The sequence below is a fragment of the Vibrio chanodichtyis genome (assembly GCF_028863985.1).
Taxonomy (GTDB): domain Bacteria; phylum Pseudomonadota; class Gammaproteobacteria; order Enterobacterales; family Vibrionaceae; genus Vibrio; species Vibrio chanodichtyis.
In genome coordinates, this window is the sequence record NZ_JARBFT010000016.1 from 1 (window position 1) to 57,671 (window position 57,671).

At 46.8% G+C, this 57,671-nt stretch carries 53 protein-coding genes and 1 other RNA gene (1 of these 54 running past the window's edge); 32 read left to right on the forward strand and 22 right to left on the reverse strand.

Going from position 1 to position 57,671, the window contains the following annotated elements:
* Positions 1-230: 230 nt before the first annotated feature.
* Positions 231-791, reverse strand: a complete 561-nt coding sequence (gene gmhB / locus PUN32_RS12450; protein ID WP_274723512.1) for a D-glycero-beta-D-manno-heptose 1,7-bisphosphate 7-phosphatase — start codon at positions 789-791, stop codon at positions 231-233.
* A gap of 210 nt (positions 792-1,001) precedes the next feature.
* On the opposite strand from gmhB, the gene metN reads away from it, so the two are divergent.
* Genes metN through metQ form a run of 3 tightly spaced genes read left to right on the forward strand, consistent with a single transcriptional unit; the run spans position 1,002 to position 3,550 of the window.
* Positions 1,002-2,036 (forward strand): methionine ABC transporter ATP-binding protein MetN, encoded by a 1,035-nt coding sequence (gene metN / locus PUN32_RS12455; RefSeq protein ID WP_274723513.1) that lies wholly within the window; start codon positions 1,002-1,004, stop codon positions 2,034-2,036.
* On the forward strand, positions 2,026-2,703 hold the full coding sequence (locus PUN32_RS12460; protein ID WP_274723514.1) for a methionine ABC transporter permease: 678 nt from the start codon (positions 2,026-2,028) through the stop codon (positions 2,701-2,703). Before metN ends, PUN32_RS12460 begins: the two co-directional genes overlap by 11 nt.
* A gap of 37 nt (positions 2,704-2,740) precedes the next feature.
* Entirely contained in the window at positions 2,741-3,550 is an 810-nt protein-coding gene (gene metQ, locus PUN32_RS12465; protein ID WP_274723515.1) for a methionine ABC transporter substrate-binding lipoprotein MetQ, read from the forward strand.
* A gap of 222 nt (positions 3,551-3,772) precedes the next feature.
* On the opposite strand, the gene PUN32_RS12470 is transcribed toward metQ, so the two are convergent.
* Positions 3,773-4,549, reverse strand: a complete 777-nt coding sequence (locus PUN32_RS12470) for a Zn-ribbon-containing protein (protein ID WP_274723516.1) — start codon at positions 4,547-4,549, stop codon at positions 3,773-3,775.
* 1 nt (position 4,550) lies between these two features.
* On the reverse strand, positions 4,551-5,099 hold the full coding sequence (gene syd, locus PUN32_RS12475) for a SecY-interacting protein (protein ID WP_274723556.1): 549 nt from the start codon (positions 5,097-5,099) through the stop codon (positions 4,551-4,553).
* A 105-nt stretch (positions 5,100-5,204) separates the two neighbouring features.
* Here syd and queF point away from each other — a divergent pair, with 105 nt between their 5' ends.
* The 5 genes from queF to xni all read left to right on the forward strand — a co-directional run bounded on the left by queF (position 5,205) and on the right by xni (position 12,518).
* Complete coding sequence (gene queF, locus PUN32_RS12480) at positions 5,205-6,050, forward strand: NADPH-dependent 7-cyano-7-deazaguanine reductase QueF (protein ID WP_274723517.1); 846 nt, start codon at positions 5,205-5,207, stop codon at positions 6,048-6,050.
* Positions 6,051-6,064: 14 nt separating this feature from the next.
* Entirely contained in the window at positions 6,065-8,323 is a 2,259-nt protein-coding gene (locus PUN32_RS12485; protein ID WP_274723518.1) for a tetratricopeptide repeat protein, read from the forward strand.
* Between the two features lie 121 nt (positions 8,324-8,444).
* Positions 8,445-10,007 (forward strand): GGDEF domain-containing protein, encoded by a 1,563-nt coding sequence (locus tag PUN32_RS12490; RefSeq protein WP_274723519.1) that lies wholly within the window; start codon positions 8,445-8,447, stop codon positions 10,005-10,007.
* A 239-nt stretch (positions 10,008-10,246) separates the two neighbouring features.
* The gene (ppnN, locus tag PUN32_RS12495) at positions 10,247-11,605 is read left to right on the forward strand and encodes a nucleotide 5'-monophosphate nucleosidase PpnN (protein ID WP_274723520.1); all 1,359 of its coding nucleotides are present in this window, start codon (positions 10,247-10,249) and stop codon (positions 11,603-11,605) included.
* A 133-nt stretch (positions 11,606-11,738) separates the two neighbouring features.
* Positions 11,739-12,518: a flap endonuclease Xni gene (gene xni, locus PUN32_RS12500; protein WP_274723521.1), complete on the forward strand. Its 780-nt coding sequence runs from the start codon at positions 11,739-11,741 to the stop codon at positions 12,516-12,518.
* Positions 12,519-12,603: 85 nt separating this feature from the next.
* On the opposite strand, the gene PUN32_RS12505 is transcribed toward xni, so the two are convergent.
* From PUN32_RS12505 to pomA, 4 genes are all read right to left on the reverse strand, one after another.
* Positions 12,604-13,515, reverse strand: a complete 912-nt coding sequence (locus PUN32_RS12505; protein ID WP_274723522.1) for a transcriptional regulator GcvA — start codon at positions 13,513-13,515, stop codon at positions 12,604-12,606.
* 402 nt (positions 13,516-13,917) lie between these two features.
* Positions 13,918-15,369: a tRNA uracil 4-sulfurtransferase ThiI gene (thiI, locus tag PUN32_RS12510; RefSeq protein ID WP_274723523.1), complete on the reverse strand. Its 1,452-nt coding sequence runs from the start codon at positions 15,367-15,369 to the stop codon at positions 13,918-13,920.
* Positions 15,370-15,529: 160 nt separating this feature from the next.
* Positions 15,530-16,474, reverse strand: coding sequence for a flagellar motor protein MotB (locus tag PUN32_RS12515; protein WP_274723524.1), 945 nt, complete (start codon positions 16,472-16,474; stop codon positions 15,530-15,532).
* A gap of 15 nt (positions 16,475-16,489) precedes the next feature.
* Positions 16,490-17,254 carry a flagellar motor protein PomA gene (gene pomA / locus PUN32_RS12520; RefSeq protein WP_274723525.1) on the reverse strand — a complete coding sequence of 255 codons (765 nt, stop codon included), beginning with the start codon at positions 17,252-17,254 and terminating at the stop codon, positions 16,490-16,492.
* Between the two features lie 312 nt (positions 17,255-17,566).
* Here pomA and xseB point away from each other — a divergent pair, with 312 nt between their 5' ends.
* The 3 genes from xseB to dxs all read left to right on the forward strand — a co-directional run bounded on the left by xseB (position 17,567) and on the right by dxs (position 20,660).
* Entirely contained in the window at positions 17,567-17,809 is a 243-nt protein-coding gene (xseB, locus tag PUN32_RS12525) for an exodeoxyribonuclease VII small subunit (RefSeq protein ID WP_166014552.1), read from the forward strand.
* A 66-nt stretch (positions 17,810-17,875) separates the two neighbouring features.
* Entirely contained in the window at positions 17,876-18,760 is an 885-nt protein-coding gene (ispA, locus tag PUN32_RS12530; protein ID WP_274723526.1) for a (2E,6E)-farnesyl diphosphate synthase, read from the forward strand.
* A gap of 19 nt (positions 18,761-18,779) precedes the next feature.
* Positions 18,780-20,660: a 1-deoxy-D-xylulose-5-phosphate synthase gene (dxs, locus tag PUN32_RS12535; protein ID WP_274723527.1), complete on the forward strand. Its 1,881-nt coding sequence runs from the start codon at positions 18,780-18,782 to the stop codon at positions 20,658-20,660.
* Positions 20,661-20,785: 125 nt separating this feature from the next.
* Here dxs and truC read toward each other — a convergent pair whose 3' ends face one another.
* Positions 20,786-21,517: a tRNA pseudouridine(65) synthase TruC gene (gene truC / locus PUN32_RS12540; protein WP_274723528.1), complete on the reverse strand. Its 732-nt coding sequence runs from the start codon at positions 21,515-21,517 to the stop codon at positions 20,786-20,788.
* Entirely contained in the window at positions 21,518-21,829 is a 312-nt protein-coding gene (locus tag PUN32_RS12545) for a YqcC family protein (protein ID WP_166014548.1), read from the reverse strand.
* Between the two features lie 188 nt (positions 21,830-22,017).
* Here PUN32_RS12545 and PUN32_RS12550 point away from each other — a divergent pair, with 188 nt between their 5' ends.
* The 7 genes from PUN32_RS12550 (at position 22,018) to PUN32_RS12580 (ending at position 26,416) form a co-directional block, all read left to right on the forward strand.
* Positions 22,018-22,317 (forward strand): DUF3301 domain-containing protein, encoded by a 300-nt coding sequence (locus PUN32_RS12550; RefSeq protein WP_274723529.1) that lies wholly within the window; start codon positions 22,018-22,020, stop codon positions 22,315-22,317.
* Between the two features lie 90 nt (positions 22,318-22,407).
* Positions 22,408-22,704, forward strand: coding sequence for a DNA-binding protein (locus PUN32_RS12555; protein WP_274723530.1), 297 nt, complete (start codon positions 22,408-22,410; stop codon positions 22,702-22,704).
* The gene (locus tag PUN32_RS12560; protein WP_166014545.1) at positions 22,701-23,150 is read left to right on the forward strand and encodes a YaiI/YqxD family protein; all 450 of its coding nucleotides are present in this window, start codon (positions 22,701-22,703) and stop codon (positions 23,148-23,150) included. Before PUN32_RS12555 ends, PUN32_RS12560 begins: the two co-directional genes overlap by 4 nt.
* A 151-nt stretch (positions 23,151-23,301) precedes the next feature.
* On the forward strand, positions 23,302-23,997 hold the full coding sequence (gene tsaA, locus PUN32_RS12565; protein ID WP_274723531.1) for a tRNA (N6-threonylcarbamoyladenosine(37)-N6)-methyltransferase TrmO: 696 nt from the start codon (positions 23,302-23,304) through the stop codon (positions 23,995-23,997).
* Between the two features lie 98 nt (positions 23,998-24,095).
* On the forward strand, positions 24,096-25,811 hold the full coding sequence (locus tag PUN32_RS12570; protein WP_274723532.1) for a proline--tRNA ligase: 1,716 nt from the start codon (positions 24,096-24,098) through the stop codon (positions 25,809-25,811).
* A gap of 203 nt (positions 25,812-26,014) precedes the next feature.
* Positions 26,015-26,218 (forward strand): YaeP family protein, encoded by a 204-nt coding sequence (locus PUN32_RS12575; protein WP_166014543.1) that lies wholly within the window; start codon positions 26,015-26,017, stop codon positions 26,216-26,218.
* A 6-nt stretch (positions 26,219-26,224) separates the two neighbouring features.
* Complete coding sequence (locus PUN32_RS12580; protein ID WP_274723533.1) at positions 26,225-26,416, forward strand: DUF4250 domain-containing protein; 192 nt, start codon at positions 26,225-26,227, stop codon at positions 26,414-26,416.
* A gap of 195 nt (positions 26,417-26,611) precedes the next feature.
* Here PUN32_RS12580 and purL read toward each other — a convergent pair whose 3' ends face one another.
* Both purL and PUN32_RS12590 read right to left on the reverse strand, forming a co-directional pair.
* The gene (gene purL, locus PUN32_RS12585) at positions 26,612-30,505 is read right to left on the reverse strand and encodes a phosphoribosylformylglycinamidine synthase (protein WP_274723534.1); all 3,894 of its coding nucleotides are present in this window, start codon (positions 30,503-30,505) and stop codon (positions 26,612-26,614) included.
* The gene (locus PUN32_RS12590) at positions 30,502-30,708 is read right to left on the reverse strand and encodes a hypothetical protein (RefSeq protein WP_274723535.1); all 207 of its coding nucleotides are present in this window, start codon (positions 30,706-30,708) and stop codon (positions 30,502-30,504) included. Before PUN32_RS12590 ends, purL begins: the two co-directional genes overlap by 4 nt.
* A 106-nt stretch (positions 30,709-30,814) precedes the next feature.
* Here PUN32_RS12590 and mltF point away from each other — a divergent pair, with 106 nt between their 5' ends.
* Both mltF and PUN32_RS12600 read left to right on the forward strand, forming a co-directional pair.
* The gene (mltF, locus tag PUN32_RS12595; RefSeq protein ID WP_274723557.1) at positions 30,815-32,395 is read left to right on the forward strand and encodes a membrane-bound lytic murein transglycosylase MltF; all 1,581 of its coding nucleotides are present in this window, start codon (positions 30,815-30,817) and stop codon (positions 32,393-32,395) included.
* A 289-nt stretch (positions 32,396-32,684) separates the two neighbouring features.
* Positions 32,685-32,819 (forward strand): hypothetical protein, encoded by a 135-nt coding sequence (locus tag PUN32_RS12600; RefSeq protein WP_274723536.1) that lies wholly within the window; start codon positions 32,685-32,687, stop codon positions 32,817-32,819.
* 56 nt (positions 32,820-32,875) lie between these two features.
* Here PUN32_RS12600 and tadA read toward each other — a convergent pair whose 3' ends face one another.
* The 6 genes from tadA to PUN32_RS12630 all read right to left on the reverse strand — a co-directional run bounded on the left by tadA (position 32,876) and on the right by PUN32_RS12630 (position 38,263).
* On the reverse strand, positions 32,876-33,388 hold the full coding sequence (gene tadA, locus PUN32_RS12605) for a tRNA adenosine(34) deaminase TadA (RefSeq protein ID WP_274723537.1): 513 nt from the start codon (positions 33,386-33,388) through the stop codon (positions 32,876-32,878).
* A gap of 134 nt (positions 33,389-33,522) precedes the next feature.
* Complete coding sequence (locus tag PUN32_RS12610) at positions 33,523-35,082, reverse strand: AbgT family transporter (RefSeq protein ID WP_274723538.1); 1,560 nt, start codon at positions 35,080-35,082, stop codon at positions 33,523-33,525.
* A gap of 348 nt (positions 35,083-35,430) precedes the next feature.
* Positions 35,431-35,844 (reverse strand): type IV pilus modification PilV family protein, encoded by a 414-nt coding sequence (locus PUN32_RS12615; protein WP_274723539.1) that lies wholly within the window; start codon positions 35,842-35,844, stop codon positions 35,431-35,433.
* Positions 35,834-37,183: a hypothetical protein gene (locus PUN32_RS12620; protein ID WP_274723540.1), complete on the reverse strand. Its 1,350-nt coding sequence runs from the start codon at positions 37,181-37,183 to the stop codon at positions 35,834-35,836. Before PUN32_RS12620 ends, PUN32_RS12615 begins: the two co-directional genes overlap by 11 nt.
* The gene (locus PUN32_RS12625) at positions 37,180-37,770 is read right to left on the reverse strand and encodes a pilus assembly protein PilW (protein ID WP_274723541.1); all 591 of its coding nucleotides are present in this window, start codon (positions 37,768-37,770) and stop codon (positions 37,180-37,182) included. Before PUN32_RS12625 ends, PUN32_RS12620 begins: the two co-directional genes overlap by 4 nt.
* A complete protein-coding gene (locus PUN32_RS12630) occupies positions 37,751-38,263 on the reverse strand; it encodes a GspH/FimT family pseudopilin (protein ID WP_274723542.1) in 513 nt (170 codons plus the stop codon). The genes PUN32_RS12625 and PUN32_RS12630 overlap by 20 nt, the downstream gene beginning before the upstream one ends.
* A gap of 96 nt (positions 38,264-38,359) precedes the next feature.
* Here PUN32_RS12630 and PUN32_RS12635 point away from each other — a divergent pair, with 96 nt between their 5' ends.
* The gene (locus PUN32_RS12635) at positions 38,360-38,809 is read left to right on the forward strand and encodes a type IV pilin protein (protein ID WP_274723543.1); all 450 of its coding nucleotides are present in this window, start codon (positions 38,360-38,362) and stop codon (positions 38,807-38,809) included.
* Between the two features lie 109 nt (positions 38,810-38,918).
* On the opposite strand, the gene dnaJ is transcribed toward PUN32_RS12635, so the two are convergent.
* The 3 genes from dnaJ to grpE form a co-directional block, all read right to left on the reverse strand.
* Positions 38,919-40,055, reverse strand: a complete 1,137-nt coding sequence (gene dnaJ, locus PUN32_RS12640) for a molecular chaperone DnaJ (protein ID WP_274723544.1) — start codon at positions 40,053-40,055, stop codon at positions 38,919-38,921.
* Between the two features lie 195 nt (positions 40,056-40,250).
* Complete coding sequence (gene dnaK, locus PUN32_RS12645) at positions 40,251-42,158, reverse strand: molecular chaperone DnaK (protein ID WP_274723545.1); 1,908 nt, start codon at positions 42,156-42,158, stop codon at positions 40,251-40,253.
* 256 nt (positions 42,159-42,414) lie between these two features.
* On the reverse strand, positions 42,415-43,011 hold the full coding sequence (gene grpE / locus PUN32_RS12650; protein ID WP_166014530.1) for a nucleotide exchange factor GrpE: 597 nt from the start codon (positions 43,009-43,011) through the stop codon (positions 42,415-42,417).
* A 145-nt stretch (positions 43,012-43,156) separates the two neighbouring features.
* Here grpE and nadK point away from each other — a divergent pair, with 145 nt between their 5' ends.
* The 3 genes from nadK (at position 43,157) to bamE (ending at position 46,338) form a co-directional block, all read left to right on the forward strand.
* On the forward strand, positions 43,157-44,041 hold the full coding sequence (gene nadK, locus PUN32_RS12655) for an NAD(+) kinase (protein ID WP_166014529.1): 885 nt from the start codon (positions 43,157-43,159) through the stop codon (positions 44,039-44,041).
* Positions 44,042-44,158: 117 nt separating this feature from the next.
* Complete coding sequence (recN, locus tag PUN32_RS12660; RefSeq protein WP_274723546.1) at positions 44,159-45,823, forward strand: DNA repair protein RecN; 1,665 nt, start codon at positions 44,159-44,161, stop codon at positions 45,821-45,823.
* 158 nt (positions 45,824-45,981) lie between these two features.
* The gene (bamE, locus tag PUN32_RS12665) at positions 45,982-46,338 is read left to right on the forward strand and encodes an outer membrane protein assembly factor BamE (RefSeq protein ID WP_274723547.1); all 357 of its coding nucleotides are present in this window, start codon (positions 45,982-45,984) and stop codon (positions 46,336-46,338) included.
* Between the two features lie 83 nt (positions 46,339-46,421).
* On the opposite strand, the gene PUN32_RS12670 is transcribed toward bamE, so the two are convergent.
* Together PUN32_RS12670 and PUN32_RS12675 are read right to left on the reverse strand one after the other, a co-directional pair.
* Positions 46,422-46,736 carry an RnfH family protein gene (locus tag PUN32_RS12670; protein WP_274723548.1) on the reverse strand — a complete coding sequence of 105 codons (315 nt, stop codon included), beginning with the start codon at positions 46,734-46,736 and terminating at the stop codon, positions 46,422-46,424.
* Between the two features lie 2 nt (positions 46,737-46,738).
* Positions 46,739-47,173 carry a type II toxin-antitoxin system RatA family toxin gene (locus PUN32_RS12675; RefSeq protein ID WP_274723549.1) on the reverse strand — a complete coding sequence of 145 codons (435 nt, stop codon included), beginning with the start codon at positions 47,171-47,173 and terminating at the stop codon, positions 46,739-46,741.
* A gap of 243 nt (positions 47,174-47,416) precedes the next feature.
* On the opposite strand from PUN32_RS12675, the gene smpB reads away from it, so the two are divergent.
* From smpB to PUN32_RS12715, 8 genes are all read left to right on the forward strand, one after another.
* Entirely contained in the window at positions 47,417-47,902 is a 486-nt protein-coding gene (gene smpB / locus PUN32_RS12680; RefSeq protein ID WP_274723550.1) for an SsrA-binding protein SmpB, read from the forward strand.
* 68 nt (positions 47,903-47,970) lie between these two features.
* Positions 47,971-48,337, forward strand: a transfer-messenger RNA (tmRNA) gene (ssrA, locus tag PUN32_RS12685).
* Between the two features lie 183 nt (positions 48,338-48,520).
* Positions 48,521-49,747 carry an integrase domain-containing protein gene (locus PUN32_RS12690; RefSeq protein ID WP_148522964.1) on the forward strand — a complete coding sequence of 409 codons (1,227 nt, stop codon included), beginning with the start codon at positions 48,521-48,523 and terminating at the stop codon, positions 49,745-49,747.
* 397 nt (positions 49,748-50,144) lie between these two features.
* On the forward strand, positions 50,145-50,423 hold the full coding sequence (locus PUN32_RS12695) for a helix-turn-helix transcriptional regulator (RefSeq protein WP_000115789.1): 279 nt from the start codon (positions 50,145-50,147) through the stop codon (positions 50,421-50,423).
* 137 nt (positions 50,424-50,560) lie between these two features.
* Positions 50,561-52,969 carry a hypothetical protein gene (locus PUN32_RS12700; RefSeq protein ID WP_274723551.1) on the forward strand — a complete coding sequence of 803 codons (2,409 nt, stop codon included), beginning with the start codon at positions 50,561-50,563 and terminating at the stop codon, positions 52,967-52,969.
* Positions 52,970-53,165: 196 nt separating this feature from the next.
* Positions 53,166-54,842, forward strand: coding sequence for a type I restriction-modification system subunit M (locus tag PUN32_RS12705; protein WP_267762912.1), 1,677 nt, complete (start codon positions 53,166-53,168; stop codon positions 54,840-54,842).
* Complete coding sequence (locus PUN32_RS12710; RefSeq protein WP_274723552.1) at positions 54,839-56,104, forward strand: restriction endonuclease subunit S; 1,266 nt, start codon at positions 54,839-54,841, stop codon at positions 56,102-56,104. Before PUN32_RS12705 ends, PUN32_RS12710 begins: the two co-directional genes overlap by 4 nt.
* Positions 56,105-56,206: 102 nt before the next feature.
* A protein-coding gene (locus PUN32_RS12715) for a type I restriction endonuclease subunit R (RefSeq protein ID WP_267762916.1) crosses the window boundary here: on the forward strand, positions 56,207-57,671 show its 5' end (the start). Its footprint extends 1,907 nt past the window's final position; the window shows 1,465 of its 3,372 coding nt (coding positions 1-1,465); the start codon lies at positions 56,207-56,209; its stop codon lies beyond the right edge, outside the window.

A 57,671-nucleotide genomic window follows, 5' to 3' on the forward strand; every position in this document is an offset into this window, starting at 1 on the left:
GTGGCCAAAGGGAGCAGACTGTAAATCTGCCGGCTCCGCCTTCGATGGTTCGAATCCGTCCCCCTCCACCATATTCTGTTGATACATAAAAAAGCCAACTCATCGAGTTGGCTTTTTTGTTGCTATTTTTTATTGCTATCGCACCACTATTGATTAGTCGGCGGCTTATTATCGTATGCTTGATCAATCAGGCTAAACCAGCCTGACCGATCACTATGTAACTTTTTATGTTACTTTTTCACTCGCAGCAAATAATGTGGCACATCACGAATGCTATCCAGCACCGCCGTTGCAAGTGCTTCACCTTGCTCGGTCACCGGTTTGCCGGTACGCACTAAAATTTTTGTACCTACGCCAGCCGCCTCGGCCGCCATCATATCTTCCGCTTTGTCACCGACCATCACCGAGTTAGCCATGTCGATCTTGAGGAAATCACGCGCCGATAAAAACATCCCTGGCTTGGGTTTGCGACAATCACAATCTTCTTTGTATTGCCCTATGCCGTGTTCAGCATGGTGCGGACAGTAATAAATACCGTCAAACTCAACACCATTATCAGCAAAGTTCCAGTCCATCCACTGGGTTAAAGAGATGAAACGCTCTTCACTGAACTTGCCACGCGCAATACCGGATTGATTGGTGATCAACACCAATAAGTATCCCATGCGTTGCAAAGCAGCGGTCGCCTCAAACACACCATCAATGAATTGGAAATCATGCTCATCGTGCACGTAACCGTGATCAACGTTGATCACCCCATCCCGGTCTAGAAATACTGCTGGTTTAGCCAAAATGCTTTCTCGTTTAACTCATTTGGCGCAAATTATTGCACGCTTTATTTTTTTCATCACTATCTAATTACTTTCTCATCTAACCATCGAGTGCGTTTAGACGTCTAGACGTAAAAATATCTATTGACTTCAATTAGCCAAGCTCATAGCATCATTAACCAATAAGGAAGACCAAAAGATTATTCTGCTTGATGCAGTTCAGGGTGACACATGATTGAGATAAAAAGCGTCAATAAAGTGTTTTATCAGGGTGAGAAGCCAATTCACGCGCTGAAAGATATTAATTTATTGATCCCACAAGGTACCATTTTTGGGGTAATTGGCTCCTCTGGCGCAGGCAAAAGTACCCTGATCCGCTGTGTCAATATGCTAGAACAACCCACCAGTGGCCAAGTCATCGTCGATGGGGTTGACTTAACCACGCTGAACCATTCACAACTGTGCGCCGCTCGCCGTAATATCGGCATGATTTTTCAGCATTTTAATCTGCTTTCATCACGCACTGTGTTTGCTAACGTGGCACTGCCTCTAGAGTTAGCCGGCCAAGCGCCAGCTTACATCAAAAGCCGAGTGACAGAATTACTCGCTTTGGTTGGGCTAGCGGAAAAACACGACAGTTACCCAGCCAATCTGTCCGGAGGTCAAAAGCAGCGGGTAGCAATTGCGCGTGCTTTAGCCTGCAATCCGAAAGTGCTGCTGTGTGACGAAGCGACCAGTGCGCTGGATCCCGCCACCACTCAATCGATTCTTGAGCTGCTTAAAGAGATTAACCGCCAGCTTAACCTGACCATTTTGCTGATCACCCATGAAATGGATGTGGTGAAAAGCATCTGCCATCAAGTGGCGATCATTGGTGATGGAGAATTGGTCGAAAAAGGCAGCGTAGGCGATATTTTTGCCCATCCCAAAACCGCCTTAGCCCACCAATTTATTCGCTCAACTTTAGATTTGTCGATTCCGGACGACTACCAAGCTCGCCTGCAGCCAACCCGCGTGGCCGGTAGCTATCCCTTAGTGCGTTTGGAGTTTACCGGCGCCACGGTTGATGCGCCGTTAATGACGCAAATTGCCCGTAAATACAATATTGATGTCAGCATCCTCAGCTCCGATCTGGATTATGCCGGTGGCGTGAAATTTGGCATGCTGGTGGCGGAAATTTTTGGTAATGCGGATGACGACCAAGCGGCGATTGAATATCTGCGCGATAACAACGTAAAAGTCGAGGTGCTCGGTTATGTCCTTTAATACTCTTACTCAATGGCTTACGCTGAACAGCGATTTATTACTGACCGCCACTTGGCAAACCCTATATATGGTGACGATTGCCGGTGTGGTCGGCTTTGCGGTCGGTATTCCACTGGGTGTGATCCTGCACACAACCAAGCAGCACGGTTTACTGGAAAACCGCCCGTTGAACCGGATCTTAGGTGCGATAGTGAATATCGGTCGCTCAGTACCCTTTTTGGTATTGATGGTCGCGATCATTCCCGTCACTAAGCTGCTAGTAGGAACCTTTATTGGTACTACCGCCGCCATTGTGCCGCTTACGATTGGGGCAATCCCATTTGTGGCGCGCTTAATTGAAAATGCGCTGCTGGAAGTACCCACCGGCTTGGTGGAGGCAGCCCAATCGATGGGAGCAACCCCACTACAAATTATTCGTAAAGTGCTGCTGCCTGAAGCGCTGCCGACCATTGTCAACTCAGTGACCATTACCTTAGTTACGCTGGTCAGTTACTCGGCAATGGCGGGCACGGTCGGTGGCGGCGGTTTAGGTGATGTCGCGATCCGTTATGGATTTCATCGCTATGAAATCACCATCATGGCAGTCACGGTCGTGATGCTGATCGTACTGGTACAAATTATTCAATCCATCGGTGATGCACTGGTTCGCCGCGTTGATCATCGCTAACCCTCGATTTCCCCTCTGTTTGAACAAGGAGTTCATCATGAAGTTTAACCTGAAACATTTACTGACTATCGCCGCAGCGGCCTCAAGCCTGATCCTCGCTGGCTGTGGTGAGAAAGTAGTTGATAACAACAAAATCAAAGTTGGCGTTATCGCAGGAGCGGAAGCCCAAGTTGCTGAAGTGGCGGCAAAAATTGCCAAAGAAAAATACAATTTAGATGTCGAATTAGTGGTGTTTACCGACTACGTTACCCCCAATGCGGCGCTGGATGATGGCTCAATCGATGCCAACGCGTTCCAACATAAACCTTATCTCGATAAACAAATCGCCGATCGCGGTTACAAATTGGCAATTGTTGGCAACACCTTTGTCTATCCGATTGCGGCTTACTCAAAGCGGATCACTTCACTGGATGAGCTACAAGATGGCGCACGCATTGCGGTACCGAATGACCCAACCAATCTAGGTCGTGCGCTGCTGCTGCTGCAACAACAAGGTCTGCTGCAACTGCGTGAAGAGGTGGGCTTGCTGGCCACAGTACGTGATATCATCGCCAATCCAAAGAAACTCGAGATCCTAGAGCTAGATGCAGCGCAACTGCCTCGTTCATTGGATGATGTCGCGCTCTCAATCATCAATACCACTTATGCTAGCTCAATTAATCTGACCCCAGAAAAAGACGGGATCTTCGTGGAAGATAAAGAGTCGCCATACGTCAATTTACTGGTCGCACGTGAAGCCAACGTCAACGCAGAAAATGTGCAAAACTTTAAGAAAGCTTACCAAACCGATGAAGTTGCTAAAGCGGCAGCAGAAATCTTCCAAGGTGGATCGGTGCAAGGTTGGTGATCACTATGTCGTAATGCATGCACCGGACAAGTATCCACTGACTGAGCATGCAGTGAAAAACATTAAAAGGTTGGCAACACGCCAACCTTTTTTATGCCACCAATCCAGCTAAGCACCTCAGTCAATACTGGCGATGGCCACCTTTTCTGCCCAACTGGCTCGCTAAAATCATCCCCGTCCAAGGCCGAAGTTTAGGGATGGTAACAAAATATGGGGTCAGCGTTATTTCAAATGATCCCATGAAATGTTAGAGACAATTCGGCACGACTCACAACGAAAATGGAAAATATCGTGCAGTGGCTCATCAAGTAACCATTGGCCACCACATTGAGGGCAAACACGCGCCCGCTCATCGGCAAGACTGGTGCCACCGACACGATACAGATAGTAATAGGTCGGCACTTGGGTCAGATATTCAATCCGTCCACACAAATCTCGCCCACGACGAAATAAATCACTGCCTACATCGCAGATTTCATGTAAAGCGGCATGCTCAGCTTGGCACGCGCCGCCCATTTGTAGCTCATCACACGCTTGCCATTCGGTTTGCCATTTGATCACCGCTTTATGATCGCCATTGAAGGTGGGAGGATGACGATAAAGAGGGATCGGCAATAAACTTTCGCCACTGCGCAGCGGCGAGCAAGTATGTACATAAGTGGTATACAGTATCTGCCAGCTTGGCGTATCAGTTTCAGCGGCTTGCTCAGAGTTAATATCCAGCCCTAATAACCGCACTTTCGGGGCTAATAAACCGGCTTCACTTAAGCGGCTCACGCAGCGTTCAACATATTGCGAATGAAACTTAGGGTGCAGACTCTCCTTTTCTGGGCATACCGCACGCAGATAAAAGACTCCATCGCCGAGCACAATCGGAAACTCACGCCCCAATACTTGACCGTTATAGCGTAGCGCATCCATCAGTCCATTGATCGCTTTATCCACTGCGCTAATGGTGGTGTTATCAAAACACTCAAATTCCAATTCAACCACGTACATCTCAATTCACCACGGGTTCAAGTTGTTGTAAAAATTCCGCCACATCCACGCTCAGTACTTCGCGCTGAGTGGTGCCGAGTTTTTCAAGGATCACATTGCCCGTCACATTGCACACGGCAATCACCGCCATCTCATCATCCGTGGTAGCAATAAACACCGTAGGGCGCTGTTTTAAGCGGCGCTGCATGACCAGATGCCCCAACAGATTTTCTTGCAGACGGGTGAAATCCTCCTCACTCCAGACTTGCAGCAGTGTCAATGCTCGACCACGCCACAGCGCAGGCATATCCGCACTAAACTGGCTGGCATAAAAGGCTTTACTGTCTTCATGTAAAGAGAGCTCAATCGCCTGTTCCATCGCCGTAAAATCGGCCCATACAGCACGACTGACGGGTTGCCAACGCACCGCATCTGCCAGCGTCTCAACCACACAAGGTGAAGCCAATCCAAACAGATCATAGCTTATGGGTAACTGACCATTTTGCTGCTGCGATTGTTGTAAAAAACGTTGGCTGAAATCGCGTAGGGCTTGTACAACGCTGTGCGTCATCATCATCATCATCATCTCCATGTAGAGTTTGCGCCGCCTAATTAATGACACTGGCACTGGGATTGCGTAAAATTCTGCATATTCTAATTGAATTGACTGAAAAACATGAGCAAATATTCCGATGCCAAAGCACTGGCAGGCCTGACACTGGGTAAAACCACCGAGTATGCCAACCAGTACGATCCAAGCCTATTGCAAGCGGTACCGCGTAGCTTAAACCGCGACGATCTGCAGCTTGGCAGCCAACTGCCCTTTCAGGGCTGTGATATCTGGACGCTGTATGAACTCTCTTGGCTTAATCAAAACGGTTTGCCACAAGTGGCGATCGGAGAAGTGGCGATCCCTGCTACCAGCCCGAATCTGATCGAATCCAAATCGTTTAAGCTCTATCTTAATAGCTATAACCAGACCCGCTTTGCCAGCTGGGATGAGGTAACGGCACAACTGATACGCGATCTTTCCGCCTGTGCTGGAGAAACAGTAACCGTCAAGGTGCAGCCGCTGACCCACTACACTGCCGAACCGATTGCCACCCTGCAGGGTGAATGCATCGATGAGCAAGATATTGAGATTCAAGATTACCAGTTTGATCACACCCTATTACAAGGCGCGGCTCAAGGTGAGGTAGTCAACGAGATACTGCACAGCCACCTGCTCAAATCCAACTGTCTGATCACCAATCAACCCGATTGGGGCAGTGTTGAAATTGCTTATCACGGCGCACAAATTAACCGCGAAGCTTTACTGCGTTATCTGGTTTCTTTCCGCGAACATAACGAATTTCATGAACAGTGCGTCGAGCGGATTTTTACTGATATTATGCGCTACTGCCAGCCAGAAACCTTAACCGTTTATGCGCGCTATACACGGCGTGGTGGACTTGATATCAACCCATTCCGATCTAACTATCAAGCTGCGCCAACAGATAATCGCCGTATGGCACGACAATAAGGATGTAATCTAGGATGAGATTTCTACACTGGCTGACTCTGGTGGGCATGCTGCTCGCAACTGGACTACAAGCAGCAATTTACACTTCACCGATGCTGAATGAAGCCGATGGCTTAGTTGAAATCTCACCTTTGCAAGCGAAAAAAATAGCCCAGCAATATCTCAATGAGCGCCATTTAGCCGAAAAAATCGAAAATCATCCGGCGGCTATTGCTCGTGATGAACCAGACAGCCGTATGCGCACTCCGAGCAGCAGTGTCGATGCGATGATGATTCTCGCGCAAGCGTTAGATAACCTAGCGGATCATCCATCAGCACAATTGATCCTAATCGATGCTCAAGCGCTTACCGAACAATATCAATTGCCCTATTTGCGGCTGGAGGTACAACTGCTCAGCACTCGCCTTGCCTGGCAAACCGATGGCGATGCACAGCATGCGCAGCAACGACTCGAACAGATCACTGCTCAGTATCGACAGATCGAAAATGCGGATCAAATCGCCAAAAGCATTAATTATAAAATTACCCTGCTGCAAGCGGAAATTGCCTCAAAAGCCAATCAAGTAGAGGTGGCAGATAAACTCTTCGCCCAATTAAAGCCGTATCTTGACACCTTAACCAGTGAGAAACCGGCGATTGAATATCACCTCAAATTGGGCGAGCATCATCTCAACCATGAACGCTATAACCTAGCGCTGTCTGAGTTTTTAGTCGCATACTGGAGTGCGATTGAAAGTAACTCAGGGGTATTATTGGCCAAATCCAATACCCGACTTGGGCAACTTTTTTTCAATCGGCAAGTTTTAGATAAAGCACTCGATCATTTCTCACAAGCCGCCGATTTTTACGGTCGCTACGAGCAATCACCTTTTTTGCCTTTAGTGCTGAAACAGATGGGTGATATTTACTATCAGCAAGGAAAATACAACTTAGCTTTAGTGCATTATTTTAATGTCATCGATCATCAAAATCATCGTGCATTGCTTAATGATGAGATTGAAATACGCATTAATCTGGCTGCCACTTATTTACAGCTCTACAACTACTCGATCGCCGAACAATATTTAACCAGCGCAGAAGAGTTACTGGCTCTGACCGATGCTCCGCGCTTAAATGGACATGTCGCATTACTGCATTCCGGATTGGCTTATTATCAAAAAATGGCTCAAGATGTAATTCACTACGCAGACAGAGCCTTAACCATCGGTCAATCCTTGCAAGATGATCAGCTACAAGAGCAAGCTTATCGCTTACTGTCACTCGGTTATGAAAAAAGTGGTTCCGCTAACCAAGCCCTAGCGGCCTTTAAACAAAGCCAAGCCTTGGCACAAAAACGACAAAATAAACTCAACCAAATTAGTGAAGATGCTTTCCGCCAACAACGGGAATTTATTGAACAAACCTTGCATCTAGTCGGGCAAGAAAAACAGCTACAACAGACCCAAAACCAATTTACTCAGCTACGTAAAATTGCCCTGTTCTTACTGCTGATCACCTTAGTGATGTTGATGATAAATTGGCGACGTGGCTATATTATGCAACGTCAGCAAGATGAAATTTCAGAACTACACGACACCTTATTTACTCACTCGCGATCCCAGCTCAATAACCTACGTATGCTGCATGCCAAGCTGCCCAGTTCATTAGAAAAAAGCCACCATAACTATGAACAATGGCAGCTCGGTGAATTAATCCACCAACCGCTGAATGACCGGCTACGCTTCGCGCTGATCGACTTTCCTTTTATGCGTAATATGTACCTACAAAACGGTTACAGTGCAGGTTTAGAGTTAGAGCACGCTTTTGGACAATTCCTGAGAGAGAAAATCAAAGAGCCGAATCGGCTGTACCATTTTTCTGATGCAAGCCTGCTTTATATCGAGAAAAGTGGTGAACAAAAAAGCGCTCCGGAAACACTGTTCAATCAAATTCAGTTGTGGATGAATGAATTTGCCGCTAATCGTAAGCTAAATCCAATCATTCGGATGGGGATTGTTGATTATCCATTTTTGCCGCGCGCTTATACCGCAATCAATGATAAAGAATTGCTGGATATTTTATTGATGGCGACCCATATCGCCCGTGAATTAAGCCTAAGCGAAGGTCAAAGCCACTGGGTGTATTTTAAAGCGATTGAAAATGCACCCGCGGCCTGTTTTGCTTCTGGAAATATTCGGCTTGCTTGCAAACACGCCATCAATCAAGGGCTAATCAAAGTTCACTCTTCCTCACAGAATGAGGACAATATCAAAAAACTCTTAAAAGATGACTAAAAGATGGCTAAATGCTGCCCAGTCGACATAAACATGCAGTGACCTTGACAAAATATTTGTTATTATCGATGAATTAATAAATAGGATCAGCATTGATCCTCTACTATCTAGTTTGTTGTACATGGGCGTTCTAGAACACGATCTTCAAGCAGAGCTTGACAAATTTAAATCTCAGTTAGAGCAAGTCCGTCTGACCCAAAGGGATACGTCGTTCAAATTTAACCGAGAACAACAGGTTCTTAAACGCGTAGTCTCTTCGTTGGCTAGCCACTATCGTGGCAGCCATGAGCTAAACCAAAGTTTAGATGAGCTTAGCTATGCATTACAGCAGCCACAAGACATCAGCGAACTGATCCCTCAATTGGCGGTGCTGGAACGCATGTTGAAACAACGGTCACTTGCCATGGATAAACATCACCATCACCTAGATCGCCAATTACAACACAGCGCAGAAACCCTGCTGCGCGTGGCTGGGTTGCCACCCAAAATCAAACGCGATCTGCGCGATCTGATCAGCTTTAGCGCGGCCCAACCGCAAGAAAAAACCGAACAAGCACTGCGCTTGTTGGACATCTACCAACGCGCGGTCAAAATCCAATCCATCAATCCCAATTTGGCGCAAAGTGACATCGCTCGGTCAGCGGATCGTGAGTTACTCGATCGCTTGTGTATCGATCTACAACAGTTGATCACTGAACTTGATTTTAATGGTGAATCTGGCGAGCAATTGAATGATATTCGCTCTAAACTTCTGCTCGGTGTCAATCCTCACACTCTGCTTGAATTAACCCTTGAAGTACTGCGTTTGGTGGTGAATGGCAGCCAGATGGAACGGAAATCGGCCCAAGCCTTCTTAGAACAAGTCAATCTCTCGGTTGGCAACAACCTCAAAAGTGTCACCCAAAATCTAGAGCAGAGCCAAAATTATCTCATCCATCGCCAACAGATGAATAGTGAACTAGGCAACTTAGTGTCACGTAGCCAAACCACCCTCGCCGAACAAACCGATATCGCGCAACTTAAGCAGAAAATGACCCCTTTGCTGCGCGAAATGACCTCACTGACTGAGCGTTTACATTTAGCTGAACAGCGTGAGCAAGCCCTGTTCGAACGGATGTTATACAGCAAAGATCAAATGGCCGCCTTGTCGGATTTAGCGCAGAATTATCACCACCGACTGGAAGAACAAGCGTTACGAGCACAGTTAGATCCTTTAACTAAGGTCTATAATCGGAGCTACTTTACTGAACGGCTCGAACACGAATACCGCCGTTGGATCCGTGGTCAGCACAATTTTCGAATTGTGCTATTTGATATCGATAACTTCAAATCGATCAACGACAGCTTTGGCTATACCGCAGGTGATAAAGCGTTAACCATTATTGCGCGCACCATCAAAAAAGAGCTGAGCGATGGTGATACTGTAGCGCGTTTTGCCGGCGAAGAATTTATTGTCTTAATGCCTGAGCGCTCAGATAGCGACAGCTATCAAATCATTCATCAAATTCAGCTTAACGTCTCGAAATTGCCATTTAAATTCCGCGATAAAAATTTGACCATTACGGTTTCAGCCGCCTGTCTGCGTTTTGCCGATTCTGACACTCCAGAAACGGTACTCGATCGGTTGAATCTGACCTTAAACCAAGCCAAAAGCAGTGGTTCTAGCCAGTTGGCTTGGAAATAAACGCATAATATTTGCTCACCTCTCACTTTAATTGTGCTCTGTTTCACAATTAACCGCTGATGATATTTCCTTCTATGATGAGATGCCTCTAGATTGAAACAAACATATCAAGAGGTTATCTATACCACACCACTTAAAGTCGCCTACTTTAAGTCGCAGCGGTATCACGTCTAGCTCTGTGCGACGTGGGTTATCCTCACGCTCTCGCATGCCTCAACCCTAGGTTGAAGGAGGACAGTATGATTATTCAAGTCAGCCCAGCCGGCAGTATGGATCTGCTTTCTCAACTCGAAGTCGAACGCCTGAAAAAAACTGCGTCTAGCGATCTGTATCAGCTCTACCGTAACTGTAGCCTTGCAGTGCTCAACTCCGGCAGCCATACCGATAACTCTAGAGAACTACTCGATAAATATAAAAATTTTGACATCACCGTCATGCGCCGCGAACGCGGCATTAAACTTGAGCTGGTTAATCCCCCTGAACACGCTTTTGTGGATGGACAAATCATCAAAGGTATTCAAGAGCACTTATTTGCGGTGCTGCGCGATATTGTGTACATCAATATGCACTTAGCCGATAGTCAGCGGCTTAACTTAACCAATACCACTCATATCACCAACCTAGTGTTTGGTATTTTGCGCAATGCTGGGGTGCTGGCCCCTGGAATTGAGCCTAATTTAGTGGTGTGCTGGGGCGGCCATTCAATCAATCCGGTCGAATACCAATATACCCGTGAGGTCGGCCATGAATTAGGACTACGTGAGCTCAATATCTGTACCGGTTGTGGCCCAGGAGCCATGGAAGGCCCGATGAAAGGCGCCGCAGTTGGTCACGCCAAACAGCGCTATTTAGCCTATCGTTACCTTGGCTTAACCGAGCCATCGATTATTGCTGCAGAACCGCCGAATCCAATTGTCAATCAACTGGTGATCATGCCCGATATTGAAAAGCGTTTAGAAGCCTTTGTGCGCATGGCACACGGGATTATTATCTTCCCAGGAGGGCCGGGCACCGCCGAAGAGCTGTTGTATATCCTTGGCATCATGATGCATCCGGACAATGCCGATCAACCGATGCCAATCGTGTTAACCGGCCCCAAACAGAGTGAAGCTTACTTCCATTCGTTAGATAAATTTATCACTGAGACTTTGGGTGAAGCAGCGCGTAAACACTACCACATTGTGATTGATAATCCAGCCGAAGCAGCTCGGATAATGAGTCATGCTATGCCGCGGGTACGTGAGCATCGGAAAAGCAAAGACGATGCTTACAGTTTTAACTGGTCACTTAAAATTGAGCCTGAATTTCAACTGCCATTTGAACCCAATCATGACAGCATGGCCAATCTCGATTTACATTTAAACCAGCCTCCAGAAATATTAGCCGCCAATTTACGGCGCGCTTTTTCTGGGGTAGTGGCAGGTAATGTCAAAGCAGAAGGGATCCGCGAGATAGAACGCCACGGCCCCTTTATCATGCATGGCGATCCACAGCTGATGGACAAAATGGATCAACTGCTCAATGATTTTGTCGCACAACATCGCATGAAATTACCCGGTGATACCGCCTATGAGCCATGCTATAAAATCGAGCTCTAGAAGGTAACGATGAGCGAATCGCGTTCACATCCCCCACCAAACAAGGTGATAAGCTCAAATTCAGATTCGTAATCTGGCCGGTTTTGATTACAATAAGGGCCTGATAAGCCCTTATTGTTGTTGATTGCTGGTTATGTCCCTTCACCTGGTTATTATTGATGCCCTTAATTTGATCCGCCGTGTACACTCTGCACAGCCTGATCCGAATGACATCGCCCGAACGGCACAAACCACCACTCGCACACTGCAACGCATCATTAATGAAGCCCAGCCGAGCCATATGATCGCGGTTTTTGACCATCAATTAGCCGATCGTGGCTGGCGCGCTCAATTACTACCTAGCTACAAAGCCAACCGCAAACCGATGCCAGAAATGCTCCAGCAAGGATTAGAAACCATTCAAGATGCGTGGTGGCAACTCGGGATTGATTCGCTGTTATCCGAAGGTGATGAAGCAGATGATTTGATCGCGACACTGGCCTGTAAAGTCGCCGGACGGCAACAAAAAGTCACCATCATTTCGACCGATAAAGGCTACTGCCAACTGCTTTCACCAACCTTGCAAATTAGAGACTATTTTCAGCAGCGCTGGTTAGATCAACCGTTTATCGCCCAAGAATTTGGCGTAGCACCAGCACAATTGACCGACTACTGGGGCTTAACCGGGGTCAGTTCAAGCCAAATTCCAGGCGTCGTCGGGATTGGCCCTAAAGCGGCGCAACAAATTTTGCACCAGTTTAGCAGCATTGAACAAGCGTATTTAAGCCCTGAACTGGCGGATAAATACCGTAAAAAACTCGAACCTCAGATTGAGATGGCGCGGATCTGCAAACAAATCAGTACATTAAAAACCGATATTGAACTTGGTTTTAACTTACAAGAGATCCGCTTTAGCGCGCCCTCCAGCAGCTAACACTGTGCTGTTGGTCGATGCTTGGCGTTGCACATCGATCGCCAATATGCCCAATTCCAGCACCAGCAGAGAGTACACCCTATCACTACACTTGCTGCAGAATCTCTACCTGCTCACTGCGTGCCTTGTTCAGCATCCAGTCACGAAATGTGGCCACCCGCCCGATGTCCGCTTGTTTTTCATGACACACCACATAAAAAGCATTATTGGTCATCAGCACTTGATCAAACGGTGCGATTAAGCGCCCAGCATCCATTTCGGGTTGGGCTAATACGTTATTACCCAGCGCCACCCCTTGACCATGGGCCGCCGCTTGCAACACCATAGTTGAGTGGCTGAAAATCGGCCCGTGGTTAACATTGACGTTGTTGAGACTATTTTCTTTGGCAAACTGCTTCCAATCTTTGCGCGAAGTATCGTGCAACAGAGTGTGATGAGCTAAATCACTTAAGGTTTCCATCGGCTTATTGCCCAGCAACAACGCAGGTGAACAGAGCGGGATCAGAAACTCTTGATACAGCTTATCGGCACGCAGCCCAGGCCAACTACCGCGACCATAATAGATCGCCACATCAACATCATCCGCCAGCGATCCCTCATCCATATCAACCGCTTTGATCCGCACATCAATATCCGGCTCTTGCTGGTTAAAATCCGCCAAACGCGGCACTAGCCACTGGATAGCAAAGCTCGGTGGCAAACTGATCGTCAATGCGCCTTTTTCACTGCGTTCAAGTAATTTATCTGTGGCTTCAGCTAATGAACCAAAAATATCTTTAATATCCAGAAAGTAACTTTGCCCCTCTTCGGTCAGCAGCAAAGATCGATTACGGCGCCGGAATAATTTCAAACCAAGAAACTCTTCTAACGCTTTGATTTGGTGGCTAACTGCGGCCTGTGTCACAAATAATTCTTCACCAGCTCGAGTAAAACTTAAATGGCGAGCTGCCGCTTCAAACACTTTTAACGAATTGAGAGGAGGTAATCTTCTGGACATACAGACACTCGGTTAGTGATTAGTTTTTTTTATCTGAAACATTATAATTTGTCCGTTGCTAATCGACCAGAGAAAATCTATATTTCACCGCGTAACAGCGGCCTGAACGGCTTGATTTCTTTGTAAATCAATAGGCTTAGTTGTTGCGATGTTGTGTTTGCAAACTCGAATTTCGAGTTAGGTAGTTTCTACCCTCTGTTTTGTGCAATTATCCCTGCCACAAAACAAATACTTCCTGTATTTATTTTTGACCTGTCTGTCAAATTTTTAGCACCGCCTCTGGGCGGTGTTTTTTTATCTCCCGCCATTAAACAGATTCCGTTGAGTGAACCCCGTTAATTAAGCAAAAAAAACGCACCGCCTGCTCAGCAAACGGTGCGTGATAACCAACATGACTAACGTTTATGGACGATACACTTTCACGTTGCTAAATCCTTGTTCTTGCAAATACAAGGCTTGCAAACGGCTCATCACCCCACGCGCGCAGTACAACAAGTACGTTTTCGATGGATCTAAATCACCAAACTGAGTCGCTAACTTGTAAAACGGCAGGTGCTTAACGGTCACGCCATCCAGTTGCAGTGGACTCTCGTCTTCTTCATCTGGGCTACGAATATCCAGCACCACCGCATTGGCTTGGTCAGCAATGCTAACCTGTTCCACTTCTGGTGCTTGTTCCAGCGACTGTTTACCAATTTCACGAATATCGATCTGGCGTGCGTTGTACACTACTTGCTCAAGCAGCGCAAAATCAAATTTCGCTTCTTCTTGCTCAAGTTTCGCTTGCACCGCTTTAACGGTAGGGCTTTTCGAAATCACCCCACAAAATTCAGGCATGGTTTTGGCAAAATCTTCGGTACCAATCTCGCGCGCCAGCCGAATAATGTCATCTTTGTCCCAGTTGATCAGCGGACGCAAAATCAGCGTATCGGTTACATTGTCGATATGGCGTAGATTGGTTAAGGTTTGGCTCGACACTTGGCCTAGCGCTTCACCAGTCACCAAAGCCTGAATACCTAACTTTTCAGCCACCATACCAGCGGCACGCATAAACATACGCTTTAACACCACGCCCATCTGGCCATCGTCGATCTTTTCTAAGATTTCAGCCACGATCGGCTCAAAATCAATCGCAATAAACCGCACTTTGGCCGATGAACCGTATTTCTGCCACAAGTAGTAAGCGGTTTGCTTGACGCCAATTTCATGAGCTGGGCCACCAAGATTGAAGAAGCAGTAATGCACTTTTGAACCGCGTTTAATGTGTAGGTAGCTCGACACGCCTGAGTCAAAACCGCCAGAGATCAAACTCAGCACATCTTCTTGGGTACCGAGCGGGAAGCCGCCCAAACCTTTATAACGAGCGATGATTTGGTTGAGCAGATCATCAGCCACTTCAACTTGAACCGTCACGTCTGGATTGGTCAGTTTCACTTTGGCACTGGCCACCGCTTGATTGAGGCCACCACCGACATAACGCTCAAGTTCAATCGAGGTAAAATCGTGCTTACCACGACGCTTAGCGCGCACCACGAAGGTTTTGTTTTCGATATTGGCTCGATTCAGCTCAAGCACCTGTTCATAAATGTTATGCAGATCGGTAAAGGTCGATTGCTGCACTTCCAAAACTTGCTGAATACCTGGCGTGGTGGTCAAAATTTCCAGCACTTCCGCATAATAGGTATCGCTGGCCGAGGTCACTTCGATATGATCGCGACGATTGAATACCGCCACCCCTTGTGTGCGGGCTTTCACAATAATTCGAATATTGCTTTCAAGGATCTTTGTGAAACGCTTACGCACCGATTCACTTTTCACAAAAATTTCCGGATGGGGTTTGACGATAAATTTCATAAGGTTATTCGCAATCTGAGTTAGACAATCTGCCAAGCTGCAGGTAAGGCGCTCTAAGGCGCTTACCGCTAAAGGGGCGCGATTATACACGATCCTCTGGTGCAGAGAAATGCCCATCAACTAGGCAAGTCATACGACTTGCCTTATGGTGATCGCCTACCTAGCGCGCTACTGCTCGCGATGGAACTTCATCACTAAACAGCGGCTCACCTTGCAAAATACTAATCTCGACCCGTCGGTTGAGCGCTCGTTGCGCTTCGCTATCATTGCGACCCAGTGGCTGAGTATCGGCTAAACCACGCACCTGTAATCGTAAGTGGTCAAAACCTTTCACTTTTTCCATTTCTTGCGCCACCGATACCGCGCGCTGAGCGGAAAGATCCCAGTTTGAACGATACAATTCAGAATCGAGCCTTTGATTATCGGTATGCCCAGTCACACGCACCTTGCCAGGAACATCTTTCACTAAATCGGCAATTTGTCGCACCAATGGACGGAATCTGGGCTGCAAAAATGCCGAACCTTCTGGGAAAGCTCCTTTTTCGCGGATCCGAATATCGATTTGTTGACCTAAATTTTCAACCTCAATCGCGCCTTGTTCGATTTCACGCGATAACGCTTTTTTAATGCTTTCAGCCACAATCTCCATCTGCTCAGACATGATTTGAGATTGCTGCTCTGACTGGGTGTTCTGATTATCTTGAGTGGCAGTGTCGGGCGATTGTCCCCCGGTCATTTGCCCCAAATCGCGCTGATTGCCACCCGCACGATCTGCATCCCCCTCTTGAAACTCAAGCGTTTGCTGGGTGATGTCGATGGTTTGCTGCATGATCACATCAATCGGCGTTGGTTCAGGACGCCCGGGACGAAACTCTTGAGCAATAATACTGGTGCCTTTCGGAATATCTTTCACTTCGAGACGATTTTGTACCCCAAAGGCAAACTTCATCGACCCTGCAATTTGCTTAAACTTGAGCACGTCCATCTCAGAAAATGACAGCAGCAAAACAAAGAAGCACACCAGCAGTGACATCAAGTCGGCAAAGGTACCAAGCCAAGCCGGCGCGCCAGGTGGTGGGCATTTACAAGGTTGTTGGTCATCCATCGTCAGTCAGCTCCGCTACTCTTTATCAACATCAAGCGAACGCTTGCTTGCGTTAAGGTAGTTCTTCAAATAACTATCGATAACTCTTGGGTTTTGTCCATCTTGGATCGCTAACACACCGTCCATAATCAAGCGGCGATTGAGCGTCTCCTGATCGCGGCGTAAGGCCAGTTTATCGGCAATCGGAAAACAGATCATATTAGCCAATATCGCACCATAAAGGGTGGTCAATAGTGCCACCGCCATCGCAGGACCGATCGATTTAGGGTCATCCATATTGGATAACATCGCCACCAATCCAACCAAGGTACCAATCATGCCCATCGCAGGAGCCACTTCCCCAAAAGAGCGAAACACTTGAGTGCCTTTACTATGCCGCTCATCGGTTAAAATTATGTCTTTTTGTAAAGTAGCACGCACCACATCGGCATCATGCCCATCCACCAACAAATCAATGCCTTTTTGCATAAACGGATTGGGAATTTCCATCTCTTCTAGCGCCAAAAAGCCACCTTTACGTGCCGCATCGGCCATTTCCACAATTTTGGCAATCAGATCTTCTGGCTCATCGGCTTTGAACATAAACGCTTTACCAGCGATTTTTCCGGCACCAAAAAATTGCCCAAAGGTGAACTTCATGAGCACCACGAAAGTTGAGCCACCGACTACAATCAGAATCGAAATAACGTCGACGAACATCACCAAGCTGCCGCCTAGCACCATCGCCATAAGAACGAAAGCTAAGCCGCCAATAAGACCTATCAATGTTGCTAAATCCACCAAGCACTCCTCAGGCTATACATTCGCGATAATCAAAAGCTTACTTTGATTATCGGCAACAGAATAAATTCTTTAAGCAAATTGTCTGTATTGACAGTGAAAAACCGGCCTAGTGTAGCGGAAAAGCAAGCAATAGGCTGCGCTCGGGTAGCGAGTTTTTATCCATCGATGCGTGCCTCAACGGACTTTTTTTCATTTCGTTATCTGACACGGTAAAAAAGCCTTCCGTTTCTGACAAAATCGTTTGGTTCAATTTGACCAACTCAGCCCCCTGAGGTAACTTTCGTGCATCTTAACTAAGGCATACCGATTATGGCGAACAAGAAACCAGAAAACATGTCGTTTGAATCGACGATCGATGAACTGGAACAGTTGGTTGAACAATTGGAAAGTGGCGATCTCGCTCTTGATGAAGCATTAAAAAAGTTTGAACGCGGTATTTCGCTCGCTAGAGCCGGTCAACTCAAGCTTGATGACGCCGAACAACGCGTACGCATTTTACTCAGTCAAAGTGACGATGCGCCGCTAAGCGATTTTAACCCAGTCGCGGAGTAAACCACTTCGCCAACGCCGTCGATCTCAAACCACAGATCCGGCACAACCGATACAGACGAGAGCCCTATGATTGAGGCGTTATCCTCATACCAACAGCGAAATAATCAGCAACTGGAGCAGTGGCTAGAGCAGATCCCGTTTCAAAACTTGCCATTGATCGAGGCGATGCGTTACGGGTTACTGCTTGGCGGCAAACGCGCACGCCCCTATTTGGTCTACATCACTGGGCAGATGTTGGGCTGCGCATTGAGCGAGCTCGATACCCCTGCGGCGGCCATTGAGTGTATCCATGCTTATTCACTGATCCATGATGATTTGCCGGCGATGGATGATGATGAATTACGCCGCGGCCAGCCGACCTGCCATATCCAATTTGATGAAGCGACCGCGATTTTAACTGGTGACGCCTTGCAAACACTCGCCTTTACCATTTTGGCGGAAGGCAGCTTGTCTGCAGCGGGAGAAACTCAGCGGGTTGCCATGATCCAAATCCTAGCGCAAGCCTCTGGTGCGCAAGGAATGTGTCTTGGACAAGCGCTCGATTTAGCGGCAGAAAACCGCTTAATCTCACTAGAACAATTACAAACCATCCATCGCAATAAAACCGGAGCGTTAATGCGCTGCGCGATCCGCTTAGGTGCATTGGCGGCAGGCGAAACAGGCCGCGCTATGTTGCCATATTTGGATCGCTACGCGGATGCGGTTGGACTAGCCTTTCAAGTACAAGATGATATTTTAGATATCATCAGCGACACGCAAACGCTCGGTAAACCACAAGGTTCGGATCAACAACTCAACAAAAGCACTTATCCTGCATTGCTCGGCTTAGCTGGAGCGCAGCAAAAGGCGCAGGCTTTATTACAAGAAGCGCTGCTAGCGTTAAGTGAGATCCCCTACAATACTCAGTCTCTGGAAGAGTTCGCCCGATATGTTGTCGAGCGCAAAAATTAAACCATAAGCGCGCATAGTTATGACTCTTGATATTTCAAAATACCCAACTCTAGCTCTGGCGAATACTCCAGATGAGCTGCGCAGCCTGCCTAAAGACATGCTGCCGAAACTGTGTGACGAGTTACGCAGTTACCTACTCAATTCGGTCAGCCAATCAAGCGGCCATTTAGCCTCAGGGCTAGGTACGGTCGAGCTCACCGTCGCACTGCATTATGTCTACCGCACCCCCTTTGATCAGTTGATTTGGGATGTCGGCCACCAAGCTTACCCACACAAAATTTTGACTGGACGACGCGATCAGATGCCGACCATTCGCCAAAAAGAGGGCTTACACCCCTTCCCTTGGCGCGAAGAGAGTGAATACGACACTCTGTCTGTTGGCCACTCTTCAACCTCAATCAGTGCCGCGTTGGGTATGGCCATTTGTGCGGGTAAAGAAGGTCAAGACCGTAAAGTGGTCAGCGTGATTGGCGATGGCGCAATTACCGCGGGCATGGCGTTTGAGGCGATGAATCACGCTGGCGATGTCCATCCCGACATGCTGGTGATCCTCAACGATAATGAAATGTCGATTTCGGAAAATGTCGGTGCGCTGAATAATCATTTAGCCCAAGTGCTATCGGGCAGTTGGTACACGTCGATTCGCGAAGGAAGCAAAAAAGTACTTTCCGGTATTCCACCAATCAAAGAGCTGGTACGCCGCACCGAAGAGCATTTGAAAGGCATGGTGGTGCCGGGCACGTTATTTGAGGAGCTTGGCTTTAACTATATTGGTCCGGTTGATGGCCATGATGTACTGGAACTGATCAAAACCCTGAAAAATATGCGCGAGCTAAAAGGGCCACAGTTTTTGCACGTCATGACCAAAAAAGGCAAAGGCTACGCACCGGCGGAGAAAGATCCGATCGGCTATCATGGGGTACCTAAATTTGATCCAAGCCATGATAGCTTGCCGAAAAGCAACAACCCTCAGCCAACTTTCTCGAAAATCTTCGGTGATTTTCTGTGTGATATGGCCGCGCAAGATCCAAAACTGCTGGCGATCACGCCTGCGATGCGCGAAGGCTCCGGCATGGTGCGCTTCTCAAAAGAGTACCCGGAGCAATACTTTGATGTGGCGATTGCTGAACAACATGCCGTTACCCTCGCAACCGGTATGGCGATTGCTGGCTATCATCCGATTGTGGCGATTTACTCAACCTTTTTACAGCGCGGTTACGATCAACTGATCCACGATGTGGCGATAATGAACCTACCGGTAATGTTTGCTATCGACCGAGCTGGGATTGTCGGCGCAGATGGTCAAACTCACCAAGGGGCATTTGATTTAAGCTTTATGCGCTGCATCCCGAATATGCTGATCATGGCACCGGCTGACGAAAATGAGTGCCGGCAGATGCTCTATACTGGCCACCAACATCAAGGGCCAAGCGCCGTCCGTTATCCACGCGGTAACGGCATGGGCGTTGAGCTAAAGAATGACTTTAGCGCATTAGACATCGGTAAAGGGCGCATCATGCGTGAAAGTCAGGCTAACTCCGGTGAAAAAGTGGCGATTTTAAACTTTGGTACGCTATTACCAAATGCTTTAGCGGCCGCAGAGAAACTCAATGCAACGGTGGCCGATATGCGTTTTGTTAAACCGTTGGATCAAGACTTAATCCAGCAGTTAGTCCAAAGCCACGATGTGTTAGTGACGTTAGAAGAAAACGCGATTGCAGGCGGCGCTGGGGCCGGAGTGATTGAGCTGATGATGCAACAAAAATGGATTAAGCCGGTATTGAATTTAGGCCTGCCGGATCAATTCATCGTGCAAGGTTCGCAGCAACAGATGCATGCTGAACTGGGCTTAGATAGCGCAGGGATCGAACATGCGATCCGTCGCTACCTTGCCAAGTAGACGCACTTTAATCACCCACGCTTGGATCACCACGCATTAACGAGTAAAGCCTTCATCACGAAGGCTTTGCTGTTATTGGCACGCGAAATTATACTTTCGCGCACCATTGTCAATGGGGCTAAGCCCTAACGATTCAGCAAGCTAGCTGGCCAAGCAAACTCATTCAACAAGCCTTGCCACACCTGATCGACACTAGCGCGCAACAACAAAGGCTGCTGAGTGTAAGGATGGACAAAAAGCAACTCGCTGGCATGCAACATCAAACGCTGCGCCGAAAAGTGTTCCCGAAACAATCGGTTATGCACACCATCACCATGGGTGGTATCCCCGACAATCGGATGGCGCAAGTGCGCCATATGCCGCCGTAATTGATGCTTACGCCCAGTCTTGGGTTGCATTTCCATCAAGCAATAACGCGTGGTTGAAAATTTTCCAGTCGCAATCGGCAGTTCCACATGCGCCAGTGGTCGATAAGCGGTGATCGCCGACTGCGCGGGTTTATCTTGCTGGGCAAATTTATCGGCGATTTTATCCAACTCTTCTTTGAGTGGGTAATCAAGCACATCCGCCTCGCGGATCCAACCGCGCACAATCGCGTGGTAGGTTTTCTCCATCTCATGATTGGCAAACATCGGCATCACATCGGAGGCAATTTGACTGGAAAGTGCAAACACCAACACGCCGGATGTCGGGCGATCTAAGCGGTGCAGTGGAAAGACATGTTGGCCAATTTGATCGCGCAAAGTCTGCATCACAAACTGAGTTTCATGCTTATCAAGCCATGAACGATGCACTAGCATGCCAGCCGGTTTATTGACGGCGACCAAATACTCATCTTGATAAATAATCTCTAGCATCTATTGGCACACCTCATCAATACGTCGGATCAGCGCCAGCAGCGGTTGGTACTGCGCCTCTCCCTGCCACGCTTCGGCAAAATAAGGCTCCAGTGCAAAACCGCGCGGCACGCTGGCCTGAGCGATGGCTTGTTGCATTTTCGGTACAAAAATCCACTGTAACCACTGCTCAGGGGCTAACGTATCCACCGCAAAAGGCGCTTGGCTAGCCAGTGCTTGCGCACTCGGTGGCGTTGTCTGCCACAACTGCAGCGCGCGCAAACTCGACTCCAACTCGACGAGTAAATTCCCCAATCGGGTGTTCAACAACATAATAGATCCGATTTATCTGTAGGCTAGTTTTCAAAAAGTGCCATAGAATAGCACCGATTCTCACCACAAGGTGATGAACCAACGCGTTATTGTACTCATAACTCCTGTACTGATAACGCCTGTACTGATGTCTCTGCCCAAGTTTGGAGCAGTTCTGTTATGAGCTCCCAGCACACCAAGGATAAAGCATGATCGGTGATTTATTGTGGATATTAGCCCTCTGCTGCGCCGGATGGGGATTTTGGCAGCAGCGCCACCAAGCGGAAACCGCCAGACAGGCGATTCAACGCCACTGCACCCAGCTTGATTTACAGCTACTCAATGTAGCTTTTGGTCAGCACAAATTCAGAACCAGCCAAGGTGCATGGGGTTTGCATACGGTGTATCTGTTTGAATTTTCAGCGCTTGGTGATGATTGTTATCAAGGTCAGCTAGAAATGCGCGGCTTAAGAGTAGGACGTTTTAGCCTGCCGCCATACCGAATTTAACTCAAGATTATCTCAGCAGCGCTAAGCGCTTTTGCTGACTGGCCATTTTGTCAGTAAGATGCCAGCAAACTCCGATCAGGAACGATGATTATGCAGACCACCAACGTTTCGCAACAACTAGAACAGATCCTTAATCAGCTCACCCAACAAGGCAAAACACCCTCGGTGGCGTTGGTCAAAGCGCGTTTAACCACCCCCGTGCCAATGCCAGCCATCATTGCTGCGCTCAAAAGTTGGAAAAATAGCCAACGCATTCCGAGCATCGAAGTGGCAGCCCCAATGCCTGCAAGTCTTGAGCAGCGGGTTGCCCTGTTAGAACAAACCTTATTGCAACTCTCAGCACGGGTCGCTGAATTAGAAGCCAGCACCCAAGGAGCACCAGTATGAAAATTTGGGTTGATGCCGATGCATGTCCAAAAGTGATCCGCGAAACCTTGATCCGCGCCGCAGAGCGTACCGGTATCGAGTGTACCTTTGTCGCCAACCATCTGATCCCACTGCCAAAGCGCGATAACATTCGGGCGCTGCAAGTCTCTGCAGGATTTGATATTGCCGATAATGAGATAGTCAGACGCAGCGAAGCGGGCGATTTGGTGATCACCGCCGATATCCCCCTTGCCGATGAAGTGATCAGCAAAGGCGGTTTAGCGCTCAACCCACGGGGGGAGCTGTACACCAAAGAAACCATCAAAGCGCGGCTCAATATCCGTGATTTTATGGATACCATGCGCGCCAGCGGTATTCAGACTGGTGGTCCGGCAGCACTTTCGCAAACCGATCGCCGCGAATTTGCCAATCATCTCGACCGGATTTTAGCCAAGCGTCGAGCATAAACCCTACACTGTCGATGGCCTGCCAGCTCGGTGGCAGGCTCAGCTAAGATGCCATTTCGCCTTGTGCAACGCTGAACCTACATCACGGCGCGCGATTTTTGCCACCAGCTATGCTATTTTTCGCTTATTCGCGCCGACCTATCATCACAATATGCATTCGATTGCCCCAATTGCCATTATTGAAAGCCCATACCAAGAGAAGTTTGCCGTTCCTCGTCAACCTCGTTTAGTACCGAGTGCTAGGGCGAGAGTTAAACTGCTCGGCGAAGCCAACTGCGCAGAGGCGATCCGTGGGATTGAACAATTTAGTCATCTATGGCTGCTGTTTTTGTTTGACCAAAACCTCGCCGCCGGTTGGAAACCGACCGTGCGCCCGCCTCGCCTTGGCGGCAATCAGCGCTTGGGAGTTTTCGCCTCCCGTGCTACGTTTCGCCCGAATGGCATCGGCATGTCCGCGGTTGAGCTACATGGGGTGAGTAAACAAGGTGATCAGTATTATCTCGAACTTGGCAGCGTCGATTTGGTCAATGGCACGCCGATTATTGATATCAAACCTTATATTCCCTACTCCGATGCGATCCCTGACGCACAAGGCGGTTACGCCGATCAAGCACCTGTCTGTCTACCAGTCAGCTTTAGCCCATCCGCCGAGCACGTACTCAACACTCATGCAGCCGGAGAACAGCGCCGCGCGGTGATCCATCAAGTGCTGGCGCAAGATCCGCGCCCGGCTTACAAAAAAAATCATGCTGACCACAAGTTATATGCGGTGAATTTGTACGATTGGAACGTGAAATTCAGCGTGAGCAACCAAGCAATCGTAGTCAGCGCAATTGAACCCTTTTGACAAAACCATTTGGCTGATATTATTAGCGCCCAAATTCGCTTGATAGCTGACTCCTGTTAAGGCGATTCCTTAAACTTTGATAAAACGGATACCATAGAATGCGTACCAGTAACTATCTTCTTTCCACTCTGAAGGAGACTCCAAACGACGCAGAAGTTGTGAGCCACAAGCTCATGCTCCGTGCAGGTATGATTCGTAAGCTGGCTTCAGGTCTTTATACTTGGCTGCCTACGGGTCTGCGTGTACTGCGTAAAGTCGAAAACATCGTTCGCCAAGAGATCGATAATGCCGGTGCTATCGAAACCTTGATGCCGGTGGTGCAGCCGTTTGAGTTGTGGGAAGAAACAGGTCGCTCTGAAAAAATGGGCCCGGAGTTACTGCGCTTTACTGACCGCCATGAGCGTCCGTTTGTATTAAGCCCAACCGCTGAAGAAGTGATCACCGCGCTGGTGCGTAATGAAGTAAGCTCGTACAAGCAACTGCCACTGAACCTGTACCAAATCCAAACCAAATTCCGTGATGAACGCCGCCCACGTTTTGGGGTGATGCGCGCCCGTGAATTCTGCATGATGGATGCGTACAGCTTTGACATCGACAAAGCGGGCCTAGAAAAATCCTACGAAGCCATGCACGTTGCGTATTGTAAAGCGTTTGACCGTATGGGCCTCGATTACCGCCCAGTGCTAGCAGATACCGGCGCGATCGGTGGTAACGGCTCACACGAGTTCCACGTATTGGCGGAAAGTGGCGAAGATCTGATCGCCTTCTCAACCGAATCCGATTACGCGGCCAACATCGAAAAAGCCGAAGCGGTGGCACCGACGATTGAGCGCCCTGCGCCTGCGCAAGCGATGACGTTAGTGGATACACCTAACGCAAAAACCATCGCAGAATTGGTTGAGCAGCATGGTCTGCCTATCGAAAAAACCGTGAAAACCCTGTTTGTTAAAGCCTCAGATGAAATCGATGCGCCTATCGTTGCGCTGCTCATCCGTGGTGACCATGAACTGAACGAAATCAAAGCCGAGAAACTGGCACAAGTGGCCTCGCCGCTGGAAATGGCCAGCGAAGAAGAGATCCGTGCACTGATCGGTGCTGGCCCTGGCTCATTGGGTCCAGTCGGCCTGCAACTACCATTCATCGTTGACCGTACGGTTGCGGTGATGAGCGATTTCGGCGCAGGAGCCAATATCGATGGCAAACACTACTTCGGTATCAACTGGGAACGTGACGTGGCACTGGGCCAGGTGGAAGATCTGCGTAATGTGGTAGAAGGCGACGTTAGTCCATGCGGCCAAGGTACACTGCTGCTCAAACGCGGTATCGAAGTGGGCCACATCTTCCAATTGGGCACGAACTACTCAGCCAAAATGAACTGTGGCGTACTTGACTCAAATGGTAAAAACACCATTTTGGAGATGGGTTGTTACGGGATCGGTGTTTCTCGGGTGGTGGCTGCGGCTATCGAGCAGAACCATGATGATTACGGCATCATCTGGCCTGATGCGCTTGCGCCTTTCCAAGTCGCGATTGTACCGATGAACATGCACAAATCTGAGCGCGTTCAACAAGCGGCTGAAACACTGTACGCAGAATTAACCGCTGCGGGTATTGAAGTGCTGTTTGATGATCGTAAAGAGCGCCCAGGGGTTATGTTCTCCGATATGGAACTGATTGGCGTGCCACACACCATCATCATTGGTGAGCGCAGCATGGATGAAGGCCACTTCGAATATAAACATCGTCGTAGTGGTGAAAAACAAGCGGTGGCGATGGCGTCGATCCACGAGTTTATCCAAGCTCAGATCGCCTAATCACCGGCACGAGCAACATCGCGCTCAATCAACTCATCAGGTCGCTCTCGGGCGGCCTTTTTATTACTTATGCCAGCCCAGAGCTGATCGCCGGATAATCATTGTTCAAATGAGCGGTGAGTTTGCGTTTGCGCAAGTGGCAAGTTTGGTATTTCCACCCGCTCTGTGTATATTGAGAGCAGTTATCATTTGAGGACAACCCAATGCAAGTTTACGATTGTTGTGAATTAGTACGCGAGCTTTACGCGCAAATTGGCAGTGGCGATCAAGGCTACATTCCTAAAGCGATCAGTTGTGCGCTGCGCACATTAAACGAGATCGCCGCCGATCCCGCTTTACCGCTCGAAACCAGACAAAAAGCCGCATTTGCCGCGGCCAATTTACTGATTTCCGATTTTGAGGATTAATCCCCCATGAACTTAGCCAACTTTGCCACCATGGATCCGATCATGCTGATGAGCATCGTGAACATGAAACTGCGTGACGATTTTGCTGGCGATTTAGACAAACTGGTCAACTATTTCGATATTGATCGCAGCGCATTAGAAGCTAAATTAGCCAGCGCAGGCTTTGAGTTTTTAGCACCAGTCGGCCAATTTCGCTAAACCAATGATCATAGCTAAGCGCCGAGGGTCATAGTAAAGCACCCAAGGTCATAGCCAAGCGCCCTTAATCAAAGCGGTGCGCAGCAAATTAGCAGCCCCCAGCCTAGCTGGGGGTTTTCTTTATACAAAAAAGCGCAGAGATTTCTCTCTGCGCTTTTGGTTGTTCGTTAGCTTAAGATTAACTCACATTAACCTTTAACCAAGGTATTTACGGGCATTTTGGAACATCCGCATCCAAGCGCCGTTCTCACCCCAATTATCTGGGTGCCATGAGTTGGCTACAGTACGGAAAACACGCTCAGGGTGCGGCATCATGATCGTCACTCGACCATCTTGAGTGGTTAAGCCGGTGATCGCATTAGGTGAACCGTTCGGGTTACTTGGGTAAGCTTGAGTTGGCTGACCAAAGTTATCCACGAAACGCACAGCCACAGTGCCAGATTGCTCCAGCGCCGCCAAATGCTGCTCATTGCGCACTTCAACACGCCCTTCACCGTGAGATACTGCAATCGGCATTCTTGAACCGGCCATTTCACTAAAGAATAGCGACGGTGATTTTTGCACTTCGACTAAGCTAAAGCGCGCTTCAAACCGCTCAGATTCATTGCGCACAAAACGTGGCCACAACTCAGCACCTGGGATCAAATCACGCAGGTTAGACAGCATCTGACAGCCATTACACACCCCGAGTGAAAAGCTATCTTTACGCTGGAAGAACTGCTCAAACTGCTCACGCGCTTGCGGATTAAACAGGATTGATTTTGCCCATCCTTCGCCCGCGCCCAGAACATCACCGTAAGAGAAACCACCACACGCGACTAAACCTTGATAAGCATCGAGCACGGTTTGTCCGGTTAAAATATCGCTCATATGGATATCGACCGCATCAAAACCTGCGCGATCAAAGGCGGCCGCCATTTCCACATGCGAGTTGACACCTTGCTCACGCAAAATAGCCATCTTCGGACGTGCACCTTTGCCGATGTAAGGTGCCGCTATGTCGGCTTGCACATCGTAGCTTAGCTTGGCGCTCAAACCTGGGTCACGGTTATCTTGTTTGGCGGCAAACTCTTGATCCGCACAGGCGGAATTATCACGCAATGCCTGCATCTTATGGGTCATTTCCGCCCAGATGGTACGCAGTTCAGTACGAGAACGCTCCATCAACACTTGCTCACCACGGGTGATCAGCAAGCGATCGGTCGCTTCTACTTCACCAATCACGTGTGAGCAGGTCGCCAAACCATGTGCCGATAACGTAGCAAATACGATATCCAGTTCAGTATTTTTTACCTGCAGCACAGCACCCAACTCTTCATTGAACAGTGCCGCCAGCGCATCATCGCCTAAGCTCTCAATATTGGCTTTGATGCCACAGTGACCCGCAAAAGCCATTTCTGCCAGCGTCACCAATAAACCGCCGTCGCCTTTGTCGTGATAAGCCACCAGCTTGTCGTCACGCACTAAAGCTTGCAGCGCATCAAAGAAGGCTTTGAGCTGGGCTGGGTTATCAACGTCAGCCGGTTTATCACCCAATTGCTTGTACACTTGCGCCAATGCGGTGGCACCAAGCCGATTCTGGCCGTTACCTAAATCAATCAACACTAAGCTGCTATCACCAAGATCGGTGCGCAGTTGTGGTGTGACCGTGTTACGAATGTCTTCAACCCGCGCAAAAGCGGTGATGATCAGCGATAGCGGCGAAGTCACTTCTTTCTGCTCGCCATTTTCTTGCCACTTGGTTTTCATCGACATCGAATCTTTGCCAACTGGGATCGTGATCCCCAGCGCTGGGCATAGCTCTTCGCCAATCGCTTTTACCGCTTCATAAAGACCAGCATCTTCGCCCGGATGACCGGCTGGAGACATCCAGTTAGCCGAGAGTTTAATGCGCTTAAGGTCACCAATATCGGTGGCAGCAATGTTAGTGATCGCTTCGCCTACCGCTAAACGTGCTGATGCACCGAAATCTAACAATGCCACTGGGGTACGCTCCCCCATCGACATCGCTTCACCGTGATAAGAATCAAAACTTGCAGCGGTTACCGCGCAGTTGGCGACCGGAACTTGCCATGGGCCAACCATTTGATCACGCGCTACGAGGCCGGTTACTGAGCGATCACCAATGGTGATCAAGAACGTTTTTTCAGCCACGGCCGGTAAACGCAATACGCGATCCAGTGCTTGGTTAAGTTCAATCCCTGAGCGATCTAACGCTGGACTCGCCACTTTCAGTGAATTCGCTTCGCGATGCATCTTAGGGGCTTTGCCAAGCAAGATTTCCATCGGCATATCGATTGGTGTGTTGTCAAAATGACTATCTTCTAGCGTCAAGTGACGCTCTGCAGTGGCTTCACCGACGACCGCATAAGGCGCACGTTCACGCTGACAAATCGCCTCAAAACGCGGCATATCTTGTGCCGCTACCGCCAACACATAGCGCTCTTGCGATTCATTACACCAGATTTCTAACGGGCTCATGCCCGGCTCATCATTCGGTACACTGCGCAGTTGGAATTTGCCACCACGATCGCCATCATTGACCAATTCAGGCAGCGCGTTAGAAATACCACCGGCACCCACATCATGGATAAAGGCGATTGGGTTTTGTTCACCCAATTGCCAGCAGCGGTCGATCACTTCCTGACAACGGCGCTCCATCTCTGGGTTTTCACGCTGTACCGAAGCAAAATCCAAATCTTCTGCAGATTGGCCAGAGGCCATTGACGAAGCTGCGCCGCCGCCAAGACCAATGTTCATCGCAGGACCACCAAGTACGATCAGTTTAGCGCCGACCGGGATCTCTTTTTTCTGAACATGCTCGGCGCGAATGTTGCCCATACCACCAGCAATCATGATCGGCTTGTGATAACCACGCACCTCTTCACCGGCGTGTGAAGTCACTTTTTCTTCATAAGTACGGAAATAACCGAGCAGATTTGGACGACCAAATTCGTTATTGAACGCCGCACCACCGAGTGGGCCTTCCAGCATGATATCCAGCGCATTGACGATGCGACTTGGTTTACCAAAATCGCTTTCCCATGGCTGCTCGAAACCTGGGATTCGTAAGTTTGAGGTAGTAAAGCCGACTAAACCTGCTTTAGGTTTACCGCCAATCCCGGTAGCACCTTCATCACGGATCTCACCGCCCGAACCGGTTGAAGCGCCCGGCCAAGGCGAAATCGCGGTTGGGTGGTTATGAGTTTCTACCTTCATCAAAATATGCGCATCTTCATGATGATAGGTATATTTACGGCTATCAGGATCTGGGAAGAAACGACCCACAGTCGAGCCGGTCATCACTGCGGCATTATCTTTATAGGCGGACAGTACGTGATCCGGCGTCTGCTCAAAGGTGTTTTTGATCATCTTGAACAGTGATTTATCTTGCACCGCACCATCAATCGTCCAATCTGCATTGAAAATTTTATGACGGCAGTGCTCAGAGTTCGCTTGCGCAAACATCATCAATTCGATGTCATTAGGATTGCGGCCAAGCTTGGTAAAACTCGCGACCAAATAGTCGATTTCATCTTCCGCCAATGCCAGACCAAGGGAAACGTTTGCCTCTTCAAGCGCACGACGACCACCGGCCAACACATCGACCTGACTCATTGGGGTCGGTTGTGCAACACTAAACAGTTGCTGCGCATCGGTGAGTTCTGCGAACACCACTTCCATCATACGATCGTGCAGCAGCGCTTTAAGAGTCAGGACTTGCGCATCCGTCAGTGGCGCTTCTGTCTCCACATAATAAGCCGTACCGCGCTCTAAGCGCTTAATGGTACTTAACCCACAGTTATGCGCGATATCGGTGGCTTTCGAAGACCAAGGAGAAATGGTACCCGGACGCGGTGTCACCAGCAGCAGTAGGCCTTGTGGCTGATGTTCTTGAATGGTTGGACCGTAAGTGAGCAGTTGTTCGAGCTTTGCCAACTCTTGTTGATTAAGCTCGGCATTAAGATCGGCAAAATGCATAAACTCAGCATAAATACCCGTTACCGGTAGGTGTTGTTGATGACACGCAGTAAGGAGCTTGTTAACACGAAACTCTGAAAGAGCTGGGGAGCCACGCAAAATTCTCATGTGCTTAGGTCTCTATGTCCAATTGATTGAGGTGTAATTGGCATAAACTCTTTTAAATACAGAAAATTAAACTGTAAACAACCAATGTATGCCGATTTCACCTCAGCTAATGGCTGCGCATTATAGAGCAATTCTTTTTGTGACGTAACACCAAAAGCAACCGTTTGCGTCATTTTTTTCGTTAATTTTGAGTTACGGCCCATTTGCACAAATCTTCGAGCTAAATGACAGGCTATTCAGTGAGGACTTTGCCAAAACCAGCGCCTTTGATATAAAGACATCTGTCTTGATGAGAGAAAACCCAAATTGATGACTCCTTTTGCCTATAAACTCCCCATTCGCGCACTCTGGCTAGGCTTATTGAGCCTAGTGCTGCTCGGCTGCCAAATTGATTCTGAGCCGAAAAGCGAGCTAGAAAAAATCCGTGAGCGCGGGGTATTACGGGTCGGCACACTGAATAATCCGCTCTCCTACTACATTGGTCCCGATGGCCCAACCGGATTGGATTACGAGTTAGCTCGCGAATTTGCTAAAGAGCTGGGGGTAAAACTGGAAATGAAGCCAGCCTATCGCCTTGCTAGCCTGTTTCCAGCGCTGAAAAATGGCGAAGTGGATATTATTGCCGCTGGATTAAGCCAAACCGAGCAGAGGTTAAAAGACTTTCGGGCAGGTCCCGCCTATTACTATGTGTCGCAGCAGGTCGTCTATAAAAAAGGTGCATGGCGACCTCGCGACTTCAGACAGTTGGTCGAACGCCAACAAACATTACGCAAAGATAATCTTGAATTGGATTTTTTCAGCGTGGTGGATGACTCACATTTTGAATACACCTTGCAAGCCAAGCAGCAACTGCACCCAGAGTTTCAATTTGATGTTGATACCAATTCCGATGTGAATGATCTGCTGAAAAAAGTATCACAAGGTGAATTGCTGTTTACCATGGCTGATTCGGTCGAAGTGTCTCTGTCACAGCGAGTCTACCCTGATTTAGCCGCGGCATTTGAGCTGACCGAAGATCAACCTATCTCATGGTTTTTACGTCGGTCGGATGATGAAAGTCTGTATGCTTTGATGATTGAGTTTTTTGGTAATTTAAAACAGTCTGGTTATCTTGCTTCATTGGAAGAAAAATACATTGGCCATGTCGGTGCCTTTGATTATGTCGATACGCGCGCCTTTATTCGTGCCCTTGACAGCCGATTACCGAGATGGATGCCGATATTCCAACAATACTCAGCTGAGTTTGATTGGCGCTTAGTCGCAGCATTAGCGTATCAAGAATCACACTGGAATCCGTATGCAAAATCACCGACTGGGGTGCGCGGCTTAATGATGTTAACCCTACCCACCGCACGCAGTGTCGGTGTTAGCGATCGCCTCGATCCTGAACAATCGATTCGTGGTGGAGTTGAATATCTGCGGCGAATGATGGTGCGCGTGCCTGATTCGATTTCTGAACATGAAAAAATTTGGTTTGCACTAGCCTCTTACAATATCGGCTATGGCCATATGATGGATGCGCGGCGTTTAACCAAGAGTCAAAATGGCGATCCTGATTCATGGGTCGACGTCAAAGATCGTCTCCCCCAGTTACAACAGAAGAAATATTTCACCCAAACACGTTATGGCTATGCCCGGGGGGAAGAAGCGCGTAGCTATGTGGAAAACATTCGACGTTACTATCAAAGCATTATTGGCCATCTTGAACAGCATCAAGTCGCGGTCGGTGATGAAAGCATCGAAGATCTGGCAGTCATTGAATTTGATGAAACTTTACTTAATCAAGACACCAGCAATGATGAGCTTGATGAAGAAGTGGTTAAACTCGAAGCGGAATCCATCGGTAATCGTAACCGCGATTTATCATCGGCTGATGAAAAGCAAAAATAGCTCGTTGATTTTTTGCTAAGAAAATCGCTAAATCAAGGCGTGAATGCGATTGATTGCCTATAGTCAAAAATAAGTAACATTCACGCGTGATAATACACCTAAACAACTTGGGGTTGCAGGTAGGCGGCAAGTGAGTAAGTCCTCATGAGCATAGACAAACTATGTGATTGGAGTGAACGAACCTAGCCAACACCATTGCAGCTTAAAGTAGGAAGGGTACACACGGATTGTAGGTTCCACCCCCTAAGGGGTTGGTTTTTTATCTCAGTAAGCAGTAGGAGGGTGTTTTATGTTGCGACGTAAACGTCAAACAAAACTCCTGAACAAAACCGTATCAGCCAATCGTCGCCGCCGTATGTTAGCCAACAGCAAGAAAAAACTGCTGGCTCGTCACCGCGCTTTCGTACAACTGATCGAAGCGTAATATGCTCGAAACTTAATAGCTCGTATGGCAAACATCACTCGATGTTTGCCAAAGATTCACAGCTCCAATGACCTTTGCGCCTTACGTTGGCTTTTGATCTCTTTACGGCGACGCTGGAAAAAAGCTTGCAACTGAGCGCGACATTCTGACTCCAACAGTCCCTTTTCAACCGTCGCATAATGGTATGCCGCTTGGCTGCTAAACAGATCCATCACCGTCCCCGCCGCTCCCGCTTTCAAATCCGGTGCACCATACACCACCCGTTTCACTCGGCTATGTAATAAGGCTCCGGCACACATTGGGCAAGGTTCTAGCGTGACATATAAGGTGGTATCGAGCAGTCGATAGTTATTGAGCACCACTCCTGCTTTGCGGATCGCATCAATTTCAGCGTGTGCTGTCGCATCATGCTGCGTAATCGAACCGTTCCAACCTTCTGCAATAATCTCACCATCACGCACTAATACTGCCCCAACCGGAACTTCACCCTGTTGCTCGGCATGTTCGGCTAATGCGATAGCTCGACGCATAAATTGTTCATCTTGAGCAGAAAATAGTGACTCGGACACAAACCTACTCCGGCGTGAATTGAAAACGCTGATTCTAGCTGAGATTGCTGGTAAAACGAAAGCCAGCGTAGCAAAAAGCCCACTCCATTGAGTGGGCTTGGCTTAGAGAATATTTCGCGCTTACATGCTGTAGCTTACATGGTGTAAGAGTAAGGCGCTTGGATACCAAGAGGAATACCAACCGCCCAGTAAGCAAGCAGGAACAATGACCAACCAATCAGCATCGCAATTGAGTAAGGCATCATGATCGAAGCCAAAGTACCAATACCGGTCGATTTCACATAGCGTTGGCAGTACACCACCACCAGTGGGAAGAACACCATCAAAGGTGAAATGATGTTAGATACAGAATCGCCCACGCGGTACGCTGCTTGAGAAAGCTCAGGAGAGATGCCAACCGCCATCAACATAGGCACAAGGATTGGACCAATCAGAGCCCATTTCGCAGAGGCAGAGCCCACCAACAAGTTGACCATTGCGGTCAGTAAAATCATCCCGACAATCGTCGCTTGACCTGGCAAGTTCATCGCTTTTAAGCCTTCCGCACCATACAGGGCAAGCATAGTACCAATATTCGATTGACCGAATGCCGAAAGGAACTGCGCACAGAAAAACGACATCACAATATAAGCGCCCATGGTCGACATGGTGCCAGACATGGCTTTAATCACATCATTGCTGTTTTTAAACGTGCCAGCCACGCGGCCGTAAACGATACCAGGAATGATAAATAGGATAAAAATCAGTGGCACAATTGATTTCATAATCGGCGCACTGAACGCGGTGATTTGACCGTCTGGTGAACGCAGAGCTGAATTTTCAGGCCATACCGCAGCCACCAACAGCGCAAGACCGGCAACCATCGCCCAACCTGCGTAGCGGAACGCTTTAGATTCTATTGGCGTAAAAGAGCCAAGATCCGGAGCGGATTCAGCGTCCTCATCGACTTTGGTTGCCGCTAAACGTGGCTCAATCACTTTATCGGTAACATACCAACCAATCGCGACAATGATGATCGATGAAAGACCCGTGAAATAGATATTCGCCAATGGGTTAACTTGGTAAGACTGATCCAACACTTGCGCTGCAGTTTGGGTAAAACCGGCCAGCAGAGGATCAATTCCAGATGGAATAAAGTTAGCCGAGAAGCCGCCTGAAACCCCAGCAAAAGCCGCAGCAATCCCCGCCAACGGATGACGACCCGCCGCATGGAAGATAATCCCGCCTAATGGAATAACCAGTACATAACCCGCATCCGCCGCGGTATGCGACACAATCGCCACCAAAATCAGCATTGGGGTTAGCAGTTTTAACGGCGTAACATTGAGCATTTTCTTCAGGCCAGTGGTAATAAACCCAGAAGAGTCCGCCACACCGACCCCAAGCATCGCCACTAATACAATGCCAAGCGGCGCAAAACTGGTAAAGGTAGTCACCATATTGGCAAGAAAGTGCGCCAGAGATTCACCGGTAAGTAAATTGTTGATTTCGAGTGCTTGACCGGTACGTGGGTTAATTAAATCAAAGCTCAGGTTCGACAGCAGCGCTGAAGAGACCCAAATGATGATCAAAGCCCAAAAGAAAAGAATTGCCGGATCAGGGATTTTGTTTCCCGCCCGTTCAATAAAGTTTAAAAAGCGATCCATGCCACTCACTTTAGTGGATGTCGCTTGGTTGGTAGTGTGGTTACTCATAGTAAATTCCGTAATGTGATGTTGCTGCGTGAGGCCCTACTTATTCGACCTTCTGTTGCCGTTTCAAGTTTCCGTGTGCAGGAGATCAATCCGTCACCGTGAAACGGTAATTTTTCGTCCGACATTGTATAGAAACCGCTAACTTAAAGCACAGGATTCGTTATTTTTTTACATAGTTAGAGACATATTTTGCAAAAAAGCAAAAATAAAGACACGGATAGCAAACATTACAGAGAAAACAATAGATACATTTTCGCAACCAATGTGCAAAACTAAGGTGGCAGAAATCTCAATCTCGCCGATCGATTCAAGCTCTCATGACAAGGCGAGCAGAGTAGAGATGGCGGATTAGTCGAATTCGCTGTGTTGTGAAATCATGGTGTGCAGCGTCACCGATTGAGCGGTACCATGCCGATCTTGCCAGCGCGCTTCAATCTCAATACTTTTTAACTCACCCGCCAGTGCTACGGCAGGCACCGACCAAGACAAATGATAAAGCGGATGTGAGAGATCCTGCCCAGCAACAATACTGCTAGCAAAATCAGCGCTCGGCAGCGCAGCGCTGACAGAAGAAGAGCCACGAGTACGAAACCACTCTAATTTCTGCTCAGCAAGATTTAATGCTGCGACGCTGTGCAGGGCATAATCGGCCCGCTGCTCAATATAGGCTTGCAGTTTGACTAGCCCGAGTGCACCGACGCCAATCAACACAAAAGAGATCATGACTTCAATTAAGTTAAAACCTGCTTGCTTATTGCGCATACCAACTTCCTTGTTGCCAACGGATATTATTCAGGCCAGAGGTTGGGCGTTTACTGGAGTTAAATGACAGCTCCATGGCTCCTGCGATAGAAACGCCTAAGCCATCACTATCAAACCCGTACCCACCAGTTGCTTTAAAAGAGCCAGCATCAACGTAGACAGTCTTACCTTCTTTATTATCTTTATTAATATATTGTTCGGCACCTTGTAATACAGTTGGAACATTGGCGATATGACCATTTCCCATATCGACTTTATCGTAAAACATCGACTGCCAGAAACTATCTATATTCTCTGGTGAAAACTGCTCTTGCGTATTATCAACCAAATGAAATATCGAACCCTCTAATACAGTAGAACCGAAATTGGCAAACATGCCATTTTCAATCACCAAGGTGTTATTTTCTTTTTTATTTAAAGTAAATGATTCGGTTAAAATACAATTCCCGGACACCCATACTTGATCGACAAGATCCAAGGCATTTTTAATTAATTGCCCACATTGCTTAGCTTGAACATTATCAGAAATATTTATTATTCCTTGTGTAGGAAAAGAAGCTTTTACTTTCGCAATATTTTCTGGTGTTTTTTTATAGCCAAAAAATGATTCAAACGGATCAATTTTATTATCATATACAAAATCATCTTTTAATTCAGGATCGGAATTGTCAGGATTATCCGTTTTAGTTTTAGAGGCATGGCCGGTTAAATACACATTTGTTGTGGTATTTTGCGTACAACTCCCCGCGGGAGAGCCAGCATATAAACTATTTTCTTTGATGCCTTCGGTTTGATACTTAGCGCTAGGGCTGCCTTGCAGGGTGTAGCTGTATTTATAGGTGATCGATACACACTCATATTCACCATCTTCATTTATGCCACCCTTTGCATCGGGATTAACTTGTAAATCGCCGTAAGTGGTTAACCTCGATGTGGTTTGAATCGCCCCTTTACTGCTATTATTGTGCATGGTGAAGATTTTACTCAACTGCGTCCAACCATTGTGGGATTTAGCATTAATTTGATAGCGACCATCAGCGAAATCAGTAATATTTAACTGACTAAGATTTAAGGCATCTTTACAGATCTGATTAAGCTGACCATGATCAATCGGAGTAAGCTTATCAATGGTTGATATATCTTGCTTAACGTAAGTAAATAAACATTCGAGTCCACCTTCTGCTTGCCAATGTTGCTGGCGAGCCGTCACTTCATTCTGAGCGCGCTTAATTTGATAAAATAAATTCTTATAGGAACCTAAGGTCACCACCAACGCCGCCGACAACAAGATTGAGGTAATCAGTAAAGTCGTCATACCTTGTTGATATTTAGCTCTCATTGCCAATTCCTTTGCTGAATCGTTAATCCAATGGTATGCGAAATAGTCGGGTCATTTTTTAATTCAGCCGCCATCGTAATAGCAAGCAAAGCACTATCCACCGAAGCACCTTGCAGTAATGAATGGCTGACATCAAATTGAACCACTTTAATTTGGCTCGGCATAAAAAGATCGAAACATCCACTCGCAACGCTTGCAATATCTAGAGGTAACGGGGTTTCATTTTGGCAATATTGCAACATATGATTATTTAATCGATATACGGTATTGCTCACCGAGCTTGAGCTTGATCGGTAAACATAGCCAATTTGATTCGCTTGATGGTAAAGCACCGAGCTCGCTCCAGATAGCATCAACGAGTAGGTTTCTATGCCAGCAAAACCCGCACGCTGAATATCTTCTTTCATCTGCTGCATCACGCCGCTCATTTGCTGTTGCAGCATAATCTGTTTACTACGCTGGGCCGCCGTTTTTTGGTTAGCCAAAAAAACACCGCCGATGATACCAAGTGCGATCACTCCAATTAATGCGGCAATCATAAACTCAATCAAGCTATTACCTTGATATTTAGCATTTTTCAAAGCCATATTTTGCCTTATTGTCAGCACAGACTCGGATACGTCCCGCCCGATTATGCACAATCACTTTAATCGGATTGGCATCCAATTCCGTTTGTTTAAGCACCATACTGCCGGCAGTTTGAGGATTGCCCATCACCGGATCAAATTTGAGATTCGTTAAGGTACCAGAACTCGATACCAGCACATTGCGATAGCGCGCACCTTGCAATACCGCCAACGTAGTGTGCTCGGTAATATCAGCGGCGGCCTCTACACTGGCTAAGCGCAATGTCCAATCACCACTTGCAGAAGGTAAGCCTTGCATGTGTACCCACAAATTTTGATTTCTCAATACCGCTTCTGATTTCGCTTGGATCAAAAAACCTTGTAACTCATTGGCTAAATTAACCATTTTGCTCTGTTGGCTAATTTGCGAAAAATTGGGGGCTGCAAACAGCAGCAGTGTAGTAAGCACGGCTACGGTGATCAGTAGCTCAAGTAAGGTAAAGCCGCGATGCATTTCCCAAAATCCTTTGCAAGCTGTGAGAAGAGGATGAATCAACTTGCATAGATGCTAACAGCTATCAACAATGGCGTTGTTTGATAAAGAGAACTAATGGAAATGATTCGAAAATTTTTCTGCAAGCCAAGGTTAGTCTGGCAACAAGGTATGACCTTGATCGAATTAATGATCGCGGTAGTGATAGTCGGAATACTCGCGGGCATCGCTTATCCCGCTTATACCGACTACGTCAAAGAAGGGCATCGTAAGCAGGCGCTCGCCGATATGGCCAAGATTCAGCTCTATTTAGAAGAAAAATATAACCATGGCTATACGGATGCCACTGCGGGCATCGTTGATGGCAATAAGCAATGTGGCACCTTCTGCGCGGTGGATATAACACGCTATAAAATTGAAGTACTGGCTGACGATAAGAGCTACATGATCAAAGCCATACCGCAAAAAGACAAAGGACAAACCAGCGATCAATGTGGCGCTCAAACTTATCAAGAGATCACCCTTAATCACCAAGGGGAAACCACTCCGATTGCCTGCTGGAACTGATGATTGTCTATTGAAAGGATATTTGAGCTGTGGCACATCTCTGGTCGAAAAGCACAAAAGACCAGCAAGCTGGTCTTTTGTCTTTCTTGATTACCGATTGAAGCGTTGATTAACTGGTTAGGTCATCAAAAAACTTCTTCACGCCATTAAAGAAGCCTTCGGCTTTCGGTTTATGTTTGGTGGCCGCTTCGCCACCACAGGACTCTTCAAACTCTTTCAGCAGCTCTTTCTGGCGCGCACTTAAGTTAACCGGGGTTTCTACCACCAATTTAACAATCAGATCACCAAACGCAGCCGAGCGAACACCTTTCACTCCTTTGCCACGCATACGGAACATACGGCCAGTTTGGGTTTCAGTCGGCACTTTCAAGCTCACACGGCCATCGAGCGTTGGTACTTCAACTTCACCACCAAGCGCGGCCATCGCAAAGCTGACCGGCACTTCACAGTACAAGTTATTGCCATCACGCTCAAAAATATGATGCTCTTTAACATGCACTTGTACGTACAAATCACCGGCTGGTGCACCCATTTCTCCGGCTTCACCTTCGCCCGCCAGACGAATGCGATCGCCCGTATCCACCCCTGCCGGAATTTTCACATTCAGAGTCTTGCTCTTCTGTTTGCGGCCTTGGCCGTGGCAAACATGACAAGGCTCTTTAATGATCTTGCCTTTACCATGACAGGTTGGACAGGTTTGCTGCACCGCAAAGAAACCTTGGCGCATTTGCACTTGGCCGTGGCCATGACAAGTACCACAAGTTTGAGCTGAGGTGCCTTTTTTCGCGCCAGAGCCTTCACAAGTATCACAATGCACTAACGTCGGCACTTCAATCTCTTTCGAGCAGCCACGCACCGCTTCTTCGAGGCTCAATTCCATGTTGTAACGTAGATCGGAGCCGCGCTGCGCTCTTGGGCCGCCACCACGGCGACCGCCACCAAAGATATCACCAAAGACGTCACCAAAAATATCGCCAAAATCAGCGCCGCCGCCACCACCGCCAAAACCACCAGCGCCTTGTTCAAACGCCGCATGGCCATATTGATCATAAGCGGCTTTCTTCTGACCATCGGTCAGAATTTCATACGCTTCTTTCACTTCTTTAAACTTTTCCGCCGCACCGGCATCACCCGAGTTACGGTCCGGGTGGTATTTCATCGCAAGGCGTTTATAGGCCTTTTTAATATCACGCTCGGAGGCGTCACGGCCTACGCCTAGTACTTCGTAAAAATCACGTTTTGACATGTTCTCAGTCACCAATTTATTACTGTCAGCGGCTACGCCGCTCGGTGGGTATCGATATAGATAAGGGAGATCTGATGCCTTTATCTGTAGCGACACTCATTAAACAGACGGGCGTAAGAGTTGCCTCAAACGCCCGCGATAAAGTTCAATAAGAGTCAGTGAATCCGCACCCACTCAGGGTGCGAAAGCACGTCATTATTTCTTATCGTCGTTCACTTCTTCAAACTCAGCGTCAACCACGTCATCTTCTGGCGCTGAAGACTGACCCGCGTTGCCACCTTGGGCTTGAGCTTGTTGTTGGGCAATTTCCATCAGCTTCTGTGCCGCTGCCATCAAAGCTTGTACTTTGGCATCGATTTCTGCTTTGTCTTCGCCTTTTTTCGCAGTTTCCAGCTCACCGATCGCCGCTTCAATCTTGGCTTTATCATCCGCTGGCAAAGCTTCACCTGCTTCAGTGATCTGCTTACGCGTTGCGTGGATCATCTGGTCAGCTTGGTTACGCGCAGTCGCTAACTCTTCGAACATTTTGTCCGCTTCTTTGTTGGCTTCCGCTTCTTGAACCATTTTTTCGATTTCAGCATCGCTCAGGCCACCAGAAGCTTGAATGGTGATCTTCTGCTCTTTGCCGGTTTGTTTATCTTTGGCTGAAACGTGCAGAATACCATCCGCATCCAAGTCAAAAATAACTTCGATTTGTGGCATACCACGTGGCGCAGCATTAATGCCTTCTAGGTTAAATTGACCCAGCGATTTGTTGTATGTCGCTTGCTTACGCTCACCTTGCAGTACATGGATAGTTACTGCGCTTTGGTTATCTTCCGCCGTAGAGAACACTTGGTTCGCTTTGGTTGGGATGGTGGTGTTTTTCTCGATGAGTTTGGTCATCACACCACCCATGGTTTCGATACCCAGTGAAAGTGGAGTCACGTCTAACAGCAGAACGTCTTTCACATCACCAGCCAAAACGCCGCCTTGTACTGCTGCACCAACGGCAACCGCTTCATCAGGGTTAACATCTTTACGTGGCTCTTTACCAAAGAATTCAGCAACTTTCTTCTGAACCATTGGCATACGAGTTTGACCACCAACCAGAATCACATCATTGATGTCATTAACAGATAGACCAGCATCTGCCAATGCAACTTTCAATGGATCCAGTGAGCGTTGTACCAGATCTTCAACCAACGCTTCCAATTTAGCACGGGTCACTTTGATGTTCATGTGCTTAGGACCGGTTGCATCGGCGGTGATGTATGGCAGGTTAACATCAGTTTGTTGTGCAGAAGAGAGTTCGATCTTCGCTTTCTCTGCCGCTTCTTTCAGACGTTGCATTGCCAGTGGATCGTTACGCAGGTCGATGCCTTGTTCTTTTTTGAACTCGTCAACCAGATAGTTGATCATGCGGTTGTCAAAGTCTTCACCACCTAAGTGAGTGTCACCATTGGTTGACAGAACTTCGAAAGTTTTCTCGCCTTCAACTTCATCGATTTCGATGATAGAGATATCGAATGTACCACCACCTAAGTCATATACAGCGATAGTGCGATCGCCGCCTTGCTTGTCTAGACCGTAAGCCAGAGCTGCTGCTGTTGGTTCGTTGATGATACGTTTCACTTCCAGACCCGCGATACGGCCAGCGTCTTTGGTCGCTTGGCGTTGTGCATCGTTAAAGTAAGCCGGTACGGTGATAACTGCAGCAGTGACTGGTTCACCGAGGAAATCTTCCGCGGTTTTCTTCATTTTTTTCAAAATTTCAGCCGATACTTGAGGCGCAGCCATTTTTTGGCCTCGTGCTTCAACCCAAGCATCACCGTTATCTGCCTTAACGATTTTGTAAGGCATAATTTTGAGATCGCGCTGCACTTCTTCGTCTTCAAAACGACGACCGATCAGGCGTTTGATAGCAAATAGCGTATTTTGTGGGTTAGTAACCGCTTGACGTTTGGCAGGTTGGCCTACCAGCGTTTCGCCATCTGTATAACCAATTACCGAAGGTGTTGTACGCTCACCCTCTGCGTTTTCGATTACGCGAGGTTTATCGCCATCCAATACCGCAACACATGAGTTTGTAGTACCTAAGTCAATACCAATGATCTTACCCATCAGGCTATCTCCAAAAAAATTCTATGTTCGATTTGTCTATCCCCTATATGGGGATGGAGAATGGGGTTTCAACCCCTACTCACAAACCAAAACGGGCTTGTTTGCTTCTCGTATGCCCCTTAAATAAGGTCTTCAAACACCATTTCAAGGGCAAAAATGAAAAAAAATCCAATTTATGGGCTTTTTCAGCATAAATTGGTGATTGGCATAAAAAAGCGAAGCCACTGGCTTCGCTGGTTCACGCACATGGTGAATATTATTTCGCGACCATAACCATCGCAGGACGCACCACGCGACCATTTAGTTCATAGCCTTTTTGCATCACAAACATCACGGTGTTTGAATCATGCTCGGCACTTTCTTGAATTGACATTGCTTGATGGAACTCTGGATTAAACGTTTCACCGTGCGGATTAATCTCTTTCAAGCCAAACTTCGCGATGGTATCAACGAACGTTTTATGGGTGAGCTCAACCCCTTCCAGCAGCGGTTTCACTGCTTCAACCGCACCATCTGCCGCTTGAATCGCACGCTCAAGGTTATCAATCACCGGTAGCAACTCTTCAGCAAAACGACTCAGTGCGAATTTACGCGCTTTATCCACTTCTTGCTCGCTGCGGCGACGCATATTTTCTACTTCAGCACGCGCACGCAGAGCGTGATCTTGCTGCTCTTTAACTCGCTCTTCACTCACCAGCAAAGCCGCTTCTAATTGAGCGATTTTAGCTGCTTGCTCATCCATCTCTTCAGGATTCCAGTCGATATCGGCATCAGTGCCTACTACTTCTGCATCTGTCGCAAGCGCATCTTGCGGCAGTTGCTCGTCTTGGTTTTTGATCTCTTGGTTGCTCATGATATCTCCAAAATTCACTTGATACTGGCTAGGAGGCATTGTCTCTGCCCGGATTGCCTAGCACAAAAATTCGCATAAAAGCACAACTTGCCCTTATTATGGGGACGATGAATTCTGATTCAAGCCTAAATCGGTTGGAAACCTTATGAAAAAGCCATTCAACGTGCTGGCCATCATCGGCAAACCGCGTGATCAACAAGCAATTCAAACGCATAAAGACATTTATCACTGGCTGACCGCGCTCGGTTATACCGTGTTGATTGATGACCGTTTACAGGAAATTTTGCCCGATTTGCCGGCAGAACATTTTGCGAGCTTAATTGCGCTTGGTCAGCAGGCGGATCTCGCCATCGTGGTCGGTGGTGATGGCAACATGCTCGGTGCTGCGCGGGTATTATCCCGTTTTGATATCGCCGTGATTGGCGTCAACCGCGGTAATTTAGGCTTTTTAACCGATCTCAATCCGGAAGATTTTCAACGCCGCCTACAGCAAGTGCTTGATGGTCATTATTGGCAAGAAACCCGCTTTTTGTTAGAAGCGGAGATCCATCGCCATGGCCAAATCAAAAGCCATAATGCCGCCTTAAATGAAGCGGTATTACATCCAGGCAAAATCGCACATATGATTGAATTTGAAGTTTATATTGATGATAACTTCGCTTTTTCACAGCGCTCCGATGGTTTAATTGTGTCGACGCCAACCGGATCGACCGCTTATTCGCTTTCCGGTGGTGGCCCGATCCTGTCCCCAAGCCTGAATGCCATCACACTGGTGCCAATGTTTCCCCATACCCTTTCCTGCCGCCCTTTGGTGGTTGATGGCAATCGCCGAATTAAACTGGTGGTGTCACCGGAAAACCGCGGTATCCAAGAAGTCAGTTGTGATGGGCAAGTGTCCCTTCCGGTTTCTCCCGGCGATGAAATTCATATTTATCAAAGTCCCAATCTACTCAAACTGATCCATCCTGAAGACTACAGCTACTACCATGTGCTGCGCACTAAACTCGGCTGGTCGAGTAAGCTGTTTTGATATTGCTCACAGGATAGTAACAATCGATAAAAAAATTCACCCGCGTGACTTTACTGTATAAAGAAACAGTATAAACTGTTTCTTTATACAGTATTGGTTAATCATACAGGTGCAAACATGCTGGCTCACTTGAGTATCAATAACTTCGCGATTGTTAAATCGCTACAACTTGAACTATCCAAAGGAATGACCACCATTACCGGTGAAACCGGCGCAGGCAAATCGATTGCGATTGATGCGCTAGGTTTATGCCTAGGAGGACGCGCTGAAGCCAGCATGGTGCGCCAAGGTGAAGATAAAACCGAAGTCTGTGCTGCTTTTCATCTCGATAACAACCTGCTTGCCAGTCGCTGGCTAGAAGATAATGAATTATTAGAAGGCAAAGAGTGCATTCTACGCCGCATCATTAGTAAAGATGGCCGCTCAAAAGCCTTTATCAATGGCAGCCCGGTGCCATTATCACAACTCAAAACACTCGGACAATTGCTGATTAATGTGCATGGTCAGCACGCACATCAGCAACTGATGAAGCCCGAATACCAACTCACTATGCTCGACCAATACGCAGGCCATGCGGATTTACTCAAAACCACGCGCCACACCTACCAAAATTGGCGGCAGGCCAACAACCAGCTCAAGCAATTGCGCGAAAACAGCCAGCAAAATCAAGCTCAATTGCAGCTTTTAGAATACCAAATTAAAGAACTCAACGAGTTAGCACTTGGCGAACAAGAATTTATTGAGCTAGAGCAAGAGCATAAACGGCTGACCAATAGTGGCGATCTGGCACTCAATTGCCAACGCGCGATTGAGTTATTAAATGAAGGTGAAGAAATCAATGCCTTAAGTTTACTGCAAACCGTGAGCCAAACATTGACCGATTTGGCCGATATGGACAGCAAGCTCAGTGGCCTACCTGCCATGCTGGCAGAAGCGCAGATCCAACTCGAAGAGACCTACCATGAACTGCGCCACTATTTGGATGGGATTGAGGTCGATCCCGAACAGATGGCCTATATCGAAGCGCGCTATTCCAAAGTAATGTCACTAGCACGTAAGCATCATGTGCTACCAGAAGAGCTGTATCAACATCATCAAGCGTTGCTGCAACAAATTGCTCGACTCGATTGTTCGGATGAAAAAATGGCGGCGCTGATCAGCGAAGTCGATGCACTATACCAAACGTTTATTACCGCAGCAGACAAACTGCATAAATCACGCACTCGCTACGCAAAAGAGCTGGATAAGTTGATTAGTCGTAGCATGCATGAATTGAGTATGGAGCAAGCACAGTTCAAAATTGAAGTGCAGCAAGATAATGCCCACTCTTCACCATTAGGTTTTGACGCAGTGACCTTCTTAGTCTCCACCAACCCAGGACAACCACTACAAGCGATCGCTAAAGTTGCCTCCGGTGGCGAACTGTCACGCATGTCACTGGCCATTCAAGTGATCACCGCGCAAAAAGTAGAAACACCAAGCCTAATTTTCGATGAGGTCGATGTTGGCATTTCCGGCCCCACCGCCGCCGTGGTGGGCAAAATGCTGCGCAAACTCGGCGAATCAACCCAAGTACTGTGTGTAACCCACTTACCGCAAGTAGCAGGGTGTGGCCACCACCAACTGTTTGTCGCCAAACAAACCAAAGCGGGCAAAACTGAAACGCAAATGCTCAAATTGGATCACGAGCAACGGATTGCAGAACTCGCACGCCTACTTGGTGGCAGTCAAATCACCGAATCAACTCTGGCGAATGCCAAGGAGTTACTGATCGCGGCCTAATGGCACCACTTATCGCCGGACTTTTTGTTCAGCTTTGCAACCAAACTCAAAATTCATAGTCTGAATAAGCTCAGAGTGCGATCGAGGTTTTTACATCTGCGCTGAGCTTGTTTATTATCAGCCAAGTTTTTAGCCCTGTGGGACAGAGAGTTTTAACAATGCAGTTTACTAAGTGGTTTATCGCCCTTCCTCTTGCCGTGACCGCCTTATCCGGCTGCTCTTTATTAGAGCGCTTGGTGTATCGAATCGATATCAATCAGGGTAACTACGTCGATCAACAGTCGGTGCAACAACTTAAATTTGGTATGAGTAAAGAACAAGTACGTTTTGTACTCGGTTCGCCAATGCTGATTGAAAATAGCTACCCAGATACCTGGTACTACATTTATCACCACACTCCAGGCCATAATGATTCGGTGCAGAAAAACCTGATCGTAAAATTTGATGATGGCAAACTGGTTAACGTGACAGGTGACTTCCCGACCGGTAAAGCCTTCTTCGAAGGCGTCAATTAAGACTTTCCGCAACATGATGTGCGGACAACTTGCTACGCAATAACATTAGGCAGGATCAGAAATAAAAGGCTTTGAACCGCCTTTTATTTTTGTATTGTTTGCCCCGCCGCCTGCTTAGCTTGTTCCGCGCGTTTACGACGGATCTCTTTCGGGTCAGTCAACAACGGACGATAAATCTCAATCCGATCTTTATCGCGAACCTGAGCGTCTAACTTCACATTACGACTAAAAATGCCCACTTTATTGACTGCCAAATCAATTTCAGGGTATTTCAATAACACACCAGAATGCTGAATAATCTCCTCAACCGTTGCCGATGGCTCAACATCTAACTTAACAACATGTTGCTCATGCGGTAGTGCATACACCACCTCAACCTGTAGCCTTTCACTGCTCATCATCACTCTCCATACACCTGTTTGGCTCGACGGGTAAATGCATTCACCATATTGCTGGTCAATTCGTTAAAAATTTTGCCAAATGCCAGCTCAATCATCTTGCTGGAAAATTCAAACTCTAAGCGCAGTTCCACCTTACAAGCGGCTTCATCTAAAGGGGTAAAAAACCACCCGCCACGCAAAGTTTTAAATGGCCCATTCACCAGACTCATTACAATCGCAGCACCTGGGGTTAATTGATTGGCGGTTGTAAACGTTTTGCCAATCCCCGCTTTGGCGACATCCACCGATGCCAACATATGACTCTCGCTCTGCTCTAATACACGAGAGCCAGAGCACCCCGGCAAAAACTCCGGATAGCGAGCCACATCATTGACCAAATGAAACATCTGCTCTGCACTAAACGCAACCAAGGCAGAACGACTGACTTGTTTCATTTTTACTCCTTACCACGACTCAGACTGCTTGCGAAAATGGATTGTACTTTCATCCCCCTAGCACCTCAAGCCATCCTCGATGACAGTACAAACGGTTTAAAGTTATCGCACAACGATAAAAATACTGCTCTATGACATAGAAACTCTGTGATTGGGAGGCTTGAGTCAACGCCCAGATAGCCGTATGCTACGGCAAACAAAAGCGTTTCCTAACCGCCGACCAATCCGTATAATGCGCCCACTATGACGAAAAAAAAATCCAATACCAAAGCGGGTAGCAACACTATCGCGCTGAACAAAAAAGCTCGCCACGAATACTTCATCGAAGATGAATTTGAAGCCGGCATGGAGCTGCAAGGCTGGGAAGTAAAATCACTTCGCCAAGGTAAAGCCAACATTGCCGAAAGCTACGTTTACATCAAAGATGGCCAAGCGTTTATTTCAGGTATGACCATCACGCCGTTGCAGCAAGCCTCAACTCACGTGATCGCCAACCCAACCCGTATCCGCAAGCTGCTACTTTCACGCCGCGAACTCGACAACCTGTTTGGTCGTATCAATCGTGAAGGCATGACGCTTAGCGCATTGTCACTCTACTGGTCTCGTTCGTGGGTCAAAATCAAAATTGGCGTCGCGAAAGGTAAAAAACTGCACGATAAACGTGAAGATCTGAAAGAAAAAGAGTGGCAACGCCAAAAAGATCGAGTGATGAAAAGCGCATTGCGCTAATAATCACCACTTAAACAATGGGAGCTAGACAGAAGCATTGATTCTGGTACTATGCACCCGTTACCTCTGGGGCTGATTCAGGATTCGACGGGAATTTTGCAGTCTGAGGTGCATGCCGAGGTGCGGTAGGCCTCGTTAACAAACCGCAAAAAAATAGTCGCAAACGACGAAAACTACGCACTAGCAGCTTAATACCCTGCTCAGAGCCCTTCCTCCCTAGCTTCCGCTTGTAAGACGGGGAAATCAGGAAGGTCAAACCAAATCAAGCTGGCGTGGATTCCCCCACCTGAGGGATGAAGCGTAAGACCTAATTCAGGTTAGCCATTCGTTAGCGTGTCGGTTCGCAGGCGTTGGTGAAATTAAAGATCGACTAAGCATGTAGTACCAAAGATGAATGATTTTCGGACGCGGGTTCAACTCCCGCCAGCTCCACCAATCACTAGTAACGGGACGTCTCAGGACGTCCCGTTTTCTTTTCTAAACCCTTGTCCTATCTAGCTTTAAGTGGTTCAGGGCGTCTCATCGAGATTCACTTAATCTCAGTCATTTAGTAACATTCTGCGTAACACTAACCAATAACAACACAAATTGGTGTTACATCAGAAAGGAAATATTAAAATGGCTAAGCAAATCAAGCCCTTATCACCAACTCAAGTAACCAAAGCTAAGCCCTTAGAGAAAGAATATTCGCTTGCCGATGGCTATGGTCTGTACTTACGTGTAAAGCCCAATGGCGCAAAACTTTGGATTTTCAACTATATCCATCCAACTACTAAAAAACGTAAGAACATCAGTCTTGGTGCATTTCCTGACATCACTCTCGCGTCCGCGAGAGAAAAAACAAGAGAGATGCGCCAGCAAGTCGCTGAAGGCATTGATCCAAAAACCCACAGAGATAACCAACTCATCACCGCACAGATAGCTCAGTCATCAACTCTTAAATCTGTTGCCGAAGAATGGTTTGAAGTAAAAAAGCATGACGTTTCCGAAGACTATGCCAGCGATATCTGGCGCTCTCTGGAGCTACATATCTTTCCTAACCTCGGTAACATGCCGATAAGTGAATTAACTGCCCCAATAGTGATTCAAGTCTTACGTCCCGTGGAAGCAAAGGGCGCATTAGAGACAGTGAAACGAGTATGTCAGCGAATAAATGAAGTGATGAACTACGCGGTGAATTGCGGAAAGATTCAGTCCAACCCACTATTCGGGATAAAGCATGCATTTAAAAAGTCGAAAGCTGATCACATGAGTACTATCAGCCCAGACGAACTTCATACTCTTATGCAAGCGATGTCGTTAGCCAATATCAAGCTTGCCACCCGCTGCGCTTTTGAATTCCAACTCCACACCCTGACCCGTCCTGTTGAGTGTGCTGCCGCTGAATGGAGTGAAATTGATTTCGAAAACAAACTTTGGGTCATTAGCAAAGATAAAATGAAAATGAAACGCGATCACAAAATCCCTCTTTCAGACGCTTCGATTCAACTTTTAAACTTTATGAAGCCCATCTCATACGGACAACGCTATGTATTCCCTAGTTCAACATCAGTTGATCAGCACATGAACAGCCAGAGCGTCAACGCCGCACTAAAACGTGCTGGAATGAAGGGAAAGCTAGTAAGTCACGGTATGCGTTCCATTGGCAGTACAGCGCTCAACGAACAGGGCTTCAACAAAGATGCTATTGAGCTGTGTTTAGCACACGTAGACAAGAACACAATTCGTGACATCTACAACAATGCTGAATACTTGGAAGAACGCCGCAAGATCATGGAATGGTGGAGCAACTTCATACTCGATGCTTCTAAAACTGCTAACACTATTGCAAAACCATCAAAATAAGTGACATGGGTCACACTATAGACGAAATTTGGGTGATTTTGTATTGACGATGAGAATCACCCACATTATTTTAAATCGCGTCTAAATATTTAATTTTTACATAGGAAACAGACATTTAAAGTCCGCTAAGCGGCGACGTAACTTATTCCCGTTAAACTTCGGTTTAACTATTTGTTTATTGTTTTGGTATTAACTTAACTTTCGGAGCCTTTTTTTGAAGTCTTCACTATTCCATTACATACGAATACCTTCCTTTAATTGTTAAGGAATGAGTCTGTAACCCAATAGGCTTCAGTCCCATCTAGGTGTTCCTTCACTGATAATAAACTTCCGTGGATCAGTGTAAGTATTGGAATATAAAGTTAGTACTAGACATGAATTAATGTAGGTTATCGTTATGTCTGTAAATACAACTCCTCTTCTAAAAATCGTACGTAAATCTGACGTTCTACAACGCGTACCCTTCTCAAGAGCGACTCTCCATCGCAAAATCAATGATGGAACTTTCCCACCGTCAATTCCTTTAGGCGCAAACTCTGTTGGTTTCTTGTCTCATGAGGTCGATGCAATTATCGCAGCCATGGCACTAGGCAAAGATCTACAGCAAACCGTTTCTCATCTTGTTGAGCAAAGACAGTCTCTTTTCGACAACAGTCTCTATGCACTAGCCGCATAACTAAAAAATCTCACTAAGCACAAATAAATCAATCGTTTACTGCATGCTTTAGCATGCTGGTAAAAGTGCAGAATTTTTTAGTTATATATATTATCTAGAAATTTTGCACTTTTACGTTCAAGCAGGAATTAGAATAAATGAACGTCATCGCGCAATCTCAAGCTACAGAACACACCCTACTTCAAACCTCAAAAACTAAGTCGGTTTTCATTCTGCTCGATCCGAGTCTTCAGCATCGATCGAATGATGATCGAGTCGTTGCTCTACGCAACGACAGAAGCAATGCGATGGATGTCGTCCGATATTATCTAGATGCTGGCTATACGATTACATTAGTCGCCGATTCAAAGCTGTTCCCGACTCAAACGGCTAGATTGATGAAAAGCAACTACTGTGGAAGTCGTGTTCCGATGTTAGATAGCGCGACAGGGATTTACTACAGCCTAGAGAACTTTCGAAGCACTGTGACTTATCTAACCCTTTGCAACTCTCTATCACCGTGCAAAGAGACATCGCAGTGGCTTTCCAAGCAATTGATTCGTACTGTTCCTCTGACAAACAGCACAACCGAGGCATGTGTTAACACCTTTCTGTCTGATTTACAGGGCGTTCAGAGTATTGAGTTATTGAGAGCAGCACTTGATGAGCAACTCGAACAGAATCGCAATAGAGTGCGAAAATTCATGTCTCCAACTCTTCAAACTAAGACCATCACCGTTGATTCATTGCGCTCTCCGCTGTGCTCACAGCTTATTAACGACAGCAAAACTCTTGCAGTAAGAGCGGCAACAGGCACAGGGAAGACCAAGCATCTATTTGGTCCATTAGCGAAGGCGGCTCGAAGCAAAAACAAGAAGATCGTTTATCTGTCTTACCTGACCGCACTGGTCGAACAATACTGTAATGACAATCTCGCAGTCAGCTACAACCAAGATTTATGCGAGCTAGAACAGGCGGATGCAATGGGGGTTGTTGTAAACAGCATTTGGAAATCTCATATTCGCTCTGTGCTTAATCAGGCGGATATTCTTATCATTGATGAGTTCGAAAAAGTACTGACGACTGTCGTATGTTCTGAACCCAGTAAACAGTTGCCAAAGCAACAAGTTTTTGAAAGCTTGTCAGAAGCCATTCGTAATGTCCCACAATTGATTGTGGGTGATGCTGATCTTTCAGATATCAGCTTGGGTTATATCAAAGAGTTAAGAAGCGAAGTGACGCTCTTGGATTGCACTGAGAACCCGTATTCTTCAATCAAAGCGGTGATCACAGATAAAAACCAGTACCTCTCTAACGTTTATCTTAAAGAGCGGCTTACTAAGAAAGATAAAGTGTTCCTGTTTGATTCTCTCGTCACACTTCGTCAGGTTACCCAATCACTAGGCTATAAAGATACTAATAAGCTAGATAGTGAAGATGAAGCACTAAAAGACGGTGTCTTAATTATCCACGCTCACAATAAAGACATGCCTGCTCAAAAAGCCTTTTTGGAGAATCCAAACGAAGAGATTAAGAAGTATAAAGCAATCATGGCATCTCCTTGCTTAAGTTCAGGCTTTTCAATTACTACGCACTTTACTAACAAGGTTGTGGTTTTCTGCGATAAGACACTGACACCGTTAGAGCTGATTAATTTCGCACGTCGATTTCGTACAGCAAAACAAATTTGGTTTGCCGTTGATGCATACAAAGATTTCATTACGCCACATGCCAAAGAGACGACGTACAAACCAACAGTCCATGTTCAACCAACCGACAAGTTAAACATTGCATTCAACAACGTTAAAAAGCGCTTCTTCGCTCCTTTAGCCTTGCATTTACATTTAACTTTGGAAGAACTCGGTTTCATGACTACATCGGCCCCATCCTCTTTTACAGCACAACTGTTTGCTCAAAAGAGTGTTACTCTGGCAGCCAAAGCGTACAAAGAGTTAGAAGTGCAAGCGATTGTATCCTCACCTGATTTAACTCAAGAACAAGCTTCCTGGTTATGGGCTAAAGACAGAAGGACGTCTTCTGATAACGCTTCTTTAACTAAGTTTCAGATCAAACGGGATTACGGAGTGAAGAAGGTTACAGAAGATGACGTTCACTTCCACTTCAAGTTCTTAGCCAATCGAAGTGTGTTTGATTCATTCCCGTTCGTGAATCGCTCTAGTGACAAAGTGGAGATCGAAACTAAGCACCATCGTATCGCTCATCTCATCTATGACCGAATTTTGAAAAAGTATGGATTTTCTGTCGATGGTGACGCCTTTTGGATTCATAAAGATGAGGTTCGCCAGATTGTAAAAACCTGTTATGTTAACCGAAAGCTATTGAACTGGGCTTTTAAAGATAGCTTACACATTACCAAACCTCTTCATCAGGAGGCAAACCCAAACAAGGCGACGTCATACCTTAAAAGACTCTTAAACTCATTGGGCTTCGAAGTTGGGACATTCCGCAGCAGTAGCAAGAAAGCAAAAGTAGAGCTGCATAAAAACGCTCGTAATTATGCTTGCTTTAATTCAGCCCCATCTGAAACTACCAAGTCCGCAGCTTAACAGCCAACACTGCCCTGCTACCACGACACTCAGAAGGTAGCAGGGAATATCCCCTATCAAATCATAACCTTACTACAGCGCTCAATTACTGAATCTAAAGTCTCTCAATAAACGCTTGTTGCGTTATAATGCCCACAATTTTGTTCTTCGCTCAAACCAAGGTTCTGAGCGAGCCGTGAACGTTTAAGAGATTCTTATGACAACCAATACCGCAGTAGAAAAAATCAGCCTTGAAGAGCTAAAGACATGGCTTTGGGGCAGCGCAAACATCATGCGTGGCACCGTAGATAGCTCAGACTTCAAAAACTATATCTTCGGTCTCCTGTTCTTAAAACGTCTTTCAGACGTATTTGACGAACGTGTAGAAGCCGTGATGGAAGAGGAAGGTTGCAGCGCTGAAGAAGCAATGGCGCTCATTCAGGAAGATAACCCAGAGCAATTCGTTCCTGTGTATGCGCGTTGGAATAAGCTGATCGAAAGAACGGAAAATATTGGTGAGTACATCGATGAAGCCTTTGCTGAAATCGAACATCAAAACCCATCACTAGAAAAAGTGCTTACCGCCATTCAGTTCGGTGATAAAGAGAAGCTCAGCAATGAGTTACTTACTCGCCTGCTCCGCCACTTTAACCAACACAAGCTGGGCAATAAAAACCTCTACAAAGCCGACCTACTTGGTGATGCATACGAGTATTTGATTGGTAAATTTGCTGATGATGCAGGCAAGAAAGGGGGCGAGTTCTACACCCCTCACGAAGTGGTAGAGCTTATAGTTAAGCTGATTGACCCACAACCTGGTCACGAGATTTACGATTTGACCTGTGGTTGTGGTGGTATGTTGGTTGAGTCAGCTCGTCACATTAAAGAAAACTACGAGAATGGCACCATCATGGGTAAACCTAACTGTAAACTTTACGGTCAGGAGAAGAACCTAGGAACATGGGCAATTGCCAAACTCAACATGTTCCTGCACAACCTAGATGGCGATATTCAACGCGGTGATACGTTAGTTAACCCAAGACATACAACAAGCCAAAATGGCTTAATGACTTTTGATAGAGTCATTGCGAACCCTCCTTTTTCTCAAGATAAATGGTGGGAACCGTTAGAGCTAAACGACGGGAAAATTGTTGACCAAAAAGGTAAAGAAAGAAATGTAAAATACAGTTCCGACCTAAAAGATCCTTATGGTCGATTTGGCCTTGGCGTTGCACCTAGGACGAAAGCAGACTTTGCCTTTATTCAGCATATGATTGCCTCAACAAAAGACGATGGTCGCATCGGCGTTGTAGTCCCTCATGGTGTGCTGTTCCGTGAGGGAGATGAAGGTAATATTCGTAAAGGCTTACTTGTTGGTCAAGACAATATCAAAGGTGATTTAATTGAAGGTGTGGTCGGTTTACCAGATAAACTGTTCTTCAACACTGGCATCGCGGCTGCGGTTTTAATCATTAATAAAAACAAACCTGCAGCACTGAAGAACAAGGTTATTTTCGTTGATGCATCTGCTGAGTTTGGTGAAGGTAAGGCGATGAACTACCTTCGCGAAGTAGATATCAAGCGCATCACAACTGAGTACAGCAAAGCGAAACAAACTTTAGTTGATGCGGGAGAGCAAACGGAGGATAAACTTTCGGAGCTACTGGACACTGTCACTGTTGATAAGTACCTACGTGTCGTTGATATCGCTGAAATCAAGCAGAAGGACTTTAATCTCAATATCAGTCGTTATATTGACACTTCAGAAGATGAAGAAATCATATGTGTAAGTGAGAGCCTCAGACAACTTGAGAAAATTGATATCCAATTAGAGAAATTGGATATCAAACTGAATTCAATGCTAAAGAGCCTTCTTGTCGAGGTTGCAAAATGACATTAACACAATGGAAATCTAAGTCATTAGGTTACATCTTAGAAAAAGTTGTGGGCGGTGGCACTCCATCAAAAGCTAAACCCCAATATTGGGACGGAGATATTCCGTGGGCGAGTGTCAAAGACTTATCTTCAACAAAGCTTGATGATACCGCAGACAAAATATCCGAAGAGGGACTGAACAATAGTGCGAGCAACTTAATTCCTGCTCAGACTATCGTTATTCCAACTCGTATGGCTTTAGGTAAAGTAGCAATAACAACTCAGGCGATGGCAATAAACCAAGACCTGAAGGCTCTGTTTCCGAGCAAAGAAGTATGCAAAAGCTATCTTTTTCAGTGGCTGATCTTTCATGCAGAGCAAATAGCTAGTTTGGGATCGGGATCAACAGTTAAAGGAATTCGCCTTGAACAATTAAAAAAAATTCCTTTTAGCTACCCAACTCTTAAGGAAGAACAACAAAAAATAGCGGAAATCCTTTCAACAGTTGATAAGAAAATCGACCTTATCGACCAGAAAATTGCAGAAACCGAAAAGCTGAAAACAGGCTTAATGCAAAAGCTGTTTTCAGTAGGTGTCGGTGTTCAGGACGAGAATGGAAACTGGCACGCACATACAGAATTTCATTCAATAAAAGACGTTACTCTACCCGTAGGTTGGAAGTTAGATAACTTAGGTACTCTTCTGGAAAAAATTGTAGGAGGAGGAACGCCCTCTAAGGCCAAGCCCGAATATTGGGGGGGAAGTATACCCTGGGCAAGTGTTAAGGATTTCAAAAAGCCTTGGCTATCATCTGATTGCATAATGGATACGATTACCAATGAAGGCTTAAAAAACAGCTCTGCGAATTTAATCGAACCTGATGTTGTTGTAATCCCAACGAGGATGGCATTAGGTAAAGTTGCAATGACAAAGGGTTCGATCGCAATAAATCAAGACTTGAAAGCGCTTTATCCAAAAAATATTATTGATAATTTATTTTTATTCTATTGGCTACAGCATCAAGCTTCTAAAATTGAAAGCCTTGGTTCAGGTTCTACCGTCGCAGGAATACGCTTAGAGATATTAAAGTCAATAGATTGCTTATACCCTGAATCCATATCAGAGCAAAAGCAAATTTCTCGTATACTCAAATGCACCGACTCAAAAATAGACTTATTAATCGAACAAAAAGTCGTGACCCAAAAACTCAAAAAAGGCTTGATGCAGAAGTTACTTACAGGTAAATGGCGAGTTCCTGTTGAGGAAACTGAAGCCGCTTAGCTATTGCCTCATGATGCCTTCAGGCGAAGGCATCTGAAAAGCAAAAAACGTAATTTAAATGAACAATAAAAAATGAATAACAATAAATAAAGGAATTTAGGTATGTCAGGTCAGGCAGAATCATCGAATCCAGAACTCGTCGGGGTAGAACGCCCAGCGATTGAATGGTTAAAAACTCTAGGATATCAGCACATTAAAGGTCGAAATGTAGAGCAAACACACAAGACCGAGCCTGTTATTCTAGAGTCGGTGTTAACTGACAGACTACACGCCCTTAACCCTTGGCTGGCCGAGGTTCCGAACGGTGCAAGCAAGGCGATTAAACAGCTTAGAGACATATGGTTTGAACATAACAGCGACTTAATGCTGGCTAACCATGCGTTCTGGAAGAATGTTCTGTTTCAATCGAACCTGCAACAAAAAGACAAAAATGGTCAGCCTCGTAGCATCCGTTTTATCAACCAAACAGGTGCCGAGGGTAACTCATTCCATGTGGTTGATCAGTACGTCGGCAAGAATGCCAACGATGAGCTTTTTAAGCCAGATTTACTTTTATTCATTAATGGCTTACCCCTTGGCTTGATTGAGTGTAAAAACAGCTCAATTAAGCTCAGCAAAGGCATTGCACAAATTGATGGCTACCAAGGCACATTCACTCAACACTTTGCCTTTAATATGGTTTGTGCCGCCATTAATCGCAGCCAAGCCAAGTATGGCGCGATCTATGCGCCAGAACAGTTCTATCTAACTTACAAATTTGATCCGAAAAAGCCTGATGAGAACATTGTTCTTATCGAATTAGAAAATCAATTAGGCAAGCCCCCTACAGAGCAAGACAAGCTACTGTGGGCATTATTCGAGCCTTCCCGCTTCGTGCGTTTAGTCTGTTTCTACCCTATGTATGAAATTGAAAAAGGCGTCATGATCAAGAAGCTGCCACGTTACCAACAGTGGCGTGCAGTAGAGAAGACGCTACTCCGTCTACAGGGTAAAGACCCACAGCTATTAGGCCAAGAACTTGGCGGCGTAGTTTGGCATACGCAAGGGAGTGGTAAATCACTGACGATGGCGCTACTTGCTCGTTTAATGCGAGCCGAAATTTCTGGTTTCAATAACCCAAGTATTTTGATTCTTACCGACCGCACTGACCTGGACCGTCAGATCCATAATACCTTTACTAATGTCGGCCTTGAATCGATTAAAGCAGATTCCGTCGCTGGGCTAGAAACCATGCTAAGCAATGACTACGGCGCCATTTTTACTTCGACCGTTCAAAAGTTTCAAGAGAGCGATGGTAAGCAGATACAGGCAGCAAAAGAGTCTGAAGATGATGATTCCATTGCAGACTCTAAAAGTCGCGTCAGACGCGTTTTGAGGAAGGATGATTCTGGGCAAGAACAGTGCTGGATTTTAAAGGAGAACAATGTTCTTCACGGTCAAACTGATGCTAATGGCAACCCTAAAAAAGCTAAATGGGAACTCGTTAGCGAAGAGAAAGTTGATTTTCGTGTTCTGAGTACCAAGCCAAACTTCTTCGTGATGGTTGATGAAGCTCACCGCAGCCAGT

Excerpts from the sequence above, each read along its gene's own strand:
- metN (WP_274723513.1), top strand. The coding sequence starts at position 1,002 with ATGATTGAGATAAAAAGCGTCAATAAAGTGTTTTATCAGGGTGAGAAG.
- PUN32_RS12460 (WP_274723514.1), top strand. The coding sequence starts at position 2,026 with ATGTCCTTTAATACTCTTACTCAATGGCTTACGCTGAACAGCGATTTA.
- metQ (WP_274723515.1), top strand. The coding sequence starts at position 2,741 with ATGAAGTTTAACCTGAAACATTTACTGACTATCGCCGCAGCGGCCTCA.
- PUN32_RS12470 (WP_274723516.1), bottom strand. The coding sequence starts at position 4,549 with ATGTACGTGGTTGAATTGGAATTTGAGTGTTTTGATAACACCACCATT.
- syd (WP_274723556.1), bottom strand. The coding sequence starts at position 5,099 with ATGACGCACAGCGTTGTACAAGCCCTACGCGATTTCAGCCAACGTTTT.
- queF (WP_274723517.1), top strand. The coding sequence starts at position 5,205 with ATGAGCAAATATTCCGATGCCAAAGCACTGGCAGGCCTGACACTGGGT.
- PUN32_RS12485 (WP_274723518.1), top strand. The coding sequence starts at position 6,065 with ATGAGATTTCTACACTGGCTGACTCTGGTGGGCATGCTGCTCGCAACT.
- PUN32_RS12490 (WP_274723519.1), top strand. The coding sequence starts at position 8,445 with ATGGGCGTTCTAGAACACGATCTTCAAGCAGAGCTTGACAAATTTAAA.
- ppnN (WP_274723520.1), top strand. The coding sequence starts at position 10,247 with ATGATTATTCAAGTCAGCCCAGCCGGCAGTATGGATCTGCTTTCTCAA.
- xni (WP_274723521.1), top strand. The coding sequence starts at position 11,739 with ATGTCCCTTCACCTGGTTATTATTGATGCCCTTAATTTGATCCGCCGT.
- PUN32_RS12505 (WP_274723522.1), bottom strand. The coding sequence starts at position 13,515 with ATGTCCAGAAGATTACCTCCTCTCAATTCGTTAAAAGTGTTTGAAGCG.
- thiI (WP_274723523.1), bottom strand. The coding sequence starts at position 15,369 with ATGAAATTTATCGTCAAACCCCATCCGGAAATTTTTGTGAAAAGTGAA.
- PUN32_RS12515 (WP_274723524.1), bottom strand. The coding sequence starts at position 16,474 with ATGGATGACCAACAACCTTGTAAATGCCCACCACCTGGCGCGCCGGCT.
- xseB (WP_166014552.1), top strand. The coding sequence starts at position 17,567 with ATGGCGAACAAGAAACCAGAAAACATGTCGTTTGAATCGACGATCGAT.
- ispA (WP_274723526.1), top strand. The coding sequence starts at position 17,876 with ATGATTGAGGCGTTATCCTCATACCAACAGCGAAATAATCAGCAACTG.
- dxs (WP_274723527.1), top strand. The coding sequence starts at position 18,780 with ATGACTCTTGATATTTCAAAATACCCAACTCTAGCTCTGGCGAATACT.
- truC (WP_274723528.1), bottom strand. The coding sequence starts at position 21,517 with ATGCTAGAGATTATTTATCAAGATGAGTATTTGGTCGCCGTCAATAAA.
- PUN32_RS12545 (WP_166014548.1), bottom strand. The coding sequence starts at position 21,829 with ATGTTGTTGAACACCCGATTGGGGAATTTACTCGTCGAGTTGGAGTCG.
- PUN32_RS12550 (WP_274723529.1), top strand. The coding sequence starts at position 22,018 with ATGATCGGTGATTTATTGTGGATATTAGCCCTCTGCTGCGCCGGATGG.
- PUN32_RS12555 (WP_274723530.1), top strand. The coding sequence starts at position 22,408 with ATGCAGACCACCAACGTTTCGCAACAACTAGAACAGATCCTTAATCAG.
- PUN32_RS12560 (WP_166014545.1), top strand. The coding sequence starts at position 22,701 with ATGAAAATTTGGGTTGATGCCGATGCATGTCCAAAAGTGATCCGCGAA.
- tsaA (WP_274723531.1), top strand. The coding sequence starts at position 23,302 with ATGCATTCGATTGCCCCAATTGCCATTATTGAAAGCCCATACCAAGAG.
- PUN32_RS12570 (WP_274723532.1), top strand. The coding sequence starts at position 24,096 with ATGCGTACCAGTAACTATCTTCTTTCCACTCTGAAGGAGACTCCAAAC.
- PUN32_RS12575 (WP_166014543.1), top strand. The coding sequence starts at position 26,015 with ATGCAAGTTTACGATTGTTGTGAATTAGTACGCGAGCTTTACGCGCAA.
- PUN32_RS12580 (WP_274723533.1), top strand. The coding sequence starts at position 26,225 with ATGAACTTAGCCAACTTTGCCACCATGGATCCGATCATGCTGATGAGC.
- purL (WP_274723534.1), bottom strand. The coding sequence starts at position 30,505 with ATGAGAATTTTGCGTGGCTCCCCAGCTCTTTCAGAGTTTCGTGTTAAC.
- PUN32_RS12590 (WP_274723535.1), bottom strand. The coding sequence starts at position 30,708 with ATGGGCCGTAACTCAAAATTAACGAAAAAAATGACGCAAACGGTTGCT.
- mltF (WP_274723557.1), top strand. The coding sequence starts at position 30,815 with ATGACTCCTTTTGCCTATAAACTCCCCATTCGCGCACTCTGGCTAGGC.
- PUN32_RS12600 (WP_274723536.1), top strand. The coding sequence starts at position 32,685 with ATGTTGCGACGTAAACGTCAAACAAAACTCCTGAACAAAACCGTATCA.
- PUN32_RS12610 (WP_274723538.1), bottom strand. The coding sequence starts at position 35,082 with ATGAGTAACCACACTACCAACCAAGCGACATCCACTAAAGTGAGTGGC.
- PUN32_RS12615 (WP_274723539.1), bottom strand. The coding sequence starts at position 35,844 with ATGCGCAATAAGCAAGCAGGTTTTAACTTAATTGAAGTCATGATCTCT.
- PUN32_RS12620 (WP_274723540.1), bottom strand. The coding sequence starts at position 37,183 with ATGAGAGCTAAATATCAACAAGGTATGACGACTTTACTGATTACCTCA.
- PUN32_RS12625 (WP_274723541.1), bottom strand. The coding sequence starts at position 37,770 with ATGGCTTTGAAAAATGCTAAATATCAAGGTAATAGCTTGATTGAGTTT.
- PUN32_RS12630 (WP_274723542.1), bottom strand. The coding sequence starts at position 38,263 with ATGCATCGCGGCTTTACCTTACTTGAGCTACTGATCACCGTAGCCGTG.
- PUN32_RS12635 (WP_274723543.1), top strand. The coding sequence starts at position 38,360 with ATGGAAATGATTCGAAAATTTTTCTGCAAGCCAAGGTTAGTCTGGCAA.
- dnaJ (WP_274723544.1), bottom strand. The coding sequence starts at position 40,055 with ATGTCAAAACGTGATTTTTACGAAGTACTAGGCGTAGGCCGTGACGCC.
- dnaK (WP_274723545.1), bottom strand. The coding sequence starts at position 42,158 with ATGGGTAAGATCATTGGTATTGACTTAGGTACTACAAACTCATGTGTT.
- grpE (WP_166014530.1), bottom strand. The coding sequence starts at position 43,011 with ATGAGCAACCAAGAGATCAAAAACCAAGACGAGCAACTGCCGCAAGAT.
- nadK (WP_166014529.1), top strand. The coding sequence starts at position 43,157 with ATGAAAAAGCCATTCAACGTGCTGGCCATCATCGGCAAACCGCGTGAT.
- recN (WP_274723546.1), top strand. The coding sequence starts at position 44,159 with ATGCTGGCTCACTTGAGTATCAATAACTTCGCGATTGTTAAATCGCTA.
- bamE (WP_274723547.1), top strand. The coding sequence starts at position 45,982 with ATGCAGTTTACTAAGTGGTTTATCGCCCTTCCTCTTGCCGTGACCGCC.
- PUN32_RS12670 (WP_274723548.1), bottom strand. The coding sequence starts at position 46,736 with ATGAGCAGTGAAAGGCTACAGGTTGAGGTGGTGTATGCACTACCGCAT.
- PUN32_RS12675 (WP_274723549.1), bottom strand. The coding sequence starts at position 47,173 with ATGAAACAAGTCAGTCGTTCTGCCTTGGTTGCGTTTAGTGCAGAGCAG.
- smpB (WP_274723550.1), top strand. The coding sequence starts at position 47,417 with ATGACGAAAAAAAAATCCAATACCAAAGCGGGTAGCAACACTATCGCG.
- PUN32_RS12690 (WP_148522964.1), top strand. The coding sequence starts at position 48,521 with ATGGCTAAGCAAATCAAGCCCTTATCACCAACTCAAGTAACCAAAGCT.
- PUN32_RS12695 (WP_000115789.1), top strand. The coding sequence starts at position 50,145 with ATGTCTGTAAATACAACTCCTCTTCTAAAAATCGTACGTAAATCTGAC.
- PUN32_RS12700 (WP_274723551.1), top strand. The coding sequence starts at position 50,561 with ATGAACGTCATCGCGCAATCTCAAGCTACAGAACACACCCTACTTCAA.
- PUN32_RS12705 (WP_267762912.1), top strand. The coding sequence starts at position 53,166 with ATGACAACCAATACCGCAGTAGAAAAAATCAGCCTTGAAGAGCTAAAG.
- PUN32_RS12710 (WP_274723552.1), top strand. The coding sequence starts at position 54,839 with ATGACATTAACACAATGGAAATCTAAGTCATTAGGTTACATCTTAGAA.